This is a genomic window from Pantoea sp. CS_6, from assembly GCF_041954745.1.
GTDB lineage: Bacteria > Pseudomonadota > Gammaproteobacteria > Enterobacterales > Enterobacteriaceae > Pantoea > Pantoea stewartii.
This window is the reverse complement of sequence record NZ_JAVAYG010000011.1, coordinates 57,672-114,830: the sequence shown is the minus strand read 5'-3', so window position 1 is coordinate 114,830 and position 57,159 is coordinate 57,672. Positions and strand designations below refer to the sequence as shown.

Sequence of the window (57,159 nt, the reverse complement as noted above, 5' to 3'; positions counted from 1 at the left end):
TTGTTTGACCGTTATGATGCCGGTGAGCAGGCCGTACTGGTACACATCTGGTTCTCCCAAGACAAAGAGCTCGAAGATTTACAGGAATTCGAAACCCTGGTTTCTTCTGCTGGCGTTGAAGCACTGCAGGTTGTCACCGGCAGTCGTAAAGCGCCACATCCCAAGTATTTTGTCGGTGAAGGAAAAGCCGTTGAAATTGCCGATGCGGTAAAAACAAGTGGAGCATCGGTCGTCCTTTTCGATCATGCCTTAACGCCCGCTCAGGAACGTAATCTTGAGCGCCTGTGCGAGTGCCGTGTTATCGACCGCACTGGCCTGATTCTTGATATTTTTGCCCAACGTGCACGTACCCATGAGGGGAAATTGCAGGTTGAGCTGGCGCAGTTGCGTCACCTGGCAACACGCCTGGTACGAGGCTGGACGCACCTTGAACGCCAGAAAGGCGGTATTGGCCTGCGTGGCCCGGGTGAAACGCAGTTAGAAACCGACCGCCGTTTATTGCGTGGCCGTATCAGCCAGATTTTGTCACGTCTGGAACGCGTTGAAAAACAGCGCGAGCAGGGACGACAGGCGCGCGCTAAAGCCGATGTGCCGACTGTCTCGCTGGTGGGTTACACCAACGCCGGCAAGTCTACCCTTTTTAACGCCATCACCTCTGCCAACGTTTATGCCGCGGATCAGCTGTTTGCCACGCTGGATCCCACGCTGCGTCGCCTGAATGTTGCCGATGTCGGTGAAGTTGTGCTGGCCGATACCGTCGGCTTCATCCGCCATCTGCCGCATGATTTAGTGGCCGCATTTAAAGCTACCTTGCAGGAAACCCGCCAGGCCACGTTGCTGATGCATGTGATCGATGCAGCCGACGTACGGGTCAATGAAAACATAGATGCTGTCAATGAGGTGCTTGAAGAAATCGAAGCCGATGAAATTCCCGCGTTACTGATCATGAATAAGATCGATATGCTGGACGGTTTTGAACCGCGCATTGACCGTGACGAAAATAACCTGCCGGTGCGAGTATGGCTCTCTGCGCAGACGGGGGCGGGGATTCCGCTGTTATGGCAGGCGCTGTCCGAGCGTCTGTCGGGCGAGATTGCCCAGTACGATTTACGTTTGCCACCGGATGCGGGGCGCTTACGCAGCCGTTTCTATCAGTTGCAGGCGATTGAAAAAGAGTGGAACGAAGAGGACGGCAGTGTGGGGTTGCATGTGCGAATGCCGATTGTTGACTGGCACCGCTTATGCAAGCAGGAGCCGTCGCTGACCAGTTATATTGTTTGAGATTGCCAAACCGAACTTACCCTGACGATTTTATGTTGTTGCGCGGCGTTAGTTGACATATTTCCCGACGGCCACTCTCTTCACCTGGTCGGCGAGTCGGGAACACAGACGCAGCCAGTGCCGCCACAACGGAAAATCACAAGGGTAAGCCGCTAAAACTATAAATGGAGTAATGACATGGCGTGGAATCAGCCCGGAAATAACGGACAGGACCGCGACCCGTGGGGAAGCAGCAATAATCAAGGCGGCAACTCTGGGGGGAATAAGGGAGGTAAGGAATCTGGGCCTCCTGATCTGGATGATATCTTCCGCAAGCTGAGTAAAAAGCTTGGCGGATTCGGCGGCGGCAATAAAGGTGACAATGGTCAGCGCAGTTCCGGCGGTAGCGGCAAACTTTTTGGCATTGTCGCTGTTGCGGCAGTAGTGATCTGGGCAGCAAGCGGATTTTATACGATCAAAGAAGCGGAACGCGGTGTTGTCACGCGCTTTGGTAAGTTCAGCCACATCGTTGAGCCAGGCCTGAACTGGAAGCCCACCTTTATCGATCAGGTCCGCGCCGTGAATGTCGAAGCCGTGCGTGAACTGGCGGCATCGGGCGTCATGCTGACCTCTGATGAAAACGTCGTGCGCGTGGAGATGAACGTGCAGTACCGCGTAACCGATCCGGAACGCTATTTGTTCTCTGTTACCAGCCCGGACGACAGCCTGCGTCAGGCAACGGACAGTGCGCTGCGCGGCGTAATTGGTCGCTCTACCATGGATCGTATTCTGACAGAAGGTCGTACGGTCGTGCGTAGCGAAACGCAGCGCGAAATCGACGAAACCATTCGCCCGTACCATATGGGCATCACGGTGCTTGACGTTAACTTCCAGGCGGCGCGTCCTCCTGAAGAAGTGAAGTCAGCGTTTGATGATGCGATTGCCGCGCGTGAAAACCGTGAGCAGTATGTGCGTGAAGCGGAAGCCTATGCGAACGAAGTTCAGCCGCGGGCTAACGGTCGTGCGCAGCGTGTGCTGGAAGAAGCACGTGCTTATAAAGAGCGCACGGTGCTGGAAGCACAGGGTGAAGTGGCGCGTTTTGCCAAGCTTTTACCGGAATACAAAGCCGCGCCGGAAATTACCAAAGAGCGTCTGTACATTGAGACCATGGAGCGTGTTCTGAGTCATACACGTAAAGTGCTGGTGAACGATCGTGGTAACAACCTGATGGTTCTGCCTCTCGATCAACTGATGCGTGGTGTTCAGTCTTCCTCTGCGAAGAACGGGCAAAAGAGCAGCGCAGCATTGCCGTCACTTTCCGATCGGAGTGCAAGCCGCACGGACACGTCGTCATACAGTCCAGACAGCATCATGGATCAGCGTCGAGCCAACGCTCTGCGCAACGATACCCAGCGCGAAGGGAGAGAGTAATCAATGCGTAAGCCAGTCATAGTTGTCATTATTATCGCGTTGGTCGCCATTTATGCGTCGCTCTTCGTGGTACAGGAAGGTGAGCGCGGTATTGTCCTGCGCTTTGGTAAAGTCCTGCGCGACAGCGAAAACAAGCCTCAGGTTTTTGCACCGGGTCTGCATTTCAAGATTCCGTTTATCGAAACGGTTAAAATGCTGGATGCGCGTATCCAGACCATGGATAACCAGGCCGATCGCTTCGTGACCAAAGAGAAGAAAGATCTGATTGTCGACTCTTACATTAAGTGGCGCATCAGCGATTTCAGTCGCTACTACCTGGCAACCGGTGGTGGGGATGTGTCTCAGGCCGAAGTGCTGCTGAAGCGTAAATTCAGTGACCGTTTACGTTCAGAAATGGGCCGTCTCGACGTGAAAGACATCGTGACCGATTCTCGTGGTCGTTTGACCACGGATGTCCGTGATGCGCTGAATACCGGTACGGCAGGCGGTGACGATGACGTGTCTACACCAGCCGCAGATGATGCTATCGCCAGTGCAGCGGCACGGGTTGAACGGGAAACCAACAGCAGTGAACCTGCGCCAAATCCAAACAGTATGGCGGCGTTAGGGATTCAGGTTGTTGACGTGCGGATCAAGCAGATCAATCTGCCGACGGAAGTCTCAGATGCGATCTTTAACCGTATGCGCGCCGAGCGTGAAGCGGTTGCGCGTAGCCAGCGTTCACAAGGTCAGGAAGAGGCGGAAAAACTGCGTGCTCAGGCTGACTATCAGGTTACCCGTACGCTGGCAGAAGCCCAGCGTGAAGCCCTGATTACCCGCGGTGATGGCGATGCAGAAGCGGCAAAACTGTTTGCAAATGCTTTCAGTCAGGACCCGGATTTCTACGCCTTTATCCGCAGCCTGCGTGCTTATGAAAACAGCTTCAACGAAAATCAGGACGTGATGGTGTTGAGCCCGGACAGTGACTTCTTCCGCTATATGAAGGCACCGTCTAACGCCACGCGCTAAGAACTGATATAACTGACAGGCCGACAATGTTGTCGGCCTTTTTTTTGGATGCGGAATGAACGTAAATATCTGGATGGCACTGGCATTGGTTTTAGTGCTCGAGGGACTGGGGCCGATGTTTATGCCACGGCTGTGGCGGCGCGTAGTGTTGAGCATGACCCAGTTGCCCGATCGGCTTTTACACCGTTTTGGTGGGGGATTAGTGGTCGCCGGCGTGGTGATTTACTGCATGCTGCGGCTGCATGGCGAAGCCTGATAAGGTGGCGCTCGCCGTCTGTGTGGTATCTGAAGCCGCGTTTACCCCCTGGATGTAGTAGTGATCAAAACGCAGGCAAAAAAGCGCGCAATCGTGTGCTAAAAGTGCTGAAAACCATAAAATCAGATGGTAGAATCCTTTTTTAAGCAATCGGTGATTTTGAGAAATGGGTAAGAACGTCGTCGTACTGGGCACCCAATGGGGTGACGAAGGTAAAGGTAAGATTGTAGACCTTCTGACTGAGCGCGCTAACTACGTGGTGCGTTATCAAGGCGGCCACAATGCGGGCCATACACTTGTCATCAACGGTGAAAAAACCGTTCTCCACTTAATCCCTTCTGGCATCCTGCGTGATAACGTTACCAGCATCATTGGTAATGGCGTGGTTCTCTCTCCTGAAGCATTGATGAAAGAGATGAAAGGCCTGGAAGAGCGTGGGATTCCCGTACGCGAACGTCTGCTGATTTCTGAAGCCTGTCCGCTCATCCTGCAATACCATGTCGCCATGGACATGGCGCGCGAAAAAGCGCGCGGTGCAAAAGCGATCGGTACGACGGGCCGTGGCATCGGACCGGCTTACGAAGACAAAGTTGCCCGTCGTGCACTGCGCGTCAGCGACCTGTTCAACAAAGAAACCTTTGCTGCCAAGCTGAAAGAAGTGATGGATCTCTATAACTTCCAGCTGGTGAATTATTACAAAGAAGAAGCCGTCGACTACGATAAAGTGCTGAACGATGTCATGGCGGTTGCCGACATTCTGACCGGCATGGTGGTCGATGTGTCTGAACTGCTGGATACGGCGCGTAAGCGTGGCGATCTGATTATGTTTGAAGGCGCGCAGGGAACACTGCTGGATATCGATCACGGTACCTATCCCTATGTGACCTCGTCTAACACCACCGCTGGTGGCGTGGCGACAGGCTCAGGTATCGGCCCGCGTTTTGTCGATTACGTACTGGGTATTGTTAAAGCCTACTCAACGCGTGTGGGTGCGGGTCCGTTCCCTACCGAGCTGTTCGATGAAACCGGTGAGTTCCTTTGCAAGCAAGGTAACGAATTTGGTGCCACTACAGGCCGCCGCCGTCGTACGGGCTGGCTGGATGCCGTTGCGGTCCGCCGTGCGGTGCAGATCAACTCACTGTCTGGTTTCTGCATGACCAAGCTGGATGTACTGGATGGTCTGAAAGAAGTAAAAATTTGCGTGGCTTATCGCATGCCTGACGGCAGTGAAGTCACTACTACGCCGCTGGCTGCTGAGAACTGGGAAGGCATTGAGCCGATCTATGAAACCCTGCCGGGCTGGAGCGAAACCACTTTTGGCGTTAAAACGCTGGAAGGCCTGCCTCAGGCGGCGCGCAACTACATCAAACGTGTAGAAGAAGTGACCGGTGTGCCGATTGATATTATTTCAACCGGCCCTGATCGTAGCGAGACAATGATTCTGCGTGACCCATTCAGCGCGTAATCATCATCTGGCCGGACAATGTCCGGCCTTTGTTTTTTATGTGATTTAATGCCACTAAAATTCCCTTCGCTTGTCCAACTCTACACTGGCTGAAAAAAATACACAGCCGCCAACACTCTGGTTTATCATCGTAGCGAAATACGTCAGAACCAGTTCAATATTGAAATAAACAGCAGGACGGGCGAGCATACAGGTGCCACCGAATGATTGACTGAGGTCACTGTGCAGCTAACAAGTTTTACCGACTACGGCCTGAGGGCGTTGATTTATATGGCCACGCTGCCGGAAGGCAGACTAACCAGTATTACAGAGGTCACCGATACGTATGGCGTGTCGCGTAATCATATGGTCAAAATTATCAATCAACTTAGTCGTGCTGGGTTTGTTGCGGCCATACGTGGCAAAAACGGGGGCATTCGTCTGGGAATGCCTCCGGGAAATATCATCATTGGTGATGTGGTTCGCAAAATGGAACCTTTGCAGTTGGTTGACTGCGCCCGGTGCTCTATCACGCCTGCCTGTCGCCTTAAGCAGGCCTTACATGATGCCGTGCAGTTATTTTTAAAAGAACTGGACGGCTATACGCTGGCAGATTTAGTGGAAGGTAATACGCCTTTATATGAAATTGTATTGTCTGAACCGCCGGTGGCAATGAATACTCAATGACATCGGAGGAACCGTAATGTCAAAAGATCCTTTTCTGGACAGAGAAGCTGAAAAGTACGAAAACCCTATTCCAAGCCGTGAATTTATTCTGGCTTTATTAGAAAAACGCGAAAAACCCGCCAGCCGCGAAGAGCTGGCACAAGAAATGAATTTGCAGGAAGAAGAGCACCTCGAAGCCTTACGCCGTCGTTTACGTGCAATGGAACGTGATGGCCAGTTAGTTTTCACCCGCCGCCAGTGTTATGCCCTGCCTGAACGTCTTGATCTGCTGCGTGGAAAGGTCATTGGTCATCGCGATGGCTATGGCTTTTTACGCGTTGAAGGGCAAAAAGACGATCTGTATCTTTCTGCCGAACAGATGAAATTTTGTATGCATGGCGATGTCATCCTGGCCCAACCGCTGGGGGCCGATCGGAAAGGTCGCCGCGAAGCGCGTGTCGTTCGGGTTCAGGAACCGCGCAATAATCAAATTGTCGGCCGCTATTTCACCGATGCCGGCGTCGGCTTTGTTGTGCCCGACGACAGTCGTCTGAGCTTCGATATTCTGATCGGGCCTGAAGAAACCATGAATGCCCGTATGGGGTCCGTCGTGGTCGTTGAGCTTTTACAACGTCCAACCCGCCGTTCGAAGGCAATCGGTAAAATCGCCGAGATTCTGGGCGATGATATGGGCACCAGCCTGGCCGTGGATATGGCACTGCGCACCCATGAAATTCCGCACAGCTGGCCGCCAGAGGTTGAAGCTCAGGTGAGCAAGCTGAGTGAAGAGGTGCCCGAGTCGGCGAAAAAAGGCCGGGTCGATCTGCGCCAGTTGCCGTTAGTCACTATCGACGGTGAGGATGCCCGCGATTTTGATGACGCGGTTTACTGCGAGAAAAAGCGCGGAGGTGGCTGGCGTCTGTGGGTGGCCATTGCGGACGTCAGTTACTATGTTCGCCCCGGCACACCGCTGGATAACGAAGCACAGCAGCGCGGGACATCGGTATATTTCCCTTCGCAGGTAGTGCCAATGCTGCCGGAAGTGCTGTCGAACGGCTTGTGCTCACTGAATCCTCAGGTCGATCGCCTGTGTATGGTGTGCGAAATGACCGTATCGGCAAAAGGTAAACTCACCGGCTTCAAACACTATGAAGCGGTGATGAACTCCCATGCGCGTCTGACCTACACCAAAGTGTGGAATATTCTGCAAGGCAACCCGGAGCTGTGTGAGCAGTACGCGCCGCTGGTCAAAGACCTGCAGGAACTGCACAACATGTATCAGGTGCTGGAAACCGCCCGCGAAGAACGGGGTGGTATCTCCTTTGAGACAGAAGAAGCGAAGTTTATTTTCAACGCTGAACGCCGCATCGAACGCGTTGAACGCACCTCGCGCAATGACGCCCACAAGCTGATTGAAGAGTGCATGATTCTGGCAAACATTGCCTCTGCCCGCTTCGTGGAGAAGAATCAGGAGCCTGCGCTGTTCCGCGATCACGATCGCCCCAGCGACGACAGCATCAAAAGTTTCCGCACCGTATTAAATGAACTTGGCCTGAGTCTGCCTGGAGGCAATAAACCGCAGCCTGTCGACTACGCCGCGTTGCTGGAGCAGGTTGCCGATCGTCCGGATGCAGAAATGCTGCAAACCATGCTGCTGCGCTCTATGAAACAGGCGGTGTACGACCCGGAAAACCGTGGGCACTTTGGCCTGGCGCTGGCGTCATATGCTCACTTCACTTCACCCATCCGCCGTTATCCGGATTTACTCCTGCACCGCGCCATCAAGTATTTGCTGGCTAAAGAGCAGGGCGACGTGAAAGGCCTGACGACACCAACGGGCGGTTATCACTACGATATGCAGCAGATGCTGCAACTGGGCCAGCACTGTTCCATGACCGAGCGTCGTGCCGACGAAGCCACCCGCGATGTCGCCGACTGGCTGAAATGTGACTTTATGCAGGATCAGGTCGGTAATGTCTTCAATGGTGTCATCTCCAGCGTTACCGGCTTTGGCTTCTTTGTCCGTCTCAGCGATCTGTTTATCGACGGCCTGGTGCATGTGTCGACACTGGACAATGATTATTACCGCTTTGATCCGGTGGGGCAGCGGTTGATCGGTGAATCCGGTGGGCGCACGTATCGCTTAGGTGATGCGGTTGAAGTGCGTGTTGAAGCGGTCCATATGGACGAGCGCAAGATTGACTTTGCGTTGATCTCCAGCAAGCGTCAGGTGCGCGGCGAAGGGAAAACCGAACGTGACAAGGCGAAGCGGGACGGTAAAGCACCAACCAAACGCCGTCGCCAGGCCAGCCGTAAAACCAACTTTGAACCGGATTCCGCTTTCCGCAAGAGTGGCAGCAAGCCTGCTGCGGCAAAGACTGAGAAAAAAAGTAAAAAAGTTTCGGAGAAAACCCGTAAAATCGCCGCCGCCACTAAGGCGAAGCGCGCCGCGAAGAAGGCGAAGCCTGCCTGATGCGCCCAGGCCTCTGCGTTCGCGCAGGGGCTGTTATCCATTTATTTCCAACCACTGAGCAGATTGATGAGCGAAATTATTTTTGGTATCCATGCCGTGCAGGCGTTGCTGGAACGTGACCCACAACGTTTCCAGGAAGTCTTTATTCTCAAAGGCCGCGACGATCGTCGCCTGCAACCGCTGGTGACCGCGCTGGAAGCTCAAGGGATCGTCATTCAGCTGGCCGACCGCAAATGGCTGGACAGCCAGGTCGAAGGCGGCGTACATCAGGGCATCGTGGCACGTGTTAAGCCGGGTCGGCAGTATCAGGAGGGCGATCTGCCGGATCTGCTGCAGAGCCTGGAGAAACCCTTCCTGCTGGTACTGGACGGCGTCACCGATCCGCATAATCTGGGTGCCTGCCTGCGCAGTGCTGACGCGGCGGGCGTACATGCCGTTATCGTGCCGAAAGATCGCTCTGCGCCCCTGAACGCAACCGCTAAAAAAGTGGCCAGCGGTGCAGCGGAAAACATCCCGTTAATCAGGGTCACGAATCTGGCGCGTACCTTACGTCTGCTACAGGAATATCACATCTGGGTTGTGGGTACCGCTGGTGAAGCCGACCACACCGTTTATCAAAGTAAGATGACAGGCCCGATGGCGCTGGTCATGGGCGCGGAAGGCGAAGGCATGCGCCGCCTGACACGTGAGCACTGTGACGAACTGATCAGCATTCCAATGGCAGGAAGCGTTTCCTCGCTCAATGTTTCAGTCGCAACGGGCGTCTGTTTGTTTGAGGCGGTGCGTCAGCGCAACGCGTGATCGCCGCCGCAAATTAGGTTTTATGTCCGGTCATAATGGCCACTCACCTTACATACTGAGTGAGTGATATCCGCGAGGAGCCGTTATGACCTGGACAACTCACACCGTGTTTAATCAACCTTTTCCTCTCAGTAACAGCAACCTGTTTCTGTCTGACGTGCCGTTATGTGACGCGCTGTTGCGTGAAGGCGGCGGAGGGGACAGCGACTGGCTGGCATCGGTAGGCAGTCAACTGGGCAGTGCAGAGTCGCTGGAGCTGGGGCGGCTTGCGAATACCTGTCCTCCTGAACTTCACCGCTATGATGCGCGCGGCGTAAGAGTGGATGACGTGCGCTTTCATCCTGCCTGGCATCTGCTGATGCAGGGCGTGTGCAGCAGCCGTCTGCATAACCTCAGCTGGCAGCCTGATGTACAGCCAAACGCCAGCGTGGCGCGCGCGGCCCGGTTTATTTTGCATGCCCAGGTTGAGGCCGGCACGCTTTGCCCGGTGACGATGACGCACGCCGCGATTCCCTTGCTGCAACGCTATCTGCCCACCGCGTTTCGGGGCTGGCTTGAGCCATTACTCAGCGATCGTTACGACACACATGCGATGCCGGGCGATCAGAAGCGTGGACTGTTGATCGGCATGGGGATGACTGAAAAGCAGGGCGGCAGTGATGTACTGACGAATACCACGCGCGCAGAGCCGCTGCAGGGACGGGGAAGTGGCGAAGCGTATCGCCTCATCGGCCATAAATGGTTTTTCTCTGTACCGCAAAGCGATGCCCACGTCATCCTGGCGCAAACGCAGCAGGGACTCAGCTGTTTCTTTCTGCCTCGCCTGCTGCCGGACGGGTCACATAACGCCATTTTCATTGAGCGCTTAAAAGACAAACTCGGTAACCGCGCCAATGCCAGTAGTGAAGTGGAGTTCAAAGACGCAACCGGCTGGCTGCTGGGTGAAGAGGGCGAAGGCGTGCGCCTGATCCTGAAAATGGCCGGCATGACGCGCTTTGACTGTGCGCTGGGCAGCCACGGACAAATGCGCCGGGCCTTCTCGGTTGCCCTTTACCATGCCCACCAGCGCCAGGTGATGGGGAAAAATCTGGCGGATCAGCCCCTGATGCGTCAGGTGTTAGCGCGTCAGGCGCTACAACTGGAAGGGCAAACGGCCTTACTGATGCGGCTGGCGCGTGCCTGGTCGCAGGCGGATGACGCGAATCAGGCGGCGTTTGCCCGGCTGTTAACTCCCGCGGCGAAGTTTGTGATTTGCAAAGCGGGCATGCCGTTTGTAGCGGAATCCATGGAAATGCTGGGAGGCAATGGCTACTGCGAGGAAAGCGAACTGCCCCGGCTTTACCGTGATATGCCCGTTAACAGCATCTGGGAAGGCTCAGGCAATGTGATGTGTCTGGATGTTCTGCGTGTGATAAGCAAAAAGAGCGGCATCGTGGAGGCGTTAATTCGGGAATGTGATGAGGTAAAGGGCGTTAACCGCCACTTCGACAGACGCTGGCGTCAACTGAAGCTGCGCCTGGGCAAACACGATGAAGCCCAGGCGCGGACGTTAACACAGGACATCCTGCAGTTGGCCACAGCGGTTCAGCTGTTACGCCACGCTGAACCGCGACTGGCGGATGCCTGGTGCGGCCAGTGGCTGGATACGCGGGGCGAACCCACTATCGATGCGGCACTGGCCGATCGCCTACTGGCGCGCGCCAGCGGCCGGTGAGGCACCGTAGAGGATCGCGGTGGTATACCAGATGCCAGGCGTTATCGTTTCGTCGACCATCAGAATCTGATAATAAACGGCGCCTGCCTGATTCGCGCGCGCAGCAATCGCCCGCTCCGCGTCATCCGGTGAGCCTCTCACGCTGGCGCTAATCGTACCGAGCTTCGGTAAACCATAGCTTTGCGCGCGGGTAATCGACTGCGCCTGAGCCGTTGGCGCGGGCGGGGCTTTCGGCGTCTCCTGAAACGCCGCGCAGCTACTCAACAACAGACTCAACGTCAGTAACACAACATAACGCATAGCTAATCCTTGAGAGTCACCTTAACAGGATAAGTGTAAGCCACCGCCCCGCGATCATCACGACTTAATCGAGAAAACGCTGACAAGCTGCGTCAGGTGGTGGCCTTTATCACTCAGGCTCTGGGCTGTCTGTTCTGCCTGCGTAACCAGTTCACTGTTCTGATGCGTGGCCTGGCTAATCTGATTCATCGCCAGGTTAACCTGGCCAATGCCGGCCGTTTGCTGTTGTGCGGCGACGTTAATTTCACCCATTAACGCCTGAACCTGCTCAATATGCGTCACAATTTCGCTCATCGCATCGCGGGTTTGTTCCGACAATGCATGGCCTTCAGCAACGTGACGTATTGAGGTCGCAATCAACGTATCAATTTCTTTTGCTGCCTGGGCGGAACGCTGTGCCAGCGCCCGTACTTCGGCGGCAACCACGGCGAAGCCGCGCCCGTGCTCACCCGCCCGGGCGGCTTCAACCGCGGCGTTCAGCGCCAGAATATTGGTCTGGAAGGCAATGGACTCAATAACGTGCGTAATGTCAGCGATGCTCTGCGACGAAACGTTAATGGCGGACATGGTGTTGACCGAACGGGTGACCGTCTGGTTGCCGTTATCCACGATACTGCTGGCCTCGGCCACCAGCGACATGGCCTGACGCAGGCTGTCGGCGGTATGCTCAACGGTCGCACCAAACTGCTCCATGCTGGCCGATGTCTCTTCAACGCTGCTTGCCTGGCGCCCAATTTGCTCACTGATGTTGTGACTGCTGGCGGCAATGGTATCCGTGCCATCGCTGATTTCCTGCGCGGCACGGCGAACCTGCGCGACTATTTTCTCCAGCCCTTCGCCAATCCCGTTAATGGCATTAATCAGCTGACCCACTTCATCGTGGCGCGTCGTAGCCAGATGAACCAGTAAGTTACCGGCCGCGTATTGCTCAGCCAAATGGATGACCTGCTGTAACGGACGCGTAATGGCACGACGGCTGTACCAGACAAAACACGGCGCAAACAGCAAGACCAGAATCAGGCCGGTTATGAGGAACATATTGCGGCTGTGAATCACCGGTGCCAGCAGGCTGTCGCGGTTGACCTCACCGACCACAATCCAGTTCCAGCCAGGCAACTGTTGCCAGGCCAGCATTTTGGTTTCCCCATCAATATCGGCTTGCTGTACGCCCTCAGGCTGCGTCAGCATCGCGTTCAGCACGCCCTCCTGCCAGTCGGGACGTTTACCTTCAGCCTGTTTATCAAACAGGTACTGCCCCTGCATAGCACCTGGCGTGCCGTTTAACACGTAGAAATGCCCACTGTCGCCCAGACGACGTGCCAGCACTTTTTCGCGCATCAGGCCGTACTGTTTATCGATCTGTACGCCAACAAAAATAATGGCAATCACGGTACCGCTGTCGTCTTTAACGGGCTGATACTGGGTGATATAACGGTGACCAAACAGGGTGGCCAGTCCACGGTAGATCTCGCCTTGCGTCACTTTTTTCCAGGCCCCACTGGTCCGATCAAGCTGGGTGCCAATGGCCCGGCTGCCATCTTCTTTTTTCAGCGAGGTGGAAACACGAATGAAATTATCACCATCACGCACAAAGATGGTGGCGACGGCCGACGTACGATCCGTAAAATCATCTACGGCAATTTGATCGAGGTTCAGCGTTTTGAGCCCGGCCCGCAGAGTCGGTGTTGAAAACTCGCCCACCTGAATACGTGAAGTTTCATCGCGGCTGAAACGCTTAGGCAAAAAGCTGACAAACAGTTGAGTATAATTGCCCACTTCCTGCGTCAGCGTCGCGTTAAACATGGACGCCATTTCAGTAATGCCCTGCACCTGATTGACCATGTCATCCATGGCGAGACTTTCCAACTGGCGTGAAGCATTTTGACTTTGAATCAGCGTCAAAACTAACAATAAAACGCCTACACTTACTGAAGTTATGGCGCACAGCTTCACTCCAAGGCTTGTTCTGCTGAGAGAGAAACGTTTCATAAAGTACCTTTATTTTTTGTCAAATATGCACTAACAACGGCAGCGCGGCGCAAATGTTTAGTTAAGAAATTATTGCCTTTATGATGTTGTGAAGCGCGGAATTACATTAAACCCCTAATATGTCGTCTCATTTGTCGTCGGAGAGGAGAAAAAATGATAGAGCTCACCACGGAAAGGTTTGCAGGAATCGAGTGCCTGCATGCTGCGCCTGCGGGTCAGCGTCGCCAGCGCTTACCCACCCTCGTTTTCTATCACGGGTTTACCTCATCCAAAGAGGTGTACGCTTACTTTGCCGTTGCGCTGGCGCAGGCAGGCTTCCGTGCCGTTATGCCCGATGCCGACATGCATGGTGCGCGTTATAACGGTGATGCCGAGACGCGGTTGCGCCATTTCTGGGACATCCTCAGACAGAACATTGATGAATTTCCGGCTATTGAGGCCGCCTTACGTGCCGACGATCTGATTGCCGATGCGCGCTTTGCCGTTGCTGGCGCCTCAATGGGAGGCATGACGGCGCTGGGGATTATGGCGCGCTATTCACACATCCACAGCGTTGCCTGCATGATGGGGTCAGGCTACTTTATGCAGCTCAGTCATACGTTGTTTCCGCCTGTGGTGGTAACGAATGAAGAACAGAAAGCCCAGTTCACAGCACGTATGGCGTCGCTGGCAGACTATGATCCTTCAGCCCGGCTGCAGAACCTGGCGAACCGGCCACTTTTGTTGTGGCACGGTGATGCCGATGAAGTGGTGCCTTTTGCTGAAACTCAGCGCCTGGATCGGGCATTACGCGAAAAGGGGCTTGATGCCCATCTGACCACGCTGTCCGAAACGCATATCGGACACAAAATTACGCCGTCAGGTCTGACCGCGCTGGTCAGCTTTTTTAAGCGTCAACTCTGATCCGTTAACGAAACCGCCCTCTTGCTTTGGCCCTTGCTTGCTTTTCACACATAAGCGCGGGAGCGGGGCGGTCTCCCGCCGATTTAAATGAAATCCCCGCTTGAGTTTGTCCGCCCACGCCAGTATGATTACGCGTCAATTTTTCAGCTGCATTCAGAGGTGTGTGTCATTTCGGTGATTCACAACCTATAACGTTCCTTGCTTCCGTGGGCCGCAGCTGACCCTGACAGGAGGCTGAATAATCCGTAAGGAGCAATTTCGATGCGTCATTACGAAATCGTATTTATGGTTCATCCTGACCAGAGCGAACAGGTTCCTGGCATGATCGAGCGTTACACTGGTGCTATCACTGGTGCAGAAGGCACGATCCACCGTCTGGAAGACTGGGGCCGCCGTCAGCTGGCTTACCCAATCAACAAACTGCACAAAGCACACTATGTTCTGATGAACGTAGAAGCGCCGCAGGAAGTGATTGACGAGCTGGAAACGAACTTCCGCTTCAACGACGCCGTTATCCGCAGCATGGTTATGCGCGTTAAAAACGCGGTAACTGAAGCATCACCGATGGTTAAAGCGAAAGACGAGCGTCGTGAGCGCCGCGAAGATTTTGCTAACGAATCCGCTGATGACTCAGATGCTGGGGATTCTGAAGAGTAATCCATCGTGACGGTTAATCGGCTGCGCCTGTCTGGCACCGTGTGTAAGACGCCAGTTCGAAAAATTAGCCCGTCAGGAATTCCGCACTGTCAGTTCGTGCTTGAGCACAACTCGGTGCAGATGGAAGCCGGATTTCACCGGCAAGCCTGGTGTCGAATGCCTGTTATTCTTAGCGGCAGCGCCCATCAGGTGATTACTCAACATATAACGGTCGGCACGCAACTCATTCTCGAAGGCTTTATTAGCTGCCATCAGGCGCGAAATGGTCAGAGTAAAATGGTGTTACATGCCGAGCAGATTGAATTGATAGATTCTGGAGACTAGCCAAATGGCACGTTATTTCCGTCGTCGCAAGTTCTGCCGTTTCACCGCGGAAGGCGTTCAAGAGATCGATTATAAAGATATCGCAACGCTGAAAAACTACATCACTGAAAGCGGCAAGATTGTACCAAGCCGTATCACTGGTACTCGCGCAAAATACCAGCGTCAGCTGGCTCGTGCTATCAAGCGCGCGCGTTACCTGTCTCTGCTGCCGTACACTGATCGTCATCAGTAATCGGCAACTGTCCATTAACGACTTTAAGAGGATAAGGTAATGCAAGTTATTCTGCTTGATAAAGTAGCAAACCTGGGCAGCCTGGGTGATCAGGTTAACGTTAAAGCGGGCTACGCTCGTAACTTCCTGGTTCCACAGGGTAAAGCTGTTCCTGCTACCAAGAAAAACGTTGAATTCTTCGAAGCACGCCGTGCAGAACTGGAAGCCAAACTGGCTGACGTTCTGGCAGCATCTAACGCGCGCGCAGAAAAAATCAACGCACTGGGCACTGTTACCATCACGTCTAAAGCAGGCGATGAAGGTAAACTGTTCGGTTCCATCGGTACCCGCGACATCGCTGACGCTGTTACTGCAGCTGGCGTTGACGTTGCTAAGAGCGAAGTTCGTTTACCGAACGGCGTTCTGCGCACCACCGGTGAGCACGAAGTGGACTTCCAGGTTCACAGCGAAGTATTCGCGAAACTGATCGTGAACGTGGTTGCAGGTTAATTTTTATTAGCCTGCCGCACCTGAACGCCGACACTTGTGTCGGCGTTTTTGTTTTCAGTCGTTAATACCCTTTCTTTTTCTGCCCGGCCACATCCCTCTTCACTCGGCACCCGCATCTTCACCATCACATAAAGGTGTACCGGACAGCCCGATCCTCATGCGATCAACGCGCTGTTTGCCGATTAAAAGGTGACGATGATATGTGCGGCTAAACCCTCAGCGCATCAGGGTGACGACGCGACATCAGCGACCACGCTCCGTCATCTGTGCTGAAGCGGCTATCCGCTTGCGTTGCGGTTGGTCTGCCCGGAAACCGGGCGGGCAAATAAAATGACGGCCATGAAGGGCGCAACCGGTGACGGACCGCCACCGGGGAGGACTTATTCTACACGTAAAAAGCTGCCGTCCGGCTGGCGGGTAAACAGGACAGGACCGTTAGCGCCTTCCAGCGTTAAGCCTGTAACGACGCCATTCGCATCCCGACGGATCTTCACCTGCTGCCCCTGCTTCAGCGTACTGAGCGGCTGATCGTTGCCCTCAACGCGTGCCATGGCAAACACATCATTGACCGGCAGATTATTGTCGCGGAACAGCTGTGCCAGCGTTTGTCCGGCGGCAATCTGATAGCTGTGCCAGTCACCCTGCGTGTCCGCCTTCGGTTCGGATTGTGCAGAGGAGCGAGACGGTTTGTTATCGTAGATATCCGCCTGCATCGGCACGTCTTTTTCGGCCGAAGGTGTCACAGGCCGTTCGACCGGATACTGCGGCGTACTGGAGGGCCAGAGAAAGGCCAGCAGCAGTATGATGACGGCAATGACGATCCCCCGACGGTGGAAAGCCGGGAGCGGGTCCATCCAGCGAATATCGTCTGTAAAATGCCAGAGGCGATACAGCCAGTTGGGCAGGCGAGACGGGACGTCTGAAGTCATATCGGGTTCCTCCGCTCCGGCACCTTGCGACCGCGTTCGTTGCGGCAGTAAGTTCTGTAACCGGGTTAAAATACGCAGTGCATGCGTCCTGCGGCGACGAGGGGCTATCTGGCCCATATTCTCTCTCTTTCTTATAGTGCCACTGACAAGGGGGAACTTGTCACTTATACAGTATGGGCAATGTGGACGCGAAGTGCCTGCCAGCATTGGTAAATTTGACCTGCGTATTGTTTCTCTTTCGCCGACAAAAGTCATCTGTAGCGCTGCGGATTTTACGCCAGCGGCCAGCGCTGTTATGCTGCCCGTCTTACTATATCCGAGAGTGAAAGGAACGAAGATGACTACCCCTTCTTTCGACAGCGTCGAAGCACAAGCAAGTTACGGTATTGGTTTACAGGTTGGCCAGCAGCTGCTGGAATCAGGTCTGCAGGGGCTGCAGCCAGAAGCACTGCTCGCGGGCCTGCGCGACGCGCTGGAAGGGAACTCACCTGCGGTGCCTGTCGATGTGGTACATCGCGCCCTGCGTGAAGTACATGAGCGTGCGGAAAGCGTGCGTCGTGAGCGCGTGGAAGCCATGGCCGCAGAAGGCCAGGCTTTCCTGCAGGACCATGCTCAGCGTGAAGGCGTCAGCAGCACCGAGTCAGGTTTACAGTTCAGCGTGATTACGCAGGGCGAAGGCCCGATTCCTTCGCGCCAGGACCGCGTACGCGTGCATTACACCGGTAAACTGATCGACGGCACGGTGTTTGACAGCTCTGTTGCACGTGGCGAGCCGGCGGAATTCCCGGTCACCGGCGTGATTGCGGGCTGGATCGAAGCGCTGACGCTGATGCCGGTTGGCTCGAAGTGGGAACTGGTGATTCCCCACAACCTCGCCTACGGCGAGCGTGGAGCGGGCGCGTCCATCCCGCCATTCAGCACCCTGATTTTTGAAGTTGAGCTGCTGGAAATCCTGTAAGGATAAAGGGCGGTGCGATGCCGCCCTTACCCCTCTACTGCTGTAAGTTTACCTGCCAGAGAGCGAATCCCGTCTCGTCATTTCCTGTCGCCTTCATGGGATATTGCGCATGCTGCTGAATAAAGTGTGTGGCTTTATCGCCGGGTGCGGTTTCAAAGCGAATATCAAGAGGCTGCGCGGCAGGTATTGCAGCCAGTCGCCAGTTATTATCCGCCTGTGGGCGCACTTCACCGTGCTTTTTGGTTTCGGCACTGATATACGCCGCCAGAATCGCGCGGTTTTCATCAGGCGAGGCAAAGGCAATGTATTTGTCGCCTGTTCCGGCAAACTTGCCCGCGTAGGCCCGGTAGTTATTGGTTGCCACCAGGAAGGTCGCCTTAAGATCGATGGGTTTTCCCTGCCAGCGAAGATCTTTAATGCGTGACGCGTCCGGATGGATCAGGTTGCACTCTTCGTCGTAACGGGCGGGTTGTGTGACATCAATCTGATAGCTCACGCCGTCAATCACATCAAAGTTATAGGTGCGGAAATTCCAGTTGATCAGCGGCTGTGTGCGGCGACTGGTCGGATCGATTTGGTTAAACTGACCCGCAGAGCACTCCAGCCAGTCTTTCACCTGCTCGCCGTTGACTTTCATCACCACCAGCGTATTCGGATACAGATAGAGATCGGCTGCGTTGCGGAAGGTCAGGTTGCCTTTCTCAACTTCCACATAGCTGGCAGGATCGTTTTTACGTCCCCCGGCTTTAAACGGCGCGGCGGCAGACAGTACCGGCAAGTGCGCCAGATCGGGATCGCCCTGGATAAAATGCTCGACATAGGCGCGCTGGGCGTTATTCACAATTTGCACGGTAGGATCGTCCTGCACCAGCGACAGATAGCTGTACATCACATCCGCAGATTTTCCGATAGGCTGGGCGACAAAGGTGCGAGTGGCATCATGATCGTCTTTCAGAACCTTAACCAGTGCAGGATCTTCAGCAGCCAGCGCAGTTTTATGCGCGATATCGTAGATCGGACGCGCCTGCGCGGTACCGCTTGTCACCTGCCAGTGATCGCCTTCCTTGCTCAGCACCAGATCCACCACACCAAGATGATCGCCCCACATGCCGGGCATGACCGCAGGCACACCGTTTAATGTTCCTTTCTCAATGTCTGCACCTTTGATCCCTGCAAACTCTTTCCCCGGGAATACGGCATGCGCATGACCAAACATAATGGCACTGATGCCCGGAACTTCGCTGAGGTAATAAACCGAGTTTTCTGCCATCGCCTGATACGGCTCGCTGCTTAACCCTGAATGGGCTAATACGACAACCACGTCCGCTCCTTTAGCGCGCATTTCGGGCACGTAGCGCCGGGCGGTTTCTGTAATATCGTCCACCCGCACTTTGCCCTGCAGGTTGCCTTTATCCCACACCATAATCTGCGGCGGGACAAAGCCGATATAGCCGATGTTCACCGTCTGCGGGTTGCCGTCGCGATCGGTCACTGTGGTGGGTTTAATCAGATAAGGCGTAAACAGCGGCTTACCGCTCTTCAGATCGATAACGTTGGCATTGACGTAAGGAAAATGCGCGCCCGCCAGGGCTTTTTGCAGATAGGGCAGACCATAATTGAATTCATGATTGCCCAGCGTGCCCGCGCTGTAATCCAGCGTATTCATCGCCTTATAGACGGGATGGACTTCACCCTGTTTGAGCCCTTTCGCAGCCATATAGTCGCCTAACGGGCTACCCTGAATCAGATCGCCATTGTCCACCAGCACGCTGTTCGTGACTTCCTGACGCGCGGCATGGATCAGGGACGCAGTGCGCACCAGACCATATTTTTCTGTGGGCGTATCTTTGTAATAGTCGAAGTCCATCATATTGCTGTGCAGATCGGTCGTTTCCAGCACGCGTAAATCCACGGTGGCTCCCTGTGCTGCAACTGAAACGCTCAGTGCCAGTAACATCATTCCCGCCTTAACCATGTTCACTCCCAACGTTAAAAGATCAAGGCTACAAAAGTAATGTAAAAGGCTGATGAAAGGGCAGATTAAAACGTGATGCAAATAACGTTTTGAGCCTGACTGGTGCCGCTTCAGTCATATCAGTGCAGAGGCCAGCGTGAAAAGAGGTCTTTGCCATTGTGGGCTATTGTGTTGATATAGCTGAAAAAGGATTCAAAATGTTTACCTGAAACGAGGGGCGAGCATGAAGCTGCTAAAATGTACTCCAACAGGCATAACAGTTAACGCGTAGCATTCGCATACATGAGGTGACAAATGTTAGAGCAAATAAGCCAACTGGCGCGTGAGGCAGGCGACGCGATTATGCAGGTCTATAACGGTTCGGTTCCCACTGATGTTTCGCATAAAGCAGACGATTCGCCCGTCACAGCAGCCGATCTGGCCGCGCATGATGTGATTGTTAAGGGCCTGAAACAGCTGACACCGGATATTCCGGTGTTGTCAGAGGAAGATCCGCCCGGTTGGGAAGTCCGTCAGCACTGGCAGCGCTACTGGCTGGTGGATCCGCTTGACGGCACCAAAGAGTTTATCAAACGCAATGGTGAGTTTACGGTCAATATTGCGTTGATCGAGCAGGGCAAACCGATCATGGGCGTGGTGTACGCGCCCGCGCTGGGCGTGATGTACTCGGCAGCAGAAGGTAAAGCCTGGAAGGAAGAGGGCGGAGAAAAGCAGCAGATTCACGTTCTGGATGCACGTCCACCGCTGGTGGTGGTGAGTCGTTCCCACAACGATGATGATGAGATGAAAGAGTATCTGAAGCAGCTAGGGGAACATCAGACGGTGGCAACCGGCTCATCGTTAAAATTTTGCCTGGTCGCTGAAGGTAAGGCCCAGCTTTATCCGCGCTTTGGACCCACCAATATCTGGGATACCGGCGCGGGTCATGCCGTTGCTGTCGCGGCAGGTGCCCACGTCCACGACTGGCAGGGAAGAACGCTGGATTATGCGCCGCGTGAATCTTTCCTGAATCCGGGCTTCCGTGTATCGCTGTTCTGACGTCAGACGGGAGGCACTCGCCTCCCGACTTCACCTGTCAGGGTGCTTTTAACAGCGTTTTTAACAACGTAATGACTTCTTTGACTTCCTGCTGCGTCAGTGCCCCGTCTTTGACATATTTCACCTGACCGTTTTTATCCAGCACCACAATGGTCGATCCGCCTTGCTGCAACTGCCAGGCGTGCTGCACATTGCCCTTGCTGTCGACGATAAACTGCGACCACGGATACTGCTTTTTATTACTCTGAATGCTGCTGCGAACAAACAGGCTGGTGCCGGGAATGGCATCATCGGTGTTCACAATCGTCGTGGTCTGATAGCGATCGTGCGGCAGTTTCGCTGACTTGATGGCCTCAACCAACGCTGCATTCATCTCTTTAGCCGATGAGCGGCCTGCAATGTGCTGTATGACACGTACTTTTCCGTTCAGTTGCGCGCTGTTCCAGTCTTTATAACTGAATTTTTCCTGCGCCAGGATCAACTCGCCTTTGTCATTGACGCCCACGGGCGGCACGCGTTTTCCCGTCTCAAGATTGTGGGCCAACGCACTTACAGGAAGCAGCAGTGACAAGGCCAGTGCGGCCAGAGTAATACGCCTCATTATTTTCTCCAGTGATCAGACCAGTTAGTCATCCAACTGTAATAGTAAGCAGGGATGATGCGGCTGTCTCAAAAAGCTGTCAGCTTTGTTATCAACCACACAATTCTGTAACGAACGAAGGTTTATACTGAATAGTGAAAAGTAAATAACAGAGTATTCTGTAATGTTCTGTCAGCACGGTAAAAAAAGTTATTTCTGGTCGTGCGAAGTAAGCAGAGTGTTCTATAGTTTATCTCGCATTCGCGCTTCATGGACCCGTACCGAATTTGGCAACGGCGAAGCGTGCTTAAAAATTAAGGAGTTAAGAAGTATGAAAATCTTCCAGCGCTATAATCCGCTACAGATAGCAAAATATGTTAAGACGCTGTTTAAAGGAAGGTTGTACATCAAGGATGTGGGCGCGTTTGAGTTTGATAAAGGTAAAGTCCTGATCCCCCGGGTCAAAGACAAACAGCACCTGAGCGTGATGTCAGAAATTAACCGCCAGGTCGTTCGTCTCAAGCTAGAGTTTAACTAAAAAACAGGGCGCCGATGGCGCCCTGAGTGTTTCTATTCTTCGCTTTTCGTCACGTTCAGCATCGGCGGTCGTTCATCAATCCGTGTCACCAGCAGCTGATCAATGCGGTAACTGTCGATATCGACCACTTCAAACTTGTAGCCCGCAAATTTCACAAAGTCGGTACGTTTCGGGATTTTACGCAGCATATACATCATAAAGCCGCCAATCGTTTCGTAGTTACCCGACTGCGGAAAATCATCGATATCCAGCACGCGCATAACATCATCAATCGGCGTCCCGCCTTCCACTAGCCAGGAGTTTTCATCGCGCGCAACAATCTGTTCTTCCATGCCCTGACCCACCAGGTCGCCCATCAGCGTCGTCATCACATCATTCAGCGTAATGATACCGACCACCAGCGCATATTCGTTCATGATGACCGCGAAGTCGTCGCCCGCCGTTTTAAAGCTTTCCAGCGCCTCAGACAACGTCAGCGTATCCGGAACAATCAGCGCGGAACGAATCTGCACGCCGCTGTTCAGCGCCATGCTCTGATTGCCCAGTACGCGCAGCAGCAGCTCTTTCGAATCGACATAGCCAACGATGTGGTCGATATCCCCATTACAGACCAGGAATTTCGAGTGAGGATGTTCAGCGATTTTTGTTTTCAGGCTGACTTCGTCTTCGTGCAGATCAAACCAGACGATATTTTCACGTGACGTCATGGAGGAGGGCACGGTGCGTGATTCCAGCTCAAACACGTTCTCAATCAGTTCGTGTTCCTGCTTACGCAGCACGCCAGCCAGCGCACCGGCTTCCACAACCGCGTAAATATCGTCGGACGTGATATCGTCTTTGCGTACCATCGGCAGCTTAAAGACGCGAAAAAAGACGTTGGCCAGGCCGTTAAACAGCCAGACCAGCGGCCGCATAACCAGTAAACAAAAGCGCATGGGATTGATAATCCGCAGGGCAATGGTTTCTGGCGCGATCATGCCTACCCGTTTTGGGGTTAAGTCGGCGAACAGAATAAACAGGCTGGTGACGATGGTGAATGAGCAGATAAAACTGAGCTGTTCGGCCAGTTCGTGAGACATAAAGCGATTGAAGAGGGCGGAAAATGCCGGGGAAAAGGCCGCATCACCGACGATACCACCCAAAATGGCGACGGCGTTCAGGCCAATTTGCACCACGGTGAAGAACATGCCGGGCGTTTCCTGCATCTTCAATACCCGCTGAGCGTTAACGTTGCCTTCATCAGCCAGCAGTTTCAGCTTAATCTTGCGGGCGGCAGCCAGCGAGATTTCGGAGAGAGAAAAAAAAGCACTGATTACGATCAGTAGCAGAATGACAAGTAAGCTATCAAGCATAAGTAATCCAAAGAGTTATCCACTTGTCATTTTTGGCCTGGGCAGCGTGCGGTTGAGGCGCTTATTCCCTGTACGTACGACGCAGAGGAGCTATCCGTGCCAAAAATGTCTGCGCCCGTTCGACAAGGTTGTAAGGGGAAAGGGGCAGAAATGAAGACAGGCGGGATGCCTGCGGTGGGTGATTATAGCAGCAGCGAGGAGGCCGCCGCCAGAGGGCAAACAGTGGCTTATAATGAGGTTTTCAGCTCAGGATGCATGTGTAATGCAGGAGAGTGGTCTACTGGCGTGCGGCCTGTCTGGACAACAAGGTCGTTGTATCGTGCGTCCGTTTTACCGACAATAATGCGCAGTTTGACTTAGAACGCGTTACAGACTGCCCTTTGGCAAAAAGTGCGGCTATGATGAGTAAGTTGCCGTTGCGATTGTGACGGCAACAAGGATTAACACGCGCCCTGCGGAATGGGGCGGGCATGAGAGACAGGAGTACAGGTGCCACGATTTTATGTTTATTGCATGGCGGGCTTATTGCTCGTCGCGCCCGCCTTTGGGGCGGCACCGGTTCGACTACAGCTTGAAGGGCTGACCGGCGAACTGCAAAAAAACGTCAGGGCACGCCTGTCGACCATCAGCAGCGACGAAGTCACCAACGATGGCCGTTTCCGCGCGCGTGTATCGGCCGCTATCAAAGAAGGGCTTCGCGCGCTCGGCTACTATGAGCCTGATATCGACTTTGAATCACGCCCTGCCCCTGCGCAAGGTGGCCGTCCGGTGCTCATCGCGCGCGTGACGCCTGGCCAGCCGGTAAAGATTGCCGGTAGTACGATCATTGTCACCGGTCAGGCAAAAAACGATGCAGACTATAAAAACTGGATCGCCCAGGGCCGCCCTAAAGTTGGCACAATCCTCAATCATGGTCAGTACGATAAATTCAAAAGTGGCTTTACCAACCTGGCGCTGCGCAACGGCTATTTCGATGGCGAATTTGAAAAAAGTCAGTTAGGCGTTTCCGTGGCGCGCCACGAAGCCTTTTGGGATATCGACTACAATAGCGGACCGCGTTACCGCTTCGGCGATGTCACCTTCCAGGGCTCACAGATCCGTGACGCCTATTTGCAAAATCTGGTGCCGTTTAAAAAGGGCGACTATTACAGTTCCCGTGATTTGGCTGAACTGAATCGCCGCCTGTCGGCTACGGGGTGGTTCCAGTCGGTGGTCGTCGCGCCGGAATTTAAAGAGGGACGTAAAACCAAAGTCCTGCCGTTAAATGCGGCCGTTTCCCCTCGGGCAAAAAATATTGTTGAAGCCGGTGTCGGGTATTCGACGGATGTCGGGCCGCGTCTGAAAGGCACCTGGAGAAAGCCCTGGGTTAACGACCGTGGCCACAGCATGATGGCCAGTGCCTATATTTCTGCGCCTGAGCAGCAGGTGGATCTCAGCTACAAAGTTCCGTTACTCAAAAGCCCGCTGGAGCAGTACTACACTTTTTCAGGCGGGCTCAAACGCACCGATCTGAACGACACCAAAGCGGATACCAGCACGCTGGCAGTATCGCGTAACTGGGACAGCAGCAGTGGCTGGCAAAGGGCCGTCAATCTGCGCTGGAGCCTTGACCACTTTACCCAAGGGAATGTCACCAATACCACGATGTTGCTTTATCCCGGCGTCAGTCTGAACCGCACGCGCTCACGCGGTGGCCTGATGCCGACCTGGGGCGACTCGCAGCGTTATTCTGTCGATGTGTCCGATACCACCTGGGGATCGGATGTCGATTTCCTGATCCTGCAGGCGCAAAACGTCTGGATTCGTACGCTGGGCGAAAAGAACCGCTTTATTGCACGCGGCACGGTGGGATGGATTGAAACCAACGACTTCGATAAGGTGCCGCCGGATCTGCGCTTCTTCGCCGGGGGTGACCGCAGTATTCGCGGCTATAAGTACAAAAACGTCTCGCCACGTGACAGTGATGGCAAGCTGACCGGGGCCTCAAAAATGGCCACCGGTTCACTGGAATACCAGTACAACGTCAGCGGAAAATGGTGGGGCGCGGTGTTTGTTGACGCCGGTGAGGCCGTCAATGACATCAGCCAAAGCGATATTAAAACCGGTGCCGGTATCGGCGTGCGCTGGGCATCGCCTGTGGGGCCCATTAAGTTTGATATTGCGCGTCCCATTGGCGACAGGGAGGAGCACGGTTTGCAATTTTACGTAGGATTGGGGCCTGAACTATGAAGCGCTGGAAAAAGGTCCTGACTGGCTTTCTGATTTTTTTGGTCTTGTTGTTGGCTGGCGTGGCATTTTTGATTGGTACGACGCCGGGCCTGCATTTAGTGTTAAACGGCGCGTCGCGCTGGGTAGCGGGATTATCCATCAACAAAGTGGATGGCGGCTGGCGTAATCTTACGCTCAGCGGTCTGCGTTACGACATGCCGGGCGTCAGCGTTAACGCGGGCAATATCCATCTGGCATTAAATCTCAATTGCCTGCTGCACTCGTCGGTCTGCGTCGATGACCTGACGCTAAAAGATATCAGTGTGGTCGTTGACAGTAAAAAGATGACGCCGTCGGCGGCGGCACCCGAAGACGATAACAGCGCGACCAATCTCAGTACGCCGTACCCCATCAGCCTGCGCCACGTCGGGCTGCATAACATCAGTGTGAAAGTCGATGATACCGCGATTTCGCTGGTGGATTTTTCCACCGGCTTACACTGGCAGGCGCGGGCGTTAACGCTGAATCCTACCCACATTCAAAGCCTGTTAATTGCGCTGCCTAAAGCGGCAGCGGTCGCGAAGGAACAGGTGGTCGATCCGAAAGTCCAGCAGCCGCAGCCAAACGAGAAGCCGCTGGGCGAAACGCTGCAGGCGATGTTTGCCAAACCCCTGCTACCGACACTGCCGGACTTCCAGTTACCGCTGGATATCGATGTTCAGGACATCGTGGGCGAACAGCTCCGCATTACCGGCGATACCGATATCGTTGTGAATCAGCTGCGTGTGAAGGCCAAAACGCTTGACCGCCATATACAACTGCAAACGCTGGACGTGGACTCAAACCTCGGCAGGCTCAACGGCAGCGGCCAGGCCACGCTCGCAGACAACTGGCCCGTTGATTTTGCCCTGAATGGCGATGTGAATGTTGATCCGGTTAAAGGGGAAAAGCTGAGTCTGACCTTACAGGGCGCGATGCGTGACGAGCTGAAGCTGGCGCTCAACCTCTCTGGCCCGGTCAGGGCGCAGCTGGATGCCCGTGCTCAGCCTGCCGTTGCCGGTCTTCCGCTAGCATTAACCCTGACCAGTCCGCAACTGCGCTGGCCGCTCACCGGAGCGGTTCAGTACCAGGCGGACAATCTCGACTATCAGCTCAAAGGCAAGGCGACCGACTACGTGATGTCGCTGCGCACGGCGGTGAAAGGCGAAGCGGTGCCGCCTGCCACGATTACGCTGGACGGTAAAGGGAATAGTGAACAGTTCAGCCTGGACAAGCTGCGTGTGGCAGCGTTACAGGGCACTATCGATCTGACGGCGCTGGTGGACTGGAGCAAAGCCATCAGCTGGCGCAGTGAACTGACGCTGGCGGGCATCAATACCGCCCGCCAGTATCCGGACTGGCCAGCCAGACTGGAGGGTAAAATCACTACGCGCGGCAGCCTGTATGGCGGCAGCTGGCAGCTGAGTGTGCCGCAACTGATGTTGAAGGGTAACGTCAAACAGAACGCGGTCAGTGCGGACGGAACATTACGGGGCAACAGCTACAACCAGTGGGATATTCCGGGTATTAAGATTGCGCTGGGCCGCAATCATCTGGATATCAAAGGCAGTCTGGGCGAAACGCTGAACCTGGATGCCAACGTGGATGCCCCCCATCTTGATAACGCATTGCCGGGACTTGGCGGTGTGGTCAAAGGGGATATCAAAGCCCGCGGATCGCTGAAAGCCCCTCAGCTGCTGGCGGATCTGACGGCCACTGGCTTACGTTGGCAGCAACTGCTGGTCCGGCGCGTAACGCTGAAAAGCGATGTACGCTCCAGCGACCAGATCGCCGGTAAGCTGCAGTTGCGCGTTGAACAACTGAAGCAGGATGCGCTTAACATTAATCTGTTGACGCTCAATGCTGATGGCGACGAAAAGCAGCATCAGCTTAAACTTAACGTGCAGGGCGAGCCGGTATCGGGTCAGCTCGCGCTGAACGGTAGCTTTGACCGCCAGACGGAGACATGGAAAGGCAGCCTGAACAATACGCGTTTTAATACGCCCGTCGGGGAATGGCGTCTGACGCGCGCTATGGCGATCGACTATGTTAATCAGAAGCAGACTGCGTCAATCGGCCCGCACTGCTGGCAAAACCCCAACGCGCAGCTTTGTGTGCCAGAACCGATTGAAGCCGGCCCCAGCGGTCACGCTCATGTGGTATTAAACCGCTTCGATCTGGCGATGCTAAAACCCTTCCTGACTGACCAGACCCAACTGAGCGGCGTGTTCAGCGGTGATGCCCGCGTTAACTGGACGGCGGATGGCAAACTGCCCGTCGGGACGTTGGCGCTGAAGAGTAATAATGTGAAAGTCGCGCAGGATGTGCAGGGCAATACGCTGCCCATCGCGTTTAACACAATTAATGTTAATGCGGCACTGCGGGACGGACGTGCACAGCTCGACTGGCTGATTCGCCTCGTCAATAACGGCCAACTGGATGGCAATGTGCAGATTACCGATCCGCAACAGCGCCGTGAGCTGGGTGGCAATGTGAATATCCGCAATATCTCGCTGGCGATGATCAATCCCGCCTTAATGCAGGGCGAGAGCATCAAAGGCCTGCTGAACAGCGATCTGCGCCTGGGCGGCACAGTGCAGCAGCCGCAGCTTTTTGGGCAACTGGGTCTGAAAGATGTGAATGTGAAAGGCAACTTCATGCCGGTGGATCTGACCAGTGCCAGTCTGAACATGGTGTTTAACGGCATGAGTTCGACGCTGAATGGCCTGCTACAGACCGCACAGGGCAATATCAACCTGAGCGGCGATGCGGACTGGAGCCAGCTGGATAACTGGCGTGCGCGCGTAACCGCCAAAGGCAGCCGGGTCCGTGTCACGGTGCCGCCAATGGTGCGCATGGATGTGTCGCCGGATGTGGTATTTGAAGCCACGCCAGCCGCCTTTAATCTTGACGGGCGCGTCGATATTCCCTGGGCACGTATCACGGTACAGGAGGTTCCTGAGAGCGCAGTCGGCGTATCGTCTGATGAAGTTATGCTGGATAAAAACCTTAAACCGATTGCGCCTAAAACGGCCTCAATACCGATTAACAGTAACCTGACCATTCATGTTGGAAACGACGTGCGTCTGTCGGCCTTTGGACTGAAAGCCCGTCTGAATGGCGATCTGAAAATGGTCCAGGATAAATCAGGACTGGGACTCAACGGACAGATCAATATTCCATCCGGCCGTTTCCATGCTTACGGTCAGGACTTGATCGTGCGTAAAGGCGAGCTGCAGTTTGCGGGCCCGCCAGACCAGCCTTATCTCAACCTGGAAGCGATTCGTAATCCGGATGCGACCGAGGATGGCGTAACGGCAGGATTGCGCGTTACGGGGCTGGCGGATGAGCCGAAAGTGGAAGTGTTCTCCGATCCGGCGATGTCACAGCAGGAGGCCCTTTCTTACCTGTTACGCGGTCAGGGGCTGAATAGCGACGGCGACAGTAACGCGTTAACGTCAGCGTTAGTCGGCTTAGGGGTTGCACAAAGTGGGCAGGTTGTGGGTAAAATCGGCGAGACATTCGGTGTCAGTAATCTTGCCCTTGATACGACCGGCGTTGGCGACAGTCAGCAGGTACAGGTCAGTGGCTATGTATTGCCGGGTCTACAAGTAAAATACGGGGTTGGCATCTTTGATTCACTGGCAACGTTAACCTTACGTTACCGACTGATGCCCAAACTCTATTTGGAAGCCGTGTCCGGTGTGGATCAGGCTCTTGATTTGCTCTATCAGTTTGAGTTTTAGTAATGCGAATAATTGTCTATGGCAGTTTACGGCGCAAACAGGGAAACAGTCACTGGATGACACATGCGCAATGGTTGGGTGATCACCAGATTGAGGGTTATGAACTCTACAGTCTGGGTCACTATCCTGGCGTGATCACGGGCGAAGGAACGGTATATTGCGAAGTCTACCGAATTGATGCCTCCATTCTCGCCGAGTTAGATGCGCTTCGGACCAAAGGTGGTGAGTACAAACGCCATCTGATTCAGACGCCGTTTGGTAGTGCGTGGCTTTATGTCTATCAGCGTTCGGTCGCGGGTCGCCAGCGTATCCAGAGTGGAGACTGGCTGAAGCGTGATGAGGCGTCGGAAGTCTGAATAAAAACACCGTCCAGTTGGACGGTGTTTTTTAACGGTTTACCTCAGGTAAACCTGCGTTAGCCGGGCAGAATTACTTCTTCGCCGCACGCTCAAAAGACGAGACGATCTCGGCTTTGGCTGCTTCGGCGTTATCCCAGCCGTCAACCTTAACCCATTTGCCTTTTTCCAGATCTTTGTAGTGCTCAAAGAAGTGGGTGATCTGCGCACGCAGCAGTTCTGGCAGGTCGTTCACATCTTTGATGTGATCGTACTCTTTGGTAAGTTTGGTGTGCGGGACAGCAACCAGTTTGGCATCTTCGCCAGACTCGTCGGTCATTTTTAACACGCCAACCGGACGGCAGCGGATCACTGAGCCGGGCTCCAGTGGGTACGGTGTTGGAACCAGTACGTCTACCGGGTCACCATCCAGCGACAGCGTATTGTTGATGTAACCATAGTTGCATGGATAGAACATTGCCGTAGACATAAAGCGATCCACAAACAGGGCTCCAGAATCTTTATCAACTTCATATTTGATCGGATCGGCATTCGCCGGGATCTCAATAATTACGTAGATATCTTCTGGCAGGTCTTTACCTGCTGGCACCTGGTTCAAACTCATCGGGTATTCCTTCAGTCGTCGTATGTTGAGTGTCGGCTATTATAGCCAACTGACTGTGAAAGTACGCCCCCTTTTTGGCGTTTCAGAATGCTCCTCAACGCTATTTGGCCGTGACAAACAGGGATACAATGCCCGCAGCAATCAGTGGCCCTACCGGAACGCCACGGAAAAACGCCACGCCGATTACTGTTCCTATCAGCAATCCGCCAATGACGGAAGGCTGTACACTCATAAAACTCACGCCGCGCCCGCCCAGCCAGGCCACGAAAATGCCTACCAGGATTGCGACAATCGACTGCCAGTTGGCAAAGGATTTCAGCAGGGATGACGCAGGCAGCGAACCACTGGCCAGCGGGGCCATTACGGCTACGGTAAGGATAATAATGCCCACTGTAATGCCCTGTTTTTCCACATAAGGAAAGAATTGCGACAGCGGTGTCATTTTGATGATCAGCAGGATCAGAATGGACAGGGTCACGGCGGTGTTGTGGACGAAGTAACTCAGTACAGCAAGGCAGATCAAGATCAGCGTGGAGGCGTAAGCAACCATAGTTTCTCCCTGAAAATGAATGAAGACAGTTATGACTGACTTTAAAGGGTTACATTAATCAACAATCGTTGGGGTTCGCGCAACTGCCAGTGGCTAAAGATTGCAGTTGTAGGGTTTGATTGCGGACCAGCGCGGTGCTCTGGGTGGCCAGCGCAACGGGGCCGAGAGTGCCCTGCGTGTTGAGTTGGCTGCGGCTCACCGCTAACCAGGCTTCCCGGTAACGCAGCCAGGCGCGCTGGGCGATACGCAGTTTCTCTCTGGGTTCTCCGCTTAATTTTTTCATCAATGCACTGTACTGCGCGTTCATTTCCGCGTCCCATTGCTGGGTTGCCGTATCCTGACATTGCATCAAGGCCAGCGTGGTATCGGCTTGATTAAGGCATTGATTTAACGTGACATCAATCGTGGACTGCTCAGCCACTGCAAGCTTACAACTCAAGAGCGCTATCAACATTACCCTTTTTTTCATCGATTTCCCCTTTGTTTCCTTAACAAAATACCTTCAATTTCATTAACAGGTTAGCGGCAAGCACGGGATTAATCATTCACAGGCGTTAAAGTTTGCGAATCGCAATGCCGATACTTTCTCCGTTTAAGGGTTGTCGAAATTATTTCGCCTTTTACTACTCATACGGAAACGATCAAGATGAAACAGTTATCACTACGCACGGGGTTGCTGGCGTTGCTGGCATTCATGACACTGCTGTTGTTGGCGGTGAGTGTGATGGGCATTGTGGCAATCAACAAGGGCAACCGCTCGCTGGATGTGATTAACCGCATTCAGGGGATTGAGTTAAACAGTCTGTATCGCAGTAACGCCGATTTAATGCGCGCGCGTGCCAGTGCTGCGCTTGCAGTACGCAAGATTGAGATTGGTTTACTGGATGAGGGCGCGCAGGTCACCAAAACGGCGCAGGCCGATGTCGAGTCCTCTCAGCGCAACTTAAAACGTTTTGTGGATGCCGGAACCGTGACGGCGGAAGGCAAAATCATGGCTGATGCCATTGCATCAAGCTATAAGGATTACCTTGATCAGGGCATCCTGCCGATGATGAAGGCGCTCGACAAACAGTATAACGATGAATATTACCAACTGCTGGAAGGTAAACTGGAGCCTTTATCCGCGAAGTACACCAAAGCGGTAGAGACCTTTGGCGCGAAAGCCGACGAAATTACCCAGGCACAGTTAGTTGAAGCTCAGCGCAATGAAATCATGATGAAAGTGCTGATCGCCGTGGCGGTGGGGCTCTCCGTGCTGCTGCTGGTACTGGCCTGGGTGCTGCTGCGCCGCATGTTACTGACGCCGTTGAACAATGCGATTATTCACCTTGAGCAGGTGGCGGCGGGCGATCTGTCTCAACCGTTGCCGCTGGCGGGCAACAACGAACTGGGTCGTCTTAACAATGCGCTGGCGGGCATGCAGCAGGCTCTGCGTGACTCGGTGAATAAGGTGCGTGAGGCCGGGCTGAAAATCGACAGCGGCAGCCGCGAGCTGGCGGCGGGCAACGTTCACCTTTCTCAACGTACCGAAGAATCCGCCGCGTCGCTGGAGCAAACGGCGGCCAGTATGGAACAGTTGACCGCAACGGTTCGTCTGAACGCCAGTAACGCGCAGCAGGCTCACCAGTTGGCGAATGCCGTTTCTGACAGTGCCGATCGCGGGGCGGAAGTGGTGAACTACGTGATGGAAAAAATGCGTGAGATCACCGAGAGCGCCAATCGCATCGGCGATATTCTGAGCGTGATCGACGGCATTGCCTTCCAGACCAACATTCTGGCGTTAAACGCCGCCGTGGAAGCGGCACGTGCCGGTGAACAGGGGCGCGGTTTCGCCGTCGTCGCGAATGAGGTGCGCACCCTGGCGCAGCGCAGTGCCAGCGCGGCGAAAGAGATTCGCACGCTGATCAGCGATTCACAAACGCGGGTGAAAGAGGGCAGTGAAATGGCCACGCGTGCAGGCGAAACCATGGATGATATCGCTGGTGAAGTCATGCGCGTGACGGCACTGATGAAAGAGATTTCGATGGCTTCAGAAGAGCAAAGTCGGGGCATCGATCAGGTCAACCATGCGGTGACGCAGATGGATGAAGCGGCGCAGCAGAACGCGGCGCTGGTGGAGCAGGCCACCGCCGCCACGCATTCACTGGAGGCGCAGTCAGAGCAGTTGCAGGCTGCTATGGCGCTGTTCCGGCTTCAGCAGGCATAAGACAAAATAAGGGCGCGACACCCGCGCCCTTTATGCTTAGCCCTGACGACACTCCGGAAACTCTGCCAGGAAGCGCTCTACGTCATCCACCATGGCGGTGTTGCCACAGTAGAACGGGCAGCGCTGATGCAGCGTTACCGGGGGGATATCCAGAATACGGTTTTGCCCGTCGCTGGCTTTACCGCCCGCCTGCTCGGCCAGGAAGGCCATGGGGTTGCACTCATACAGCAGGCGCAGTTTACCCTTCGGATGGCTGGCCGTGCTGGGGTAAAGGTAGATGCCGCCTTTCAGCAGGTTACGATGGAAATCCGCCACCAGTGAACCGATGTAGCGTGAGGTGTAAGGACGGTGCGTTGCCACATCCTCTTCCTGACAGAATTTCAGGTATTTTTTCACGCCCTGCGGGAAACGAATGTAGTTACCTTCGTTAATGGAATAGGTGTAGCCCACTTCCGGATACGTCATCCGTTCGTGACTGAGGCAGAACACGCCCAGTGACGGATCGTAGGTAAACGCATGTACACCACAACCGGTGGTGTAAACCATCATGGTAGACGAACCGTAAACCACATAACCGGCCGCGACCTGTTTGTTGCCCGGCTGCATGAAGTCCGCTTCGACAACCGGTGTGCCGGGTTCACTGACGCGACGATAGATTGAGAAAATGGTGCCGACAGAGACGTTAACGTCGATGTTTGATGATCCATCCAGCGGATCCATCAAGACCACGTACTTGCCGTTTTCCTCGCCCTCAAAGATGACAAATTCGTCCTCTTCTTCAGAAGCGATACCGGCAACGATACCGCGCGCTTTCAGTGCGGCTTTGAGTTTTTCGTTGGCGAACAGATCCAGTTTCATCTGCTGTTCACCCTGAACATTCTCGACGCCGCTGGCCCCCAGGATATCCACTAAACCGGCTTTGTTAATATCGCGGTGGATAATTTTGGCACCCAGCTTAATCGCTGAGATAAGCGCCGTCAGTTCACCTGTAGCGTGCGGAAAGTCGTGTTGCTTCTCGACGATAAATTCGCCCAACGTTTTCATAACACATTCCCTGAATCATCGATGGAGTGGCAGCGGCATACTTCACTGCCGACGGATGCGTACGCAGTTTAGCCGATTGAACTTCAAAAACCATAGTCCTAATCCGTTTCTTCCGCTCGCAACCGAGGTTACACTGTGCGCCGAACTTTTGAGTTATGGACGTTTTTATGCGCATTCACATCCTCGGGATATGTGGCACGTTTATGGGCGGGCTGGCGATGCTGGCACGCTCCCTTGGCCATCAGGTGACAGGCTCAGATGCCAATGTTTATCCGCCGATGAGCACCCTGCTGGAACAGCAAGGTATTGAATTAACAGAGGGTTATGACGCCAGTCAGCTTGATCCTCAACCAGACTTGGTCATCATCGGCAATGCCATGACGCGCGGTAATCCCTGTGTGGAAGCGGTTCTGGAACGCAACATTCCCTACCTTTCAGGTCCCCAATGGCTGCATGATTTCGTGCTGCGTGACCGGTGGGTGCTGGCCGTGGCCGGCACGCACGGTAAAACCACGACGGCAGGCATGGCAGCGTGGATTCTGGAGGCGTGTGGTCTGGAACCGGGCTTTATTATCGGCGGTGTACCCGGCAACTTCGATGTTTCAGCAAAATTAGGAAAAAGCCCATTCTTTGTGATTGAGGCTGACGAATATGACTGCGCGTTTTTCGATAAGCGCTCTAAATTCGTTCATTACTGCCCACGTACGCTGATTCTGAATAACCTGGAATTCGATCATGCGGATATTTTTGACGATCTGCGGGCGATCCAGAAACAGTTCCATCACCTGGTGCGCATCGTGCCGGGCCAGGGCAAGATCCTGCTGCCGGAGCACGATCATAACCTGAAGCAGGTAATGGCGATGGGCTGCTGGAGCGAGCAGGAACATGTCGGCGATGGCGGTCACTGGCAGGCGAAAAAACTGACGCCTGACGCCTCACACTGGGAAGTCTGGCTGGACGGCAACAAAGTGGGTGAAGTGAACTGGGCACTGGTCGGCGAACACAACATGCACAATGGTTTAATGGCCATTGCGGCAGCCCGTCATGTTGGCGTGAAACCCGAGGATGCCAGCCAGGCACTGGACAGCTTTATCAATGCCCGTCGTCGTCTGGAACTGCGCGGCGAGGTCAACGGCATCAAGATCTATGATGATTTTGCCCATCATCCGACCGCGATTCTTGCCACGCTGAGCGCGCTGCGCAGCAAAGTGGGCGGGACGGCGCGTATCCTGGCCGTGCTCGAACCGCGTTCAAACACCATGAAAATGGGCGTGAATAAAAATGAACTTGCCCCGTCACTGGCGCGTGCCGACGAAGTGTTTCTGTTCCAGCCGAGCCATATTCCCTGGCAGGTCGCGGATGTCGCAGAAGCCTGCATGCAGCCTGCGCACTGCAGCGCGGATATTGATGCGCTGGTAGAAACAATCGCCAAAACGGCGCAGCCGGGCGATTCCATCCTGGTGATGAGCAACGGGGGCTTTGGTGGGATTCATCAGAAGCTGCTGGATCGTCTGGCTCGTTAACCGGTAGCCGATCCTTTTCTCCCCGAACGAGGGGAGAGAAAACCCTGCGGCTGGGCACTGCTCAGCCGCACATCACCGCCAGGGTCAGACGGCTTCTGCTAATTCGCGCAGGTACTGAAAAATCTGACGGGCAGATTTTGGCGGTTTGTTACCCGCTTTTTCCTTCTGTGCATTACGAATCATGCTACGCAGTTGCTGACGATCGGCCTGAGGATAAAGGGCAAGCACGTCGGTCATCGCCTCATCGCCTTCTTCAATCAGGCGATCGCGCAGCATTTCCAGCTTGTGAAACAGCGCAACCTGCTGGTTATGGCGGTTTTTAAGCTTATCCAGTGCGGTACGAATCGGTTCAACGTCGATGCTGCGCAGCAGCTTACCAATTAACTGTAACTGACGGCGGCGGCCTTCTTTCTTAATACGCTGCGCCAGTTCAATCTCGGTACGCAAACGCTCATCCAGCGGAATTTTATCCAGCGAGTTTTTCCCCAGGTCGACCAGTTCGGCCCCCAGGCGTTTCAGCTCTTCAGCATCGCGTTTGATTTCGCTCTTACTAACCCAAATAATCTCTTCATCTTCTTCTTCGTGATTATCGGGCACATCATCGAGCCACTCTTCAGGCTGCTTAGTCATATCTGGCTCCAAAAAAAAGAGGCTAATCCTACCAGTTTATCGGGTGACTGCGAAATTGTTCTCTGACTCTGATAGACTCAAATTATTCAACCATAAGATTAGACGGCAGGTCGATGAACGTATCAACTCAAGTTGCAGAACAGCGAAAAGCACTGGAACAGGCAATTGCACAGGCGCTTGAACTGGCAAAAGCAAGTACGGATGGCGCGGAAGTCGCGGTGAGCAAGACCACCGGTATTGGTGTCAGTACCCGTTACGGCGAAGTGGAAAACGTCGAATTCAACAGTGATGGCGCACTGGGCATCACTGTTTACCACCAAAACCGTAAAGGCAGTGCCTCATCGACCGATCTCAGCCCGGATGCCATTAAACGAACCGTGCAGGCGGCGATTGATATCGCACGCTATACCTCGCCGGATCCCTTTGCCGGCCCGGCGGATGCCGAACTGCTGGCTTATGACGCACCGGATCTGGATCTCTACCATCCGTGGGAGATCGATGCCGATTATGCTATCCAGCTGGCGGCACAGGCAGAGCAGGCGGCACTGCAGGCAGACAAACGCATCACCAATACTGAAGGCGGTAGTTTTAACAGCCATGTCGGTATCAAAGTCTTTGGTAACAGCCACGGCATGCTGCAAAGCTACTGTTCCAGCCGTCATTCGCTGTCCAGCTGCGTCATTGCTGAGCAGGACGGCAATATGGAGCGTGATTATGCGTACACCATTGGCCGCGCCATTGAGGACTTAAAGAGCGCGGACTGGGTTGGGGCTGAGTGCGCTCGCCGGACGCTGTCGCGCCTGGCACCGCGTAAGCTCGATACCATGAAAGCGCCGGTCATTTTTGCGCCGGAAGTCGCGACCGGCCTGTTCGGCCATCTGGTCGGCGCCATCAGCGGCAGCAGCGTCTATCGTAAATCCACATTCTTACTGGATGCGATGGGCAAACAGATTCTGCCTGAATGGCTGACCATTCAGGAGCAGCCGCATCTGTTAAAAGGCCTGGCCTCCACGCCGTTTGACAGCGAAGGCGTACGTACACAGGCCCGCGACATCATTAAAGATGGCGTGCTGCAAACCTGGCTGATGACCAGCTATTCTGCGCGCAAGCTGGGCCTGACCAGCACCGGTCACGCGGGCGGCATTCATAACTGGCGCATCGCCGGTCAGGGGCACAGCTTCAACGACATGCTGAAGCAGATGGGCACCGGGCTGGTCGTGACCGAACTGATGGGACAGGGCGTCAGCGCCATCACGGGCGATTATTCGCGTGGCGCAGCCGGTTTCTGGGTGGAGAATGGCGAGATTCAGTATCCGGTAAGTGAAATTACGATTGCAGGTAACTTAGGCGATATGTGGCGGAACATTGTTACCGTAGGCGATGACATTGAAACCCGCAGCAATATTCAGTGTGGTTCTGTTCTGTTACCCGAAATGTATATTGCCGGACAGTAAAATCTCTTTTAAGTTGTGTAGGCGATAGCAAGCGGAGGGCATCGACCCTCCGCTTTTTTATAAGCAGCGTTTTCACAATAAAAAGGAAGCTGAGCATGCGTAAAGCGTTTATGTCGTTGTTAGCTGTTGCCTTGTTATCTGTTAATGTCACCGCCGGTGCGGCTTCTCTTGAGCACGATATGAAAGAGATGGCGGGTATTTACAAGTCGCTGGATGGGGCGAAAAGCGCCGATCAGCTGCACAAAATGTTAGGTGATTTGCGCGCCAAAGCCGAAGATGCCAAAAAAGGCACCCCGGACAAACTGGAAGGCAAAGCACCGGACAGCCCGGAAATGAAAGACTTTCACAAAGGCATGGATGATTTGATTGCCCAGATTGATAAAGCCGATGCACTGGCTAAACAGGGCAAGCTGGATGAAGCCAAAGCAGAAGCGCAAAAACTGGCTGCTATCCGTAACGAAAACCACAAGAAGTTCCGCTAAACACACGCTAACCCCGGCACTGCCGGGGTTAATTATTCCGCCCCCTCATCGCCACCCGGCTTAGCCAGGATCACTTCAACCTGATGGGTTTTCAGCAGGTTTTGCAGCGCCGTACCCGGCAGTTTATCAGTGAACAGGGCTGTCGCCTGCGCCACGCTGCCCATCTCCACCGCGGCCGAGGCCTGGAATTTAGTATGATCGGCGGCGAGCAATATATGACGCGAATGCGCCATCATCGTTTGTGCAACGTTGGCCTCATTGACGTCAAATTCCAGCAGCGCACCGTCACTCTCAATGGCGCCCATGCTGGTGACGAGATAATCCGCCCGGAAACTGGCCACAAAGGCCGTGGTCACCGGACCAATAATGCCACCATTGTGTGGGCGCAACGTGCCGCCGGGCACCATGACTTCAAACTGGGGGCATTTATACAGAATATGTGCCACCCGCAGGCTGTTGGTGATAACCCGCAGATGCTTATGGTTCATCAGGGCGCGGGCCACATGCTCCACGGTGGTGCCAATCGTAATAAACACCGTGGAACCATCAGGAATGTAGTCAGCGATGGCGTCAGCGATAGATCGTTTTTCATCGGTTTGTGAGACTTCGCGCTGTTCAAAGGCGGTATTGACCACGCTGGATGCGCGGCCTGCGCCGCCATGATGACGGGTAATCAATCCCTGTTCGCTGAGTTTGCGAATGTCGCGGCGTACCGTTTGCGTCGACACATCCAGTAGCACCGCAAGTTCATCAATATTCATGTAGCCACGTTCGGCGATCAGGCTGAGTAAACGATCGTGGCGAGGATTACCGGTTACGTCCGTAAGGATCATGAGCTGCTCTCTGAAGACCACTTTGGCTGTCAGTTTAACCATTAACTGACATAAAAGAACAGGTTTGCTCATAATCGGGAATACCGGCCCGGCCACCCGGGCGCGTACATTTTAAGGCCGCGACAGCGCTGGCAAAGCGCACCGCTTCCGCCACGGCGGGCTTTTGGGCCAGCCTGAATGCCAGTGCGCCATGAAAAACATCGCCGGCACCGGTCGTGTCGACCACCCTGACATGAAAAGCTGGCTGATGCTGTAATGTGCCCGCATCAAGCCAGAGGCAACCCTGAACGCCTTGTGTCACATAGACATGGCCTTTTGTGAGCATTTGTGCTTTTTTCAGCGCACTGGCGTCACTTTCCATACCGGTCAGACGCTGCAAACCGGGTGCGGAAAACGCCGCGTGGTCGCTCAGCGTTACCAGTTCAGCAATGTTTTGTGGCGTCACATCGCCATCCAGAATGGTGGGAACGCCGGACCTGCGTGCCAGCGTAAAGGCGCATTTTGCGCCCTGATGCCAGCGGACATCCGCCAGCACGGCATCCCACTGAGAAAAATCGATTTCCGTTAGCCAGTCGGCCTCGTCGGGTAAATCCGGGCTGGGATAGTTGGCGATGATACGTTCGCCTTCAGCATCCACAAGAATGGCAGATTGCGAGGAGCGGGCAGCGTTAAAAATCTTTGTATAACGTGTATTTACGCCGTAACTGTTTAACTCGGACAGCAGCCTTTTCCCGGTGTCATCGTCCCCGACCCGGCCAATAAAATCTACCTGCGCACCCAACTTTGCAGCCGCGACGGCTGCCGTGGCCGCCGGGCCACCGCCGACTTCCCGATAGTTGCTGGCGACATATTTTCCGCCCTGATGCGGTAACGTTTCCAGGTACCAGATGCGATCCAGTACGGTGATCCCTACACAAGCTATGCGCGTCATCACTCTTCCTCAGACATTTTCTCGTGCTGTCATTTTAATTTCATCAAATGTTTTAAAAGTGACACCTGTCAATTTTTTGACCTTAAATTACAAATATGATCCGAAAAAGACAGTAAAAATCATATATCGGACAAAATGTGACATTCATCGGGTTTGGGAGAGCGGTATGGCGGAAGTAGCGTTTATTGGACTGGGGCAAATGGGGGCGCCGATGGCGAGCAATCTGCTTAAGCAGGGCTATCAGCTCAGGGTGTTTGACGTCAATCCCGAGGCGGTTGCCAGGTTAGTGGAAAAAGGCGCACAGGCTGCCCGTTCTCCAGCCGAGGCCGCCGAAGGGGCTGAATTCGTTATCACCATGCTGCCCAATGGCGATTTGGTGCGCGCTGTCCTGTCAGGTGATCAGGGCGTCTGTACCACGCTGTCGCCTTCGGCACTGGTGATCGATATGTCGACGATCCATCCGCTACAGACCGACCAGATGATTAACGAGATGCGGGCGAGCGGCTTCAGCATGATGGACGTGCCGGTTGGGCGTACATCCGATCATGCTATCGCCGGCACGCTGTTGCTGCTGGCAGGCGGAACACTGCAACAGATTGAGCGGGCAAAACCGCTGCTGTTGGCCATGGGAAATGAGGTGGTGGTGGCTGGCGGACCGGGCATGGGGATTCGCGTCAAGCTGATTAATAACTACATGAGTATCGCCCTGAATGCGCTCTCTGCAGAGGCGGCGGTGCTGTGTGAAGGGCTGGGGCTGCCGCTGGACGTTGCGCTACAGGTCATGAACGGCACGCCAGCAGGGAAGGGGCACTTCACCACGACCTGGCCAAATAAGGTGCTGAAAGGCGACCTGTCACCGGCCTTTATGATCGATCTGGCTCATAAAGATCTGGGCATCGCGCTGGATGTGGCTAACCAGCTGCATGTGCCCATGCCGCTCGGGGCCGCCTCACGTGAGGTTTACAGCCAGGCGCGCGCCGCCGGACGCGGACGTCAGGACTGGACCGCCCTTCTCGAACACGTGCGCGCCAGCGCAGGCCTCTCACCTTCGACAACCCCTTGTGACGCTTAATCAGAGGAAAGCACATGACTCATTACACCCTTAAAGACATCGCCCGGCCATCAGGTGGTTTCGCCATGCTGGCTGTGGATCAGCGTGAAGCGATGCGGCTGATGTTTGCCGCCGCGGGTGCGCCACAGCCGGTCAGCGATCGGGTTCTGACCGAATTCAAAGTGAATGCCGCCAGCGTGTTATCGCCTTATGCCTCCGCCATCCTGGTGGATCAGCAATTTTGCTTTCAGCAGATTGTGGAGCAGCGGGCTGTGTCGCCCGGTTGCGGCATCATTGTCGCGGCGGATGCGTTTATCCCGGGCAACGGCATTCCGGTTGACAGTGTGGAGATTGATCACCGCGTCGATCCTCAGGCCGTCAAGCGTGACGGGGCAAAGGCGCTCAAGCTGCTGGTGCTGTGGCGCAGCGATGAAGACGCACAGCAGCGGCTCGATATGGTGAATACCTTCACTGCGCGCTGTCACCGCCATGGTCTGCTCAGCATTATCGAACCCGTTGTCAGACCGCCGCGCCGGGGCGATCGCTTCGAACGCGAGCAGGCGATCCTCGCTGCAGCGAAGGAACTGGGTAACAGCGGAGCGGATCTTTATAAGGTGGAAATGCCGCTGTACGGCAAAGGTTCACAAGCCGACCTGCTGACGGCCGCGCAGAAACTTAACGATTTGATCATGATGCCGTGGGTCATCCTCTCCTCTGGCATTGACGAAAAATTATTCCCACGAGCCGTCAGAGTCGCCATGCAGGCGGGTGCCTCCGGATTCCTGGCGGGCCGCGCAGTCTGGTCTTCGGTTATTGGTTTGCCCGATACCGACCTGATGCTGCGGGATATCTCTGTTCCCAGACTGCAACGGCTGGGCGAGATCGTAGATGAAATGATGGCGAAACGTTAATAGGGAGAAGCAGATGAAATGGTTTAACACCTTAAGCCACAATCGCTGGCTCGAACAGGAAACCGATCGGATTTTCAGTTTTGGCAAGCATGCGGCGGTGCCAACCGGATTTGGCTGGCTGGGTAATAACGGTCAGGTCAAACCCGATAAGGGAACGCACCTGTGGATTACCGCCCGCATGTTGCACGTCTATGCGGTGGCGGCCTCAATGGGGCGGCCCGGGGCTTATCAACTGGTTGAACATGGTATCAATGCGTTAAACGGTGCGCTTCGCGATAAAAAATATGGCGGCTGGTACGCCTGCGTCAACGATGAAGGCGTTCTCGATGCCTCCAAGCAGGGCTACCAGCATTTTTTTGTATTGCTGGGCGCCGCCAGCGCCGTTACCACCGGCCATCCGGCGGCACGTCCATTGCTGGATGAGGCGATCAAGGTCATTGAACGTTACTTCTGGAGTGAAGACGAGCAGATGTGCCTGGAATCCTGGGACGAGGCATTCAGCAAGACCGAAGACTACCGGGGAGGGAACGCCAATATGCACGCCGTTGAAGCGTTCCTGATCGTGTATGACGTCACGCACGATAAGAAATGGCTGGATCGCGCGCTGCGCGTCACGTCCGTAATCATCCATGATGTCGCGCGTCAAAATAATTACCGCGTGAATGAACACTTTGACACGCACTGGACGCCACTGCGCGATTACAACAAAGACAACCCTGCCCACCGCTTCCGTGCTTATGGTGGCACGCCCGGCCACTGGATTGAGTGGGGGCGACTGATGCTGCATCTGCACGCCGCGCTTGAAGCGCGCTTTGAAACCCCACCGGCCTGGTTAGTGGAAGATGCCAAAGGGTTATTTCACGCCACCCTGCGTGATGCCTGGGCGCCCGATGGCGCAGACGGTTTCGTTTATACCGTGGACTGGGACGGCAAGCCCGTGGTGCGCGAGCGGGTACGCTGGCCTATCGTCGAAGCGATGGGAACCGCCTATGCGCTGTATACCGTCACCGGTGAGGCGCAATACGAAGTCTGGTATCAGAAGTGGTGGGACTACTGTATGACCTACCTGATGGACTTCGAAAACGGTTCCTGGTGGCAGGAACTGGATTGCGAAAACAAGGTGACGACCAAAGTCTGGGACGGCAAACAGGATATCTATCACCTGCTGCATTGCCTGGTCATCCCACGCCTTCCGCTGGCACCGGGCCTGGCTCCCGCTGTCGCCGCCGGATTACTGGACTGTAACGCAAAATAATTCCAAAACAGACGGGAGTACCAGCTATGCACAGCAGCGGAAAAACCCTTGTACTGCGGGCCGGAGACTATCAGGCCACCCTTGTCACCGTGGGCGCGGGTCTGGCTGAACTGACATACGCAGGTCAGCATCTGGTGCTCCCCCATTCCCCTGAAACCCTGCCGCTGGCGCACATGGGGAAGGTACTGATTCCCTGGCCCAATCGCGTCGCGAAGGGCACCTGGTACCATAACGGTAAATGGCTTCATTTACCGATCAACGATCACGAAGGGGGAACCGCCATTCACGGTTTGCTGGCGTGGCGTGACTGGCAGATTGCGGAATATACCGACAGCACAGCGAGGCTGACAATCTTTTTACCGCCCAGCTACGGGTATCCGTTTGCCCTGGTTTCAACGGTGACGTACCGGCTGGATGCCATGCAGGGCCTGCAGGTGACGCTCGACAGTCAAAATACAGGACGTGAACCTGCTCCTTATGGCGCAGGTGCGCACCCGTATCTGACCTGCAACAGAATGCCGCTGGACGAGTGCCTGCTCACGTTGCCTGCCGCGATAGCGCAAGGCGATTTCCTTTCCCCACGTCTGCTCGGCGCAACGCAAATTGATGACAGCCTTCGCACAGGCACGGACGGCCAGCAGTGGGAAGTGCGCCTGACCAGCCGGAAGCCGTCCCTTTCTGTTTACTTACGTAGCGATCAGCCCTGGCTGCAAATTTACACCGGCGAAAAACTGGGCCGCACCGGGCTGGCAACCGAGCCCATGAGTTGCCCGCCTGATGCGTTTAACTCCGGCGTTGATCTGGTCTGGCTCGCACCGCAGGCGACGCATCGGCTGGCCTTCACCCTTGGCTGCGATCGCCCCGGATAAAGATCATCTTACCGCCTTACCCTACAACTAAGAGGCCAGTATGCACTTACAACATCTTGAAACGGCAGGGGTAAAACTCACTGCCACTGATAACGGCTTTTCACTGGTTTATCACGGCCGCGTTATTCTGAGCCACAGCCCGGAAGCGCCCTGTCTGTGGATGGGGCACGGTCGGGCCGACATTAAAATGTTTCGTGGCAACTTCAGTATCAAAGATCGGCTGAATGAAAAGCTGGCCCTGACTGAGGCCACCATGACGTCGCAGGCCGACTGTTGGCACATCCGTTTCTCGCGCGGCAACGTCATCAGCGCCACGCTGACGGTTGGGCTGGATGCCGGCGGGCGTTTACTGCTCACGCTAAATAATGACGCCGACAGTCATAACCGCATCTGGCTACGGCTGGCAGCGCAGCAGGCTGATCACATCTACGGCTGCGGCGAACAGTTTTCCTGTTTTGACCTGCGCGGGAAACCGTTCCCGCTCTGGACCAGTGAGCAGGGCGTCGGACGGAATAAAAACAGTTATGTTACCTGGCAGGCGGACTGCGCGGAGAATGCCGGCGGCGATTATTACTGGACGTTTTTCCCTCAGCCCACCTTCGTCAGCAGCCAGAAGTATTACTGCCATGTGGACAACAGCGGCTACATGAATTTTGACTTCAGCGCACCCGATTATCACGAACTGGCGTTCTGGGAAAACCGCGCGACGTTACGCTTTGAATGCGCCGACAGCTATATTGCGCTGCTGGAAAAACTGAGCGCCTTGCTGGGCCGCCAGCCTGAATTGCCTGACTGGGTTTACGATGGCGTGATTCTGGGCATTCAGGGCGGCACCGACGTGTGTCAGCAGAAGTTAGACAAGATGCGTCAGGCGGGTGTGAAGGTTAACGGTATCTGGGCTCAGGACTGGTCCGGTATTCGCATGACGTCGTTTGGCAAACGTGTCATGTGGAACTGGCAGTGGGACAGCGAACTCTATCCGCAACTGGATACACGCATTCAGCAATGGAAAGCCGAAGGCGTCCAGTTTCTCTCTTATATCAATCCTTATGTCGCCAGCGATCGCCCTCTGTGCGACGAGGCCGCCCGGCACGGCTATCTCACCAAAACGGCTTCCGGTCAGGACTACCATGTTGAATTTGGTGAGTTCTATGCGGGCGTTGTCGATCTGACTCATCCTGATGCTTATAACTGGTTCAAAGAGGTTATCAAACAAAATCTGATCGGCCTGGGCTGTGGCGGCTGGATGGCGGATTTTGGCGAATATCTCCCAACCGATACGGTTCTGCATAACGGTGTCCATGCCGAGATTATGCATAATGCCTGGCCCGCGCTGTGGGCAAAATGTAACTACGACGCGCTGGCAGAAACCGGCAAGCTCGGCGAAACGCTCTATTTTATGCGCGCGGGTTATACCGGCAGTCAGAAATACGCTGTGATGATGTGGGCCGGGGATCAAAACGTTGACTGGAGTCTGGACGATGGCCTCGCGTCGGTAGTGCCTGCCGCCTTGTCGCTGGCAATGAGTGGGCACGGTTTGCATCACAGTGACATTGGTGGCTATACCACGCTCTACGGCATGAAACGGAGCAAAGAACTGCTGCTGCGTTGGTGTGATTTCAACACCTTTACGCCCATGATGCGCACCCATGAAGGTAACCGTCCCGGCGATAACTGGCAGTTTGACAGCGATGACGAAACCATGGCGCATTTTGCCCGTATGTCGACGATCTTTACTTCCTTAAAGCCTTACATCAGGCAGGCGGTGGCGCAGAATGCCCGCAGTGGTCTGCCTGTTATGCGGCCGCTTTTCCTGCACTATGAAGCGGATGCCCGCACTTATTCGCTGAAATACCAGTACCTGTTTGGTCGTGATTTGCTGGTCGCGCCAGTGTATGAAGAGGGCCGCCACGACTGGACGCTCTATCTGCCGGAGGATCGCTGGATAAACCTCTGGACCGGTGAAGCGGCCAGCGGTGGCGAGATCACGGTGGCCGCACCGCTTGGCCAGCCGCCCGTCTTTTACCGGGCTGAAAGTGAATGGCAGGCGTTATTTGCCTCGTTACGGCTGATCGACAGTGCCGGTTCGACGCGATAAAGGAGAAAGGGTATGGATTTCTTCACGCTTTTTACTCCCGACGGGCTTGAGCTGAGTATTGAGGTTGTCTGCATCATCATCGCCATCATGTTCCTGTATACCTTCATCGGTATCTGCGCAGGCTTTGGTGGCGCGCTGGTGACGATGCCGCTGATCACCTTGTTGCTGCCGGTCAAAATGGCGGCACCTATGTCGGTCATTGTCGGGACAGCCACCGCGTTATATGCGACCTGGTTGTCACGTAACGAAACCCACTGGCGATCTGCGCTGGTGCTTATCCTGTTCTCCTTTGCCGGCATTCCCCTGGGGATTTATGCGCTCGCCAGTTTCCCGGACAACATCATGAAAACCGGGCTGGGCACTTTCCTGATCCTGTACGCGTTTTACAGCCTGTTTGTTCCTCGTCTGCCCGTCTGTGACAAAAACTGGCTAGTGGTGCCGACGGGCATCATCGCCGGCGCTCTGGGGTCGGCTTTTGCGACCAACGGCCCGCCGGTAGTGATTTATGGCATGTTGAGAAATCTGGCTCCGGCGGCGTTTCGTGGCACGCTCAATGCGTTTTTTACCGCCAGTAACATCGCCATTATTGGCGGCCTGACGACCAGCGGCATCTTAACGCTGTCAACCGTCAAGCTGGTGCTGTTCTGCGTGCCCACCATGATCCTGGGCTCGCTGGTGGGCCAGTATGTTCACCAACGCATCTCTGTCAGCACTTTCCGGCTGATGGTGCTCCTGCTGCTGATCGCATCCGGCGCCATGCTGATCAAGGGGGCGTTGGCGATTCCGGCATGGTCGGTACTGGTGCCGGTGTTTGGCCTGCTGGCGATTATGCAGTGGGTATTGGGCAAAAAAGTTGCGGCGATACGCGCGGAAACACAGCAGCAAGCGGAAACACAGCAGCAAAACGCTTCCCCTTCATCCTGAGCAAGGTTACCCGCCAGGCGGGCGGGTAAACCGGAGAACCATCATGAATCAGCAAACTGTATCTTCTGCCGGCGAGCCTGCGACGCTGCGGTTGCCGTTCCGGGAAAAAGTGGCCTATGGCATGGGCGATCTGGGTTCTAACATCCTGTTAGATATCGGGACGCTTTACTTACTGAAGTTCTATACCGATGTGCTGGAGCTGCCGGGAACGTACGGCGGAATTATCTTTCTGGTCGCCAAATTCTTCACGGCGTTTACCGATATGGGCACGGGCATCATGCTGGATTCGCGGCGCAGGATTGGCCCGAAAGGGAAGTTCCGGCCGTTTGTCTTGTACGCCGCGTTTCCGGTCACGCTTTTGGCTGTCGCCAACTTTATCGGCACGCCGTTTGAAATCACCGGTAAAGCGGTCGTCGCCACGGTGTTGTTTATGTTGTATGGCCTGTTCTTCAGCATGATGAACTGTTCGTACGGGGCGATGGTGCCCGCCATCACCAAAAATCCTGATGAGCGCGCCTCCCTGGCCGCCTGGCGGCAGGGCGGTGCAACGCTGGGGTTACTGATTTGTACTGTGGGTTTTGTGCCGGTGATGAACCTGGCAGAAGGCAGCGCGCAGTTCCGCTATATCGCTGCAGCCACACTTTTCTCGGCATTTGGTTTGTTCTTTATGTGGTGGTGCTATGCCGGTGTAAAGGAGCGCTATGTCGAACAGCCGTCTGCCCACCCCACGCAAAACCCGGGCCTGTTAGCCTCCTTCCGCGCTATCGCGGGTAACCGTCCGCTGTTTATTCTCTGTATTGCCAACCTGTGCACACTGGGGGCGTTCAACGTCAAGCTGGCGATTCAGGTCTATTACACCCAGTACGTTCTGAACGATCCCATCCTGCTGTCATGGATGGGCTTCTTTAGCATGGGCTGCATTTTTATCGGTGTCTTTATGATGCCCGGCGCCGTCAGGCGCTTTGGTAAGAAAAAAGTGTATATCGGCGGTTTGCTGATTTGGGTCGTGGGCGATCTGCTCAACTATTGCTATGGGGGCGGTTCCGTCAGTTTCATCGTGTTTTCCTGTCTGGCTTTTTTTGGATCTGCCTTTGTGAACAGTCTTAACTGGGCTTTGGTCTCTGATACGGTCGAATACGGGGAATGGCGGACGGGCGTGCGTTCTGAAGGCACGGTTTATACCGGTTTCACCTTTTTCCGTAAGGTCTCACAGGCACTGGCGGGCTTTTTCCCCGGCTGGATGCTGACCCAGATTGGCTACGTGCCTAACGTTGTCCAGCGCGCCGGTACGGTCGAGGGCCTGAAGCAACTGATGTTTATTTATCCCGGTGCGTTAGCCGTGGTCACGATTGTGGCCATGGGGTGTTTCTACAACCTCAATGAAAAGATGTATGTCCGCATCATTGACGAGATTGACGCCCGTAAGCGTCAGCACTGATTTGGCTCTGTGATAAGGATCCGTTATGAACACAGGTTCTGATCCCTTAACGCTGAAACTGCCTCTGCGTGAGAAGTTTGCTTACGGCATCGGTGATTTCGGCTCCAACCTGATGCTGGCTATCGGGACGCTTTACTTACTTAAGTTTTACACCGATGAACTGGGGATGCCGGCCTGGTATGGCGGCATGATTTTCCTCGTCGCCAAATTCTTTACGGCCCTTACCGATATGTTTACGGGCATCGTGCTGGATTCACGGCGGACAATTGGCGCAAGAGGAAAATTCAGGCCGTTTATCCTGTATTTTTCGCTGCCGGTCGCGCTGGTGGCGGCGGCGCAGTTTGTGGCGCATGACCTCAGCCTGACATGTAAAACGGCTGTCGCCACCGCGCTGTTTATGCTGTTTGGCCTGTTTTACAGTCTGATGAACTGTTCCTACGGGGCAATGGTGCCTGCCATCACCAGGAATCCCACCGAGCGCGCTCATCTTGCCGCCTGGCGGCAGGGCGGGGCCACGTTAGGATTGCTGGTTTGTACCGTAGGCTTTATGCCCATCCAGTCGCTGTTTGTGGGCAAAAGTGCGCTGGGTTATCAGGTGGCGGCTGCCGTCTTTGTCACTGGCGGATTGCTGTGCATGGGGCTTTGCTACAGCGGCGTGAAAGAACGCTATGTCGAGGTCACGCCCGCCCATCACAAACCTGGCGTTGCAACCGCCTTTCGCGCCATCTTTCACAATCCGCCCTTGCGGACGCTGTGCCTGGCGAACCTGTGTACCCTGGCGGCATTCAACATCAAGCTGGCGATTCAGGTTTATTACACCCAGTACGTGCTGAACGATGTCAGTCTGCTCTCCTGGATGGGTTTCTTCAGCATGGGCTGTATTCTGGCCGGTGTGCTGCTGGTGCCCGCTGCGGTGAAACGTTGGGGTAAAAAGCAGGTGTATCTCGGTGGTTTAGTATTCTGGGCTGTCGGCGATCTATGCAATTTTCTCTGGGGCAGCACATCGCTAATGTTCGTCCTGTTCTCCTGTATGGCGTTCTTCGGCACAGCGTTTGTGAACAGCCTTAACTGGGCGCTGGTGCCGGATACCGTCGAGTACGGTGAATGGAAAACCGGTATCCGCGCAGAGGGCGCCTGCTATACCGGCTACACCTTCTTCCGTAAAATCTCTGCCGCCATGGCGGGGTTTTTGCCGGGCCTGATGCTGACACAAATCGGCTATGTGCCGAATGCCCTTCAATCGGATGCCACGCTGGCGGGGCTGCGGCAGTTGATCTTTATCTGGCCCTGTACGCTGGCCATCGCGGCGGCACTGATTATGGGATGGGGTTACAGGCTCAATGAAGCGCGTTTCGCGCGCATTGTCGCGGCCATTAACCAGCGTAAACGGCACGCTCTTGCCCCTGCTGCTATCCCAACGCGCAACGAGGCCTGCGTTCAGGTGACGGGGGCGGAAAAGCCATAAGTTTCTCTGTTAAGACGTGATGGCAGGTAACTGTTTGTCGGTTTTGTGACAGCGGTACAGTACCGGCCATCGCGCATTATGTGTTCACAGGCGCATCACTGCGCACAGGTAAGACAGCCTAACCGGTTGTTTTACATAACCTGACTCGCCATTCTCCCCCTGTTCACTCCCCACTTTGCGGCACCGATCACGCTCAGGTGCAGGATTTCCACTTCGAAACGGAAAAAGTCGTTCTCCACAGCCGCGCGGACTCTGTTTAGTTTGTGATCACGCTGAATGCGTAACGGGATGCAGACGATGAGCACGTGTAATGGAGCGGTAGCGATGAACGCGTCACAAGACGAGCAGCAAACGATTCAGGCCCTGGCGGATCGCGTAATGACCCAGATCGGCGCGCTGTTTGCCGAGCGGTCCATTAAGCCGAATGCGGTACAGCTGCAAATGCTGGCTTCGCATGTCCGCGCAATGGCATTGCGATCGGTAACCGGTGAAGGGCTGCCGGAGGTGGAGGCGGATCTGTTCGATGAGATCTCGCCAGCGTCAATGGCACTGGCGCAGCAGGTCGTGGATCTGTTTGGCAATTTACCGCCGGAAGAAGCCTGGCTGCTCTCCGTCCACTTTGAAGTGGCTAAGAACGACTGATTTTCACCACCATGAGAGGTACAGACATATGGTAACCGTAGTAATAGGCGATCGATTAGGTAAAGGACAGAAAGTGGCGGCCGGCGTTGAGAAAGCGGGCGGGCGTGCCGTTGTCGTGCCCGGCGTGGCAGCTGACATGAAGTTGGGCGATGTGATGAAGGCTGAGAATGCCGATTTTGGCATTTCTTTTTGTGGCAGCGGCGGTGCGGGGGCAATTACGGCACAAAACAAGTATGGCTACAAAGCCAAACACGGCATGCGCTCAGTGGATGAAGGTGTGACAGCCATCAACGAAGGCGCCACCGTGCTGGGCTTCGGGTTTATGGATAAAGAAGAGCTGGGTGAACGTCTGGTTCAGGCCTGGCACAAAAAACACGGTGGATAAGGAATGAAAGAGACCTTTACAACCTCGGTAGCCGTAAGCGGCAAAGGCGATACCAAAGCGAAAGCGTTCTCTGATGCGCTCAGCCGGGTGCAGCACGAAGTCCTGCGCAACGCCAACAAGATTTTGCTGCGCATCGAACCCCAGGACGTAAAGGTGGTGCGCGCGCAGGAGCGCGTCAGAACCGAAAAATTTCTTTTCTTTTTCCTGGCACGCGAGCGCAGGCACTTCAGTGTCGATCTGGAGGTCACCATCAACGTGACCTGTCTGGACGGCGATAAAGTTGCGTTCACCCGCGTGTAAGTCAGCCTCAAACAACATAAATAAGGAAAGAGGATGTTTCTCATCATTTTGCTCAAGTCGTTAATCATCGGCGGCCTTGTGGGCGTCGGTGTGGGTGCTGGCGCTGCCCGCATGTTCCACGCGCCAACGACACAAGGTATGGGCGCGTTTCGCACACTGGGTGAACTCAACTCCTGTGAAGGCGATCCCGCTTCTCACTTCTCTTTTGGGTTGGGTTTCTTTTTCAATGCCTGGGCTTCCTCCGTTGCGGCGGGTGCATTCACCCAGGATGTGGATCACCGCATCATTCCCAACTGGGGCGCGGCGGCCATCATGGTCAAAAACCGCAACGTCGCGCAAACGCTGCACGATCCAAAAAAGATGGCTATCGCCTGCGGCATCATCGGCATGGTGGTGGTCGCGTTTTTGAATTCGACGGCCTCTGCCGTTCCGGCGGCCCTGCAGGTTACGGCGGTCAAAGTGCTGGTCCCTGCGGCGAATCTGCTGGTGAACACGGTCATGCCCGTGATCTTCTGGCTGGCCGCAATCGATGCCGGTAAGAAATCGGGCTTCTGGGCCACCATTTTTGGCGGTCTGGCGCAGCTGATTATGGGCAATGCGGTACCGGGTCTGGTGCTGGGAATTTTGATTGGCAAAGGGGTTGAAGAGAGCGGCTGGCACAAAGTGACCAAAGTCATGATGACCGCCATCGTTGCCCTGTTTGTCCTCAGCGCCTTCTTCCGCGGTTTCGATATGAAGATGCTGCAATCCTTCCAGCTCGGCATTCCCGGCTGGCTCGACAGTATTCATAACAGCCTGAGCGGCAAATAACGGAGCGTCTGCAATGGAAGAATCAAACAAAGGTTTCTGGTATGCCGACTGGTCATTCCCCATTTTTGTCGGTTTGCTCTCCTCCGGCGTGTTTGCCGGGACACATATGTACTACCTGTACGGCATTGGAGCGTTTAACGAAGTCGCTTTCGTGTCCATGCTCCGGGCCGGAATCGATACCGGCGTCTATGGGGCGGTGGCTGCGTTCGGAGCCAGCTTCCTGTTCGCCCGCATCATTGAAGGATCGCTGGTCGGGATTCTGGACATCGGTGGTGCGATCCAGACCGGTGTCGGTCTGGGCGTGCCGGCGCTGCTGCTCGGGGCGGGTTTTGTTTTCCCCGTCGCCAACTTTGCGGCTTCGCTGGTCACCGGCCTGATTCTCGGTGTGGCAATCGGTTACGTCATTATCCTGGCACGTAAGTTCACCATCAATCAGAGCAACAGCACGTACGGTGCGGACGTCATGATGGGGGCGGGCAATGCATCAGGCCGTTTCCTGGGACCCTTGATCATTCTGGCCGCGATGGGTGCCTCAATTCCTATCGGCCTCGGATCCTTGCTGGGCGCGCTGGTGTTCTATCTGTGGAATAAACCGATCACGGGCGGTGCGATCCTGGGTGCCATGATCCTGGGCGCGATCTTTCCTGTGGCGATCTGACCCTGTTATCTCCCGATCGGTTCAGGCCGATCGGGGCAGTTAAGGAGGTTCCTGTGTACGATCTGATTCTGCGGCGTGCGCGTTTGCCGGATGAAACCCTGATCGATATTGCGATACGTGACGGCAAGATTGCCGCCACAGGTGAAATCAGCGGCCACGCAACCGTCGAGAAAACGCTGGCAGAAGGCTGTTATCTCAGTGCGGGCTGGATTGATTCGCATGTGCACTGCTATGAAAAATCCCCCGTCTACCACGATCATCCCGATCGGGTTGGCGTGGAAAGCGGCGTCACCTGCGTGGTGGATGCAGGCAGTACTGGCGCGAATGACATTGACGATTTCTGGCAGCGCACCCGAGCGGTGAGCACGCAGGTTTACGCGCTGCTGAATATCGCACGCACTGGCATCATTACCCAAAATGAACTGGCGGACATGACGCAGATTGATCGCCAGGCCATTGCCGACGCGGTAAAACGTCACCCCGATTTTATTGTGGGGCTTAAAGCCCGTATGAGCAGCAGCGTAGTGGGCGAAAACGGCATTAAGCCGCTGGTCCTCGCGAAAGCTATTCAGCAGGAAAACGGCCATCTGCCGCTGATGGTGCATATCGGTAACAACCCACCCAACCTTGATGAGATCGCGGAACTGCTGACCTCGGGTGACATCATCACTCACTGCTATAACGGCAAACCCAATCGCATCCTGACACCCGACGGCGAACTGCGTGCCGCCGTCAAACATGCGCTGGCACGCGACGTACGGCTTGATGTCGGCCACGGCAGCGCCAGCTTTAGTTTCGAGGTCGCGCGTGCGGCCATCGCACGGGGCATTTTGCCTGACACCATCAGTTCGGATATTTACTGCCGTAACCGCCTGAATGGACCGGTTTATACCCTGGCCCATGTGATGTCGAAGTTTTTCAATGTCGGCATGACCCTGCCACAGATTATCGCCTGTGTGACTCACCAGGCAGCCAGCGGCCTGCGTTTACGCCACAAAGGCCGTATTGAGCCCGGCTACGATGCCGACTTTACGCTGTTCACCGTCGCGCAAGAGCCGGTGTCCTTTGTGGATGCGGAAGGGCTGGCGGAACAGGGCGATCGTCACCTGATTCCCCTTGCCGCCATTGTCGCCGGCGAGTGCTGGATTACTGAACAAGGAAAAAAATACCATGTCTTCTCTGTATGAAAAATATGGCCTGAAGCAGGTCATCAACGCCTCCGGTCGTATGACCATACTGGGCGTTTCAACGCCATCGGATGAGGTGATCGATACGGTTAAGTACGGTCTGGCGCACTACTTTGAAGTAAAGGATCTGGTCGATAAAACCGGCGCGTATATTGCTAACCTGCTGAAAGTGGAAAATGCGCTGGTGGTCTCCTGCGCCTCGGCAGGGATAGCCCAGAGCGTGGCCGCCGTCATTGTGAAAGATGATGACTGGCTGCTGGATAATTTACACAGTGCACCGCTGACCGTGCCGCGCGACATCGTGGTGCCAAAAGGGCATAACGTGAACTACGGTGCGCCGGTGGGCAGCATGATCGCGCTGGGTGGGGGCCGGACGGTTGAAGCGGGTTACAGTAATGAATGCTCGGCTCAGCAGCTTTCCGCCGCGGTGACCGATCAGACGGCCGCCATTCTCTACGTGAAGTCACATCACTGCGTACAAAAGAGCCACCTGAGCGTTGCACAGGCCGCAGAAGTCGCACGTAAGCATGGTGTGCCACTGATTGTGGATGCCGCCGCCGAAGAGGACTTGCAGTGTTACTACCAGGCCGGTGCCGATCTGGTGATCTACAGCGGCGCCAAAGCGATTGAAGGCCCAACCAGCGGCCTGGTTATCGGTAAGCACCAGCTTGTTGAGTGGGTAAAGCGCCAGAGCAACGGCATTGGCCGCACCATGAAAGTGGGCAAAGAGGGGATTCTGGGGCTGACGCAGGCCATTGAGTCCTATCTGACTCAGCCGAAAGTGACCGGCGCACAGATGGTAGAAAAAATGACGCCCTTTATTAACAACCTCAATGGGCTGGACGGCGTAACTGCGCGCGTCGTCTGGGATGCGGCCGGACGCGATATTGCACGCGCCGAAATACACTTTGATGAAGCCAAAATTGCGCGTCAAACCGGCGATCTGGTTCAGGCATTGAAAAACGGTGATATCGCCATTTACTTCCGTGGCTACAAAGCGAATGAAGGCATTATCGAAGCCGACGTGCGTAGCGTCAGCGCTGAGCAGCTGCATATCATTTTTACCCGTATTCAGGCGCTGATAACCGGAGAACACTAATGACGCTTACCCCTGATTTTTATCAAGACCGGCTGTGCCTCAACGTGCTGGCCGGCTCAAAAGAAAATGCGCGCGCTATCTGGCAGGCGGCAGAAGGGCACGTTCTGGTCGGTGTGCTATCGAAGAATTACGCCAGTCATGACGCCGCAATCGCGGATATGCGCGACTATGCTGCGCTGATCAATAATGCGCTCTCGATTGGCCTGGGCGCGGGCGATCCCCGGCAGTCACGCATGGTCAGCGAGCTGGCCGCTGAGCTACAGCCTCAGCATGTTAACCAGGTCTTTACCGGCGTTGGCACCAGCCGGGCGCTGCTTGGCCAGTCGCAAACGGTGGTGAACGGCTTGATCTCGCCGACAGGGACGCCAGGAAAAGTAAAAATTTCGACCGGTCCGCTCAGCTCACAGCGCAACGACGGCATCGTGCCCATCGACACCGCGATCGCCATGCTGATCGATATGGGCGGCAGCTCGGTAAAATATTTCCCCATGGGCGGTCTGGACAGGGTGGAAGAATACCGCGCCGTGGCGGAGGCCTGTGCACAGCAGGATTTTTGGCTGGAGCCGACAGGCGGGATCGATCTGGCAAATTTTAGCGAGATCGTAAAAATTGCGCTGGATGCGGGCGTCAGCAAGGTGATCCCGCATATTTACAGTTCGATCATTGATCAGGCCAGCGGTGAAACCCGCGTGGATGACGTCAAACAGCTTCTGGCAATGAGCAAGTCCTTGCTGGCCTGACGTAGGTTGTGCGCTGGCGCAGAAAACTGTGGCCGGCGCGCCCTTTCCTGGACGTACAGCCGCGTTTCCTGCACTCTGTGAGTGTTGCTCTTTTCTCCATTCAGTCAGGTAAACCGACGTGAGATTTCCTAATCAGCGCCTTGCGCAACTGTTTGACGCTTTGAAAAACGAAACCTTGCCTCAGGACGAGCTGGCCCGGCGCTTTGCCGTGTCAACGCGTACCGTACGCACGGATATCACCGCCCTGAATGCCTTACTGGAAAAGCACGGCGCGCAGTTTGTGTTGAATCGCGGGGCCGGTTATCAGCTTAAAATTGCCGACGCGCAGCGTTTTACTATTCTCCAGCAGCAAACGCGTGCGCCTCTCCGGGTGCCGCGTACCTCTCAGGAGCGGATCCGCTATCTGCTGGTGCGCTTCCTGACCGCCGCCTATTCGCTGAAGCTGGAAGCGCTGGCAGAAGAATGGTTTGTCAGCCGCGCGACCTTGCAGAATGACATGGCCGACGTACGTGAATGGCTCGGACGCTACCAACTCAGCATTGAAAGCAAACCGCACCACGGCATGAAACTGTTTGGCAGCGAGGTGGCGATCCGCACCTGCTTAACCGATCTGTTGATCGAGATCGATCAGTCGCAGCCAGACAGCCCGCTGATCACGCCGGAATCCCTGGAAGGGGGCCTGCTGGAAAGTCTGGAACCGTGCCTGCAACGCTGTTTTGCCCAGCACCATATCCGTCTCAGTGACGAAGGTGAACGCTATTTACAGTTTTACTGTGCGGTAGCGGTCCGGCGCATCAGCGAAGGTTATCCGGTTAACGATCCCGCGGACACGGAACAGATGGACGATGCGATACGCGACGCGGCACAAACCCTGATTCACTCGCTGCTGCCGCTTATCGGCAAGCCCGTTTCGCCGGCGGAGGAGAGCTGGCTACAGGTTAATATCGCTGCCCGGCGCATTCAGGACAGCGCACCCAGCACGATCAATGCGGATGACGCGGATGCGCTGGTCGACTATCTGCTCAGCTTTATTAACACACACTACTATTACGATCTGCAGAACGATCCTCAGTTGCGTGCCGATCTGCTCACCCATATTAAAACCATGATCACGCGGGTGCGTTATCAGATCCATATTCCCAATCCCCTGTTAAGTAATATCAAGCAGCACTATCCGATGGCCTATGACGTAACGCTGGCGGCGGTTTCCAGTTGGGGCAAATATTCGCCTTACGTCATCAGTGAGAATGAAATTGGCTTCCTGGTGCTGCATATTGGCGTCGGGCTGGAGCGCCATTACAACGTGGGCTATCAACGTCGCCCTCAGGTGCTGCTGGTGTGCGACAGCGGGAATTCCACGCTGCGCATGATTGAAGCGATGCTGCTGCGAAACTATCCCCAGTT

General features: G+C 55.0%; 54 protein-coding genes (1 of these 54 cut by a window edge). 41 read left to right on the top strand and 13 right to left on the bottom strand.

Annotation, left to right across the window (positions count from 1 at the left end; genetic code table 11):
• The 9 genes from hflX to RAC90_RS16840 all read left to right on the top strand — a co-directional run bounded on the left by hflX (window position 1) and on the right by RAC90_RS16840 (window position 11,053).
• A complete protein-coding gene (gene hflX, locus RAC90_RS16880) occupies window positions 1-1,281 on the top strand; it encodes a ribosome rescue GTPase HflX (protein ID WP_006120942.1) in 1,281 nt (426 codons plus the stop codon).
• A gap of 177 nt (window positions 1,282-1,458) precedes the next feature.
• Window positions 1,459-2,691 (top strand): FtsH protease activity modulator HflK, encoded by a 1,233-nt coding sequence (gene hflK, locus RAC90_RS16875; RefSeq protein WP_033740037.1) that lies wholly within the window; start codon window positions 1,459-1,461, stop codon window positions 2,689-2,691.
• A gap of 3 nt (window positions 2,692-2,694) precedes the next feature.
• Window positions 2,695-3,699: a protease modulator HflC gene (gene hflC / locus RAC90_RS16870; RefSeq protein ID WP_006120940.1), complete on the top strand. Its 1,005-nt coding sequence runs from the start codon at window positions 2,695-2,697 to the stop codon at window positions 3,697-3,699.
• 55 nt (window positions 3,700-3,754) lie between these two features.
• Window positions 3,755-3,955 carry a DUF2065 family protein gene (locus RAC90_RS16865; protein ID WP_006120939.1) on the top strand — a complete coding sequence of 67 codons (201 nt, stop codon included), beginning with the start codon at window positions 3,755-3,757 and terminating at the stop codon, window positions 3,953-3,955.
• 166 nt (window positions 3,956-4,121) lie between these two features.
• Window positions 4,122-5,420, top strand: coding sequence for an adenylosuccinate synthase (locus RAC90_RS16860; protein WP_033740036.1), 1,299 nt, complete (start codon window positions 4,122-4,124; stop codon window positions 5,418-5,420).
• A gap of 222 nt (window positions 5,421-5,642) precedes the next feature.
• Window positions 5,643-6,086 carry a nitric oxide-sensing transcriptional repressor NsrR gene (gene nsrR, locus RAC90_RS16855; protein ID WP_006120936.1) on the top strand — a complete coding sequence of 148 codons (444 nt, stop codon included), beginning with the start codon at window positions 5,643-5,645 and terminating at the stop codon, window positions 6,084-6,086.
• 16 nt (window positions 6,087-6,102) lie between these two features.
• Entirely contained in the window at window positions 6,103-8,538 is a 2,436-nt protein-coding gene (gene rnr, locus RAC90_RS16850) for a ribonuclease R (RefSeq protein ID WP_006120935.1), read from the top strand.
• A 66-nt stretch (window positions 8,539-8,604) separates the two neighbouring features.
• Complete coding sequence (gene rlmB / locus RAC90_RS16845) at window positions 8,605-9,339, top strand: 23S rRNA (guanosine(2251)-2'-O)-methyltransferase RlmB (RefSeq protein WP_033740035.1); 735 nt, start codon at window positions 8,605-8,607, stop codon at window positions 9,337-9,339.
• An 85-nt stretch (window positions 9,340-9,424) separates the two neighbouring features.
• On the top strand, window positions 9,425-11,053 hold the full coding sequence (locus tag RAC90_RS16840) for an isovaleryl-CoA dehydrogenase (RefSeq protein ID WP_058702686.1): 1,629 nt from the start codon (window positions 9,425-9,427) through the stop codon (window positions 11,051-11,053).
• Here RAC90_RS16840 and bsmA read toward each other — a convergent pair.
• A complete protein-coding gene (gene bsmA, locus RAC90_RS16835; RefSeq protein ID WP_033740034.1) occupies window positions 11,027-11,353 on the bottom strand; it encodes a biofilm peroxide resistance protein BsmA in 327 nt (108 codons plus the stop codon). The genes RAC90_RS16840 and bsmA overlap by 27 nt on opposite strands.
• Window positions 11,354-11,410: 57 nt before the next feature.
• On the bottom strand, window positions 11,411-13,342 hold the full coding sequence (locus RAC90_RS16830; RefSeq protein ID WP_054633018.1) for a methyl-accepting chemotaxis protein: 1,932 nt from the start codon (window positions 13,340-13,342) through the stop codon (window positions 11,411-11,413).
• 153 nt (window positions 13,343-13,495) lie between these two features.
• On the opposite strand from RAC90_RS16830, the gene yjfP reads away from it, so the two are divergent.
• The 5 genes from yjfP to rplI all read left to right on the top strand — a co-directional run bounded on the left by yjfP (window position 13,496) and on the right by rplI (window position 15,947).
• Entirely contained in the window at window positions 13,496-14,245 is a 750-nt protein-coding gene (gene yjfP, locus RAC90_RS16825) for an esterase (protein ID WP_054633019.1), read from the top strand.
• Between the two features lie 261 nt (window positions 14,246-14,506).
• Window positions 14,507-14,902, top strand: coding sequence for a 30S ribosomal protein S6 (gene rpsF, locus RAC90_RS16820; RefSeq protein WP_006120928.1), 396 nt, complete (start codon window positions 14,507-14,509; stop codon window positions 14,900-14,902).
• Between the two features lie 6 nt (window positions 14,903-14,908).
• Window positions 14,909-15,226: a primosomal replication protein N gene (priB, locus tag RAC90_RS16815; RefSeq protein ID WP_006120927.1), complete on the top strand. Its 318-nt coding sequence runs from the start codon at window positions 14,909-14,911 to the stop codon at window positions 15,224-15,226.
• A 4-nt stretch (window positions 15,227-15,230) separates the two neighbouring features.
• Window positions 15,231-15,458, top strand: coding sequence for a 30S ribosomal protein S18 (gene rpsR / locus RAC90_RS16810; protein WP_000135199.1), 228 nt, complete (start codon window positions 15,231-15,233; stop codon window positions 15,456-15,458).
• Between the two features lie 39 nt (window positions 15,459-15,497).
• A complete protein-coding gene (rplI, locus tag RAC90_RS16805; protein ID WP_006120926.1) occupies window positions 15,498-15,947 on the top strand; it encodes a 50S ribosomal protein L9 in 450 nt (149 codons plus the stop codon).
• Between the two features lie 380 nt (window positions 15,948-16,327).
• Here the strand turns inward: rplI and RAC90_RS16800 are convergent, their stop codons facing one another.
• Complete coding sequence (locus RAC90_RS16800) at window positions 16,328-16,993, bottom strand: OapA family protein (protein WP_158281346.1); 666 nt, start codon at window positions 16,991-16,993, stop codon at window positions 16,328-16,330.
• Window positions 16,994-17,213: 220 nt separating this feature from the next.
• On the opposite strand from RAC90_RS16800, the gene fklB reads away from it, so the two are divergent.
• Window positions 17,214-17,834, top strand: coding sequence for an FKBP-type peptidyl-prolyl cis-trans isomerase (fklB, locus tag RAC90_RS16795; RefSeq protein ID WP_006118358.1), 621 nt, complete (start codon window positions 17,214-17,216; stop codon window positions 17,832-17,834).
• Between the two features lie 34 nt (window positions 17,835-17,868).
• On the opposite strand, the gene RAC90_RS16790 is transcribed toward fklB, so the two are convergent.
• Window positions 17,869-19,809 carry a bifunctional 2',3'-cyclic-nucleotide 2'-phosphodiesterase/3'-nucleotidase gene (locus tag RAC90_RS16790; RefSeq protein ID WP_058702683.1) on the bottom strand — a complete coding sequence of 647 codons (1,941 nt, stop codon included), beginning with the start codon at window positions 19,807-19,809 and terminating at the stop codon, window positions 17,869-17,871.
• Between the two features lie 294 nt (window positions 19,810-20,103).
• Here RAC90_RS16790 and cysQ point away from each other — a divergent pair, with 294 nt between their 5' ends.
• Window positions 20,104-20,847, top strand: a complete 744-nt coding sequence (gene cysQ, locus RAC90_RS16785; RefSeq protein WP_058702682.1) for a 3'(2'),5'-bisphosphate nucleotidase CysQ — start codon at window positions 20,104-20,106, stop codon at window positions 20,845-20,847.
• A 37-nt stretch (window positions 20,848-20,884) separates the two neighbouring features.
• Here the strand turns inward: cysQ and RAC90_RS16780 are convergent, their stop codons facing one another.
• Window positions 20,885-21,448, bottom strand: a complete 564-nt coding sequence (locus tag RAC90_RS16780) for a YtfJ family protein (RefSeq protein WP_033740023.1) — start codon at window positions 21,446-21,448, stop codon at window positions 20,885-20,887.
• A 310-nt stretch (window positions 21,449-21,758) separates the two neighbouring features.
• Here RAC90_RS16780 and RAC90_RS16775 point away from each other — a divergent pair, with 310 nt between their 5' ends.
• A complete protein-coding gene (locus RAC90_RS16775; protein ID WP_003855513.1) occupies window positions 21,759-21,965 on the top strand; it encodes a DUF1107 domain-containing protein in 207 nt (68 codons plus the stop codon).
• Between the two features lie 32 nt (window positions 21,966-21,997).
• Here the strand turns inward: RAC90_RS16775 and RAC90_RS16770 are convergent, their stop codons facing one another.
• Complete coding sequence (locus RAC90_RS16770) at window positions 21,998-23,317, bottom strand: hemolysin family protein (RefSeq protein ID WP_033740022.1); 1,320 nt, start codon at window positions 23,315-23,317, stop codon at window positions 21,998-22,000.
• A gap of 513 nt (window positions 23,318-23,830) precedes the next feature.
• Here RAC90_RS16770 and RAC90_RS16765 point away from each other — a divergent pair.
• The 3 genes from RAC90_RS16765 to RAC90_RS16755 are packed head-to-tail and all read left to right on the top strand — an operon-like array spanning window position 23,831 to window position 29,666.
• On the top strand, window positions 23,831-25,546 hold the full coding sequence (locus tag RAC90_RS16765; RefSeq protein WP_172677636.1) for an autotransporter assembly complex family protein: 1,716 nt from the start codon (window positions 23,831-23,833) through the stop codon (window positions 25,544-25,546).
• Complete coding sequence (locus tag RAC90_RS16760; RefSeq protein ID WP_375124564.1) at window positions 25,543-29,310, top strand: translocation/assembly module TamB domain-containing protein; 3,768 nt, start codon at window positions 25,543-25,545, stop codon at window positions 29,308-29,310. The genes RAC90_RS16765 and RAC90_RS16760 overlap by 4 nt, the downstream gene beginning before the upstream one ends.
• Window positions 29,311-29,312: 2 nt before the next feature.
• Complete coding sequence (locus tag RAC90_RS16755) at window positions 29,313-29,666, top strand: gamma-glutamylcyclotransferase (RefSeq protein WP_006118351.1); 354 nt, start codon at window positions 29,313-29,315, stop codon at window positions 29,664-29,666.
• Window positions 29,667-29,739: 73 nt separating this feature from the next.
• Here RAC90_RS16755 and ppa read toward each other — a convergent pair whose 3' ends face one another.
• The 3 genes from ppa to RAC90_RS16740 all read right to left on the bottom strand — a co-directional run bounded on the left by ppa (window position 29,740) and on the right by RAC90_RS16740 (window position 31,289).
• Window positions 29,740-30,270, bottom strand: a complete 531-nt coding sequence (gene ppa / locus RAC90_RS16750; RefSeq protein WP_006118350.1) for an inorganic diphosphatase — start codon at window positions 30,268-30,270, stop codon at window positions 29,740-29,742.
• 100 nt (window positions 30,271-30,370) lie between these two features.
• Entirely contained in the window at window positions 30,371-30,820 is a 450-nt protein-coding gene (locus tag RAC90_RS16745; RefSeq protein ID WP_039341815.1) for a DUF441 domain-containing protein, read from the bottom strand.
• Between the two features lie 58 nt (window positions 30,821-30,878).
• Window positions 30,879-31,289 carry a lysozyme inhibitor LprI family protein gene (locus tag RAC90_RS16740; protein WP_054633025.1) on the bottom strand — a complete coding sequence of 137 codons (411 nt, stop codon included), beginning with the start codon at window positions 31,287-31,289 and terminating at the stop codon, window positions 30,879-30,881.
• A gap of 177 nt (window positions 31,290-31,466) precedes the next feature.
• Here RAC90_RS16740 and RAC90_RS16735 point away from each other — a divergent pair, with 177 nt between their 5' ends.
• On the top strand, window positions 31,467-33,026 hold the full coding sequence (locus RAC90_RS16735) for a methyl-accepting chemotaxis protein (protein ID WP_039341822.1): 1,560 nt from the start codon (window positions 31,467-31,469) through the stop codon (window positions 33,024-33,026).
• Between the two features lie 36 nt (window positions 33,027-33,062).
• On the opposite strand, the gene fbp is transcribed toward RAC90_RS16735, so the two are convergent.
• Window positions 33,063-34,070: a class 1 fructose-bisphosphatase gene (gene fbp, locus RAC90_RS16730; RefSeq protein ID WP_006118345.1), complete on the bottom strand. Its 1,008-nt coding sequence runs from the start codon at window positions 34,068-34,070 to the stop codon at window positions 33,063-33,065.
• 167 nt (window positions 34,071-34,237) lie between these two features.
• Here fbp and mpl point away from each other — a divergent pair, with 167 nt between their 5' ends.
• Entirely contained in the window at window positions 34,238-35,593 is a 1,356-nt protein-coding gene (mpl, locus tag RAC90_RS16725; protein ID WP_033740016.1) for a UDP-N-acetylmuramate:L-alanyl-gamma-D-glutamyl-meso-diaminopimelate ligase, read from the top strand.
• Window positions 35,594-35,677: 84 nt separating this feature from the next.
• On the opposite strand, the gene yjgA is transcribed toward mpl, so the two are convergent.
• On the bottom strand, window positions 35,678-36,223 hold the full coding sequence (gene yjgA, locus RAC90_RS16720; RefSeq protein WP_033740015.1) for a ribosome biogenesis factor YjgA: 546 nt from the start codon (window positions 36,221-36,223) through the stop codon (window positions 35,678-35,680).
• A gap of 113 nt (window positions 36,224-36,336) precedes the next feature.
• Between yjgA and pmbA the strand changes: the two genes are divergently transcribed.
• The gene (pmbA, locus tag RAC90_RS16715) at window positions 36,337-37,677 is read left to right on the top strand and encodes a metalloprotease PmbA (protein ID WP_006118343.1); all 1,341 of its coding nucleotides are present in this window, start codon (window positions 36,337-36,339) and stop codon (window positions 37,675-37,677) included.
• 95 nt (window positions 37,678-37,772) lie between these two features.
• The gene (gene cybC / locus RAC90_RS16710) at window positions 37,773-38,159 is read left to right on the top strand and encodes a cytochrome b562 (RefSeq protein WP_006118342.1); all 387 of its coding nucleotides are present in this window, start codon (window positions 37,773-37,775) and stop codon (window positions 38,157-38,159) included.
• 32 nt (window positions 38,160-38,191) lie between these two features.
• Here cybC and RAC90_RS16705 read toward each other — a convergent pair whose 3' ends face one another.
• Complete coding sequence (locus RAC90_RS16705) at window positions 38,192-38,992, bottom strand: DeoR/GlpR family DNA-binding transcription regulator (protein ID WP_133745666.1); 801 nt, start codon at window positions 38,990-38,992, stop codon at window positions 38,192-38,194.
• Between the two features lie 34 nt (window positions 38,993-39,026).
• Window positions 39,027-39,923 (bottom strand): sugar kinase, encoded by an 897-nt coding sequence (locus RAC90_RS16700; protein WP_054686988.1) that lies wholly within the window; start codon window positions 39,921-39,923, stop codon window positions 39,027-39,029.
• Window positions 39,924-40,089: 166 nt separating this feature from the next.
• Here RAC90_RS16700 and yihU point away from each other — a divergent pair, with 166 nt between their 5' ends.
• The 17 genes from yihU to RAC90_RS16615 all read left to right on the top strand — a co-directional run.
• On the top strand, window positions 40,090-40,995 hold the full coding sequence (gene yihU, locus RAC90_RS16695) for a sulfolactaldehyde 3-reductase (protein WP_054633030.1): 906 nt from the start codon (window positions 40,090-40,092) through the stop codon (window positions 40,993-40,995).
• Between the two features lie 14 nt (window positions 40,996-41,009).
• Window positions 41,010-41,885: a sulfofructosephosphate aldolase gene (gene yihT, locus RAC90_RS16690; RefSeq protein WP_058702679.1), complete on the top strand. Its 876-nt coding sequence runs from the start codon at window positions 41,010-41,012 to the stop codon at window positions 41,883-41,885.
• A 13-nt stretch (window positions 41,886-41,898) separates the two neighbouring features.
• Complete coding sequence (gene yihS, locus RAC90_RS16685) at window positions 41,899-43,140, top strand: sulfoquinovose isomerase (RefSeq protein WP_058702678.1); 1,242 nt, start codon at window positions 41,899-41,901, stop codon at window positions 43,138-43,140.
• A 26-nt stretch (window positions 43,141-43,166) separates the two neighbouring features.
• Window positions 43,167-44,009 (top strand): aldose-1-epimerase, encoded by an 843-nt coding sequence (locus tag RAC90_RS16680; protein ID WP_058708633.1) that lies wholly within the window; start codon window positions 43,167-43,169, stop codon window positions 44,007-44,009.
• A 40-nt stretch (window positions 44,010-44,049) separates the two neighbouring features.
• Complete coding sequence (locus tag RAC90_RS16675; protein ID WP_058702676.1) at window positions 44,050-46,107, top strand: alpha-glucosidase; 2,058 nt, start codon at window positions 44,050-44,052, stop codon at window positions 46,105-46,107.
• A 12-nt stretch (window positions 46,108-46,119) separates the two neighbouring features.
• The gene (locus RAC90_RS16670) at window positions 46,120-47,031 is read left to right on the top strand and encodes a sulfite exporter TauE/SafE family protein (protein WP_006118334.1); all 912 of its coding nucleotides are present in this window, start codon (window positions 46,120-46,122) and stop codon (window positions 47,029-47,031) included.
• A 43-nt stretch (window positions 47,032-47,074) separates the two neighbouring features.
• The gene (locus RAC90_RS16665) at window positions 47,075-48,469 is read left to right on the top strand and encodes an MFS transporter (protein ID WP_033740007.1); all 1,395 of its coding nucleotides are present in this window, start codon (window positions 47,075-47,077) and stop codon (window positions 48,467-48,469) included.
• A 25-nt stretch (window positions 48,470-48,494) separates the two neighbouring features.
• Complete coding sequence (locus RAC90_RS16660) at window positions 48,495-49,934, top strand: MFS transporter (RefSeq protein WP_058702675.1); 1,440 nt, start codon at window positions 48,495-48,497, stop codon at window positions 49,932-49,934.
• 297 nt (window positions 49,935-50,231) lie between these two features.
• The gene (locus RAC90_RS16655) at window positions 50,232-50,576 is read left to right on the top strand and encodes a glycine dehydrogenase (protein ID WP_044241509.1); all 345 of its coding nucleotides are present in this window, start codon (window positions 50,232-50,234) and stop codon (window positions 50,574-50,576) included.
• A 28-nt stretch (window positions 50,577-50,604) separates the two neighbouring features.
• A complete protein-coding gene (locus RAC90_RS16650) occupies window positions 50,605-50,961 on the top strand; it encodes an SFCGS family glycine-rich protein (RefSeq protein WP_006118330.1) in 357 nt (118 codons plus the stop codon).
• A 3-nt stretch (window positions 50,962-50,964) separates the two neighbouring features.
• Entirely contained in the window at window positions 50,965-51,261 is a 297-nt protein-coding gene (locus tag RAC90_RS16645; protein WP_033740005.1) for a DUF4312 family protein, read from the top strand.
• A 33-nt stretch (window positions 51,262-51,294) separates the two neighbouring features.
• Window positions 51,295-52,071: a DUF4311 domain-containing protein gene (locus RAC90_RS16640; protein WP_006118328.1), complete on the top strand. Its 777-nt coding sequence runs from the start codon at window positions 51,295-51,297 to the stop codon at window positions 52,069-52,071.
• Between the two features lie 13 nt (window positions 52,072-52,084).
• Window positions 52,085-52,729, top strand: coding sequence for a DUF4310 family protein (locus tag RAC90_RS16635; RefSeq protein ID WP_054633034.1), 645 nt, complete (start codon window positions 52,085-52,087; stop codon window positions 52,727-52,729).
• A gap of 53 nt (window positions 52,730-52,782) precedes the next feature.
• On the top strand, window positions 52,783-53,916 hold the full coding sequence (locus tag RAC90_RS16630; protein WP_058702674.1) for an amidohydrolase/deacetylase family metallohydrolase: 1,134 nt from the start codon (window positions 52,783-52,785) through the stop codon (window positions 53,914-53,916).
• A complete protein-coding gene (locus RAC90_RS16625; RefSeq protein WP_033740001.1) occupies window positions 53,900-55,015 on the top strand; it encodes a DgaE family pyridoxal phosphate-dependent ammonia lyase in 1,116 nt (371 codons plus the stop codon). Before RAC90_RS16630 ends, RAC90_RS16625 begins: the two co-directional genes overlap by 17 nt.
• On the top strand, window positions 55,015-55,755 hold the full coding sequence (locus tag RAC90_RS16620; RefSeq protein ID WP_033740000.1) for a KDGP aldolase family protein: 741 nt from the start codon (window positions 55,015-55,017) through the stop codon (window positions 55,753-55,755). The genes RAC90_RS16625 and RAC90_RS16620 overlap by 1 nt, the downstream gene beginning before the upstream one ends.
• A gap of 118 nt (window positions 55,756-55,873) precedes the next feature.
• Window positions 55,874-57,159: the 5' portion of a transcription antiterminator gene (locus RAC90_RS16615; protein ID WP_110268771.1), read on the top strand. 628 nt of this gene lie beyond the right edge of the window; only the first 1,286 of its 1,914 coding nucleotides appear in the window; its start codon is at window positions 55,874-55,876; its stop codon lies beyond the right edge, outside the window.

Excerpts from the sequence above, each read along its gene's own strand:
- hflK (WP_033740037.1), top strand. The coding sequence starts at position 1,459 with ATGGCGTGGAATCAGCCCGGAAATAACGGACAGGACCGCGACCCGTGG.
- hflC (WP_006120940.1), top strand. The coding sequence starts at position 2,695 with ATGCGTAAGCCAGTCATAGTTGTCATTATTATCGCGTTGGTCGCCATT.
- RAC90_RS16865 (WP_006120939.1), top strand. The coding sequence starts at position 3,755 with ATGAACGTAAATATCTGGATGGCACTGGCATTGGTTTTAGTGCTCGAG.
- RAC90_RS16860 (WP_033740036.1), top strand. The coding sequence starts at position 4,122 with ATGGGTAAGAACGTCGTCGTACTGGGCACCCAATGGGGTGACGAAGGT.
- rnr (WP_006120935.1), top strand. The coding sequence starts at position 6,103 with ATGTCAAAAGATCCTTTTCTGGACAGAGAAGCTGAAAAGTACGAAAAC.
- rlmB (WP_033740035.1), top strand. The coding sequence starts at position 8,605 with ATGAGCGAAATTATTTTTGGTATCCATGCCGTGCAGGCGTTGCTGGAA.
- RAC90_RS16840 (WP_058702686.1), top strand. The coding sequence starts at position 9,425 with ATGACCTGGACAACTCACACCGTGTTTAATCAACCTTTTCCTCTCAGT.
- bsmA (WP_033740034.1), bottom strand. The coding sequence starts at position 11,353 with ATGCGTTATGTTGTGTTACTGACGTTGAGTCTGTTGTTGAGTAGCTGC.
- RAC90_RS16830 (WP_054633018.1), bottom strand. The coding sequence starts at position 13,342 with ATGAAACGTTTCTCTCTCAGCAGAACAAGCCTTGGAGTGAAGCTGTGC.
- yjfP (WP_054633019.1), top strand. The coding sequence starts at position 13,496 with ATGATAGAGCTCACCACGGAAAGGTTTGCAGGAATCGAGTGCCTGCAT.
- rpsF (WP_006120928.1), top strand. The coding sequence starts at position 14,507 with ATGCGTCATTACGAAATCGTATTTATGGTTCATCCTGACCAGAGCGAA.
- rpsR (WP_000135199.1), top strand. The coding sequence starts at position 15,231 with ATGGCACGTTATTTCCGTCGTCGCAAGTTCTGCCGTTTCACCGCGGAA.
- rplI (WP_006120926.1), top strand. The coding sequence starts at position 15,498 with ATGCAAGTTATTCTGCTTGATAAAGTAGCAAACCTGGGCAGCCTGGGT.
- RAC90_RS16800 (WP_158281346.1), bottom strand. The coding sequence starts at position 16,993 with ATGGGCCAGATAGCCCCTCGTCGCCGCAGGACGCATGCACTGCGTATT.
- fklB (WP_006118358.1), top strand. The coding sequence starts at position 17,214 with ATGACTACCCCTTCTTTCGACAGCGTCGAAGCACAAGCAAGTTACGGT.
- RAC90_RS16790 (WP_058702683.1), bottom strand. The coding sequence starts at position 19,809 with ATGGTTAAGGCGGGAATGATGTTACTGGCACTGAGCGTTTCAGTTGCA.
- cysQ (WP_058702682.1), top strand. The coding sequence starts at position 20,104 with ATGTTAGAGCAAATAAGCCAACTGGCGCGTGAGGCAGGCGACGCGATT.
- RAC90_RS16780 (WP_033740023.1), bottom strand. The coding sequence starts at position 21,448 with ATGAGGCGTATTACTCTGGCCGCACTGGCCTTGTCACTGCTGCTTCCT.
- RAC90_RS16775 (WP_003855513.1), top strand. The coding sequence starts at position 21,759 with ATGAAAATCTTCCAGCGCTATAATCCGCTACAGATAGCAAAATATGTT.
- RAC90_RS16770 (WP_033740022.1), bottom strand. The coding sequence starts at position 23,317 with ATGCTTGATAGCTTACTTGTCATTCTGCTACTGATCGTAATCAGTGCT.
- RAC90_RS16765 (WP_172677636.1), top strand. The coding sequence starts at position 23,831 with ATGGCGGGCTTATTGCTCGTCGCGCCCGCCTTTGGGGCGGCACCGGTT.
- RAC90_RS16760 (WP_375124564.1), top strand. The coding sequence starts at position 25,543 with ATGAAGCGCTGGAAAAAGGTCCTGACTGGCTTTCTGATTTTTTTGGTC.
- RAC90_RS16755 (WP_006118351.1), top strand. The coding sequence starts at position 29,313 with ATGCGAATAATTGTCTATGGCAGTTTACGGCGCAAACAGGGAAACAGT.
- ppa (WP_006118350.1), bottom strand. The coding sequence starts at position 30,270 with ATGAGTTTGAACCAGGTGCCAGCAGGTAAAGACCTGCCAGAAGATATC.
- RAC90_RS16745 (WP_039341815.1), bottom strand. The coding sequence starts at position 30,820 with ATGGTTGCTTACGCCTCCACGCTGATCTTGATCTGCCTTGCTGTACTG.
- RAC90_RS16740 (WP_054633025.1), bottom strand. The coding sequence starts at position 31,289 with ATGAAAAAAAGGGTAATGTTGATAGCGCTCTTGAGTTGTAAGCTTGCA.
- RAC90_RS16735 (WP_039341822.1), top strand. The coding sequence starts at position 31,467 with ATGAAACAGTTATCACTACGCACGGGGTTGCTGGCGTTGCTGGCATTC.
- fbp (WP_006118345.1), bottom strand. The coding sequence starts at position 34,070 with ATGAAAACGTTGGGCGAATTTATCGTCGAGAAGCAACACGACTTTCCG.
- mpl (WP_033740016.1), top strand. The coding sequence starts at position 34,238 with ATGCGCATTCACATCCTCGGGATATGTGGCACGTTTATGGGCGGGCTG.
- yjgA (WP_033740015.1), bottom strand. The coding sequence starts at position 36,223 with ATGACTAAGCAGCCTGAAGAGTGGCTCGATGATGTGCCCGATAATCAC.
- pmbA (WP_006118343.1), top strand. The coding sequence starts at position 36,337 with ATGAACGTATCAACTCAAGTTGCAGAACAGCGAAAAGCACTGGAACAG.
- cybC (WP_006118342.1), top strand. The coding sequence starts at position 37,773 with ATGCGTAAAGCGTTTATGTCGTTGTTAGCTGTTGCCTTGTTATCTGTT.
- RAC90_RS16705 (WP_133745666.1), bottom strand. The coding sequence starts at position 38,992 with ATGATCCTTACGGACGTAACCGGTAATCCTCGCCACGATCGTTTACTC.
- RAC90_RS16700 (WP_054686988.1), bottom strand. The coding sequence starts at position 39,923 with ATGACGCGCATAGCTTGTGTAGGGATCACCGTACTGGATCGCATCTGG.
- yihU (WP_054633030.1), top strand. The coding sequence starts at position 40,090 with ATGGCGGAAGTAGCGTTTATTGGACTGGGGCAAATGGGGGCGCCGATG.
- yihT (WP_058702679.1), top strand. The coding sequence starts at position 41,010 with ATGACTCATTACACCCTTAAAGACATCGCCCGGCCATCAGGTGGTTTC.
- yihS (WP_058702678.1), top strand. The coding sequence starts at position 41,899 with ATGAAATGGTTTAACACCTTAAGCCACAATCGCTGGCTCGAACAGGAA.
- RAC90_RS16680 (WP_058708633.1), top strand. The coding sequence starts at position 43,167 with ATGCACAGCAGCGGAAAAACCCTTGTACTGCGGGCCGGAGACTATCAG.
- RAC90_RS16675 (WP_058702676.1), top strand. The coding sequence starts at position 44,050 with ATGCACTTACAACATCTTGAAACGGCAGGGGTAAAACTCACTGCCACT.
- RAC90_RS16670 (WP_006118334.1), top strand. The coding sequence starts at position 46,120 with ATGGATTTCTTCACGCTTTTTACTCCCGACGGGCTTGAGCTGAGTATT.
- RAC90_RS16665 (WP_033740007.1), top strand. The coding sequence starts at position 47,075 with ATGAATCAGCAAACTGTATCTTCTGCCGGCGAGCCTGCGACGCTGCGG.
- RAC90_RS16660 (WP_058702675.1), top strand. The coding sequence starts at position 48,495 with ATGAACACAGGTTCTGATCCCTTAACGCTGAAACTGCCTCTGCGTGAG.
- RAC90_RS16655 (WP_044241509.1), top strand. The coding sequence starts at position 50,232 with ATGAGCACGTGTAATGGAGCGGTAGCGATGAACGCGTCACAAGACGAG.
- RAC90_RS16650 (WP_006118330.1), top strand. The coding sequence starts at position 50,605 with ATGGTAACCGTAGTAATAGGCGATCGATTAGGTAAAGGACAGAAAGTG.
- RAC90_RS16645 (WP_033740005.1), top strand. The coding sequence starts at position 50,965 with ATGAAAGAGACCTTTACAACCTCGGTAGCCGTAAGCGGCAAAGGCGAT.
- RAC90_RS16640 (WP_006118328.1), top strand. The coding sequence starts at position 51,295 with ATGTTTCTCATCATTTTGCTCAAGTCGTTAATCATCGGCGGCCTTGTG.
- RAC90_RS16635 (WP_054633034.1), top strand. The coding sequence starts at position 52,085 with ATGGAAGAATCAAACAAAGGTTTCTGGTATGCCGACTGGTCATTCCCC.
- RAC90_RS16625 (WP_033740001.1), top strand. The coding sequence starts at position 53,900 with ATGTCTTCTCTGTATGAAAAATATGGCCTGAAGCAGGTCATCAACGCC.
- RAC90_RS16620 (WP_033740000.1), top strand. The coding sequence starts at position 55,015 with ATGACGCTTACCCCTGATTTTTATCAAGACCGGCTGTGCCTCAACGTG.